The following is a 49203-nucleotide window of genomic DNA, read 5'->3' on the forward strand; positions in this document are numbered from 1 at the left end:
CTTCAGCTGGTTAGTCTTCCGGTTTCTAACCAGCCCCCCTATTCACACTTCACACCGATACGAGGAATGTATTTCCATGACTTCCGTTATTTTGAACCGCCGCACACTGTTGAGCGGCGGTACCCTTCTGGGTCTTGGTGCCCTGCTTGCGGCATGCGGCCAGCAGGCGGCTAATGAGGCGAGCGCCTCGGCAGCACCGAGCGAGACCGCCTCCGCCACGCCGAGCGAAATGACTTCCGCTTCAGCTTCTACGGCGGCTTCCGATGCCTCTTCTGCATCAGCTACTCCGAGCCCGGTCATTACCCGCGGCTACTCCGGCGGCTCAAAGGCACCTGACGGGGAGTACCGCGGAGCTGACCCTAACGGTCCGGCACAAAACGTTCCGAAACCTGCATCACCTGAGGACGGATACCGAGAAAAATCCAATGAAGGTCTACGCAAAACACTCAACGCGTGGATTGAATGGAACAACTACGGCGCCCAAACCGGAGATTACAGCCAAGCACGCAAATTCGTTGATAGCAGCTTTACCGAACTACTAGACTCCTACGAAGGTCTTGAAGCCCTCTACAAGCGAGGCGGCTGGATTATCGCGGGACTTGATCACTACATTGCTGACGGGAACCCCTGGATCGAGGGGGAGACTTACTTCTGGAAGGCGTACCGGGAGTGGGGTTACGTTATGTACATTGAACCTAACGGTGATTGGAAGTCTTACGAGAATGACAGAAAGGATGACGACACGTGGAAGTTCTCGTTCAAGTACACCTCTGAGGGCTGGAAGATTATCGATTTTGAACAAGTAGATGACTAAATAGGAAATATAAAGCACTTATTAGTATCGCAAGAATTCTTATTCTTGCTTCGAGAATTTCTCTATCTTCCGCTTTCTAATCAGCATCCCCCATTCACACCACACCGATAGAAGGAATCTACTTCCATGACTTCCGTTTTTCTTACTCGTCGAGCGTTGTTGAACGGCGGCGCACTCATGGGTCTCAGTACCCTTCTTGGAGCCTGCAGTCAGCAGGCTAATAACGAGGCGGCAGCCACCGCCTCCGCAGCGCCGAGCGAAACGGCTTCGGCGTCTGTAGCGGTGTCGGAGTCGCCTTCGGCAAGCGCTACCCCGTCTACTGTCCGAGGCTACTCGGGCGGATCAAAAGCACCCGATGGCGAGTACCGCCCTGCTGATAAATACGGTCCAGCACAGAATGTACCGAAACCCAATGCTCCGGAAGACGGCTACAACGAAAAGTCTCTAGAGGGCATGCGTAAGACGATGGATGCCTGGATTTTGTGGGGTAATTACGGTACTCAAACTGGCGATTACTCGATGGCTTTCAAGTTCATGTCCCCTACTTTTGAAGACGAACGTAAGGCCTATACAGGCGTCGAGGAACTTTACAAAAGCGGCGGATGGGTCATTGGCGGTATAAACCATTATCTTGCTGACGGTAACCCCTGGTCAGAAGACGGTGAAACCTATTTCTGGAAGGCGTACCGCGAATGGGATTACGAGACTTATGTTGAATCTGACGGTAGCTGGCGCAAATGGAGTAATGACGATAAAACCGATGACACCTTTAGATTTGAGCTGAAGCACAACGGGCAGAAATGGGAAATCATGAATTATGAGCCCGTTGATGACTAGTCCCTCCAGCCGATCCTAAAAGTCCGCACCCCGCAGATATCCCGCATCCCACAGACACCCAGCAGACATTCCGCAGACACGCAGAAGCCACATGTATTTCAAGAAGCCACCAAAAAAGTGGCTTTTCGAAACACATGTGGCTTCTCGGCGTTAATTAGACCGTTATTTAGACCGTCTGCTAGACCCTAGTTGCCGAAGCCCTGCAGGGTTGCTGCCCAGGCGCGGCGCGCCTCCAGAGCTTCCTTAGCCTTGGCGATCTTCTTGGAGTCGCCGCCCTTTTCAGCTGCTGCGAGCTCTGCTTCCAGTTCGGCGAGGGAGTCCTCGATCTGTGCGAGCAGGGAGTTCGCGCGTGCCGCCTTGGCGGGGTCGTTGCGCTTCCACTTTGCCTCTTCGGCGCCGTTGATTTCGTCCTGAATACGGCGCAGTTCGCCGTCGACGCGGCGCAGGTCGTTGCGGGGCACGCGGCCTGCCGCATCCCAGCGGTCCAGGATCTTCTCGAAGGATGCCTTTGCTGCCTCGATGTCTTCGACGGGCAGGAGTGCGCGTGCTTCTTCGAGCAGTGCTTCCTTGACCTTGAGGTTTTCGGCGTAGACTGCGTCCTGCGCTGCTTCGGCTTCGTTGCGGGCGTTGAAGAACACGTCCTGTGCCGCGCGGAAGCGTGCCCACAGCTTGTCGTCTTCGCGACGGTGGCCGCGGGGTACCTGCTTCCAGGCGCGCATCAGGTCGCCGTATACGCGGGAAGTCTCAGACCAGTCAGTCGAGGTGGACAGCTCTTCCGCACGTGCAATCAGCTCTTCCTTGGCGCGCTTGATGCGTGCGTTGCGGTCGTCGAGCTGAGAGAAGTGTGCGCGGCGGTTGCGGTCGAAGGTGGTGCGGGCTGCGCGGAAACGCTTCCACAGCTCGTCCTCTACGCTCTTTGCCAGGTGAATTTCGCGCTGTGCCTTCTTCCACGCTTCGAACAGTTCGTTCATGCGGGAGTGGGAGTTCTTCCAGTGGATCTGGTCGGGGTCCTGGCCGGCGATCTGCTCGGCTTCCGCGACGATTTCTTCGCGGACGGCGAGGGCGCGTTCACGGTTTTCGGTGCGTGCCTGCTGCTGCTTTTCGCCGAGTTCAGCGATCTGCTCTGCGAGGGAGATGAGGCGCTTCTGCAGGCCGGAGTAGTCGCCGACCATGTTGCGCACACCGATCTGTGCACCGATGGAGGTGATGCCCTTCTGCAGGTCTGCGGCGGGGGCGTTGTTGGCGAGGCGGGATTCGAGCAGGGCAACCTGCGCCTCGACGTTTTCAAACTTGCGGGCGAAGTAGCTGAGCGCTTCTTCTTCGGAGGCGCCGGGCAGCTGGCCTACGGCGTATTCTTCGCCGTCGACAATGACGAAGACGTGGCCGTCCTCGGAGACGCGGCCGTACTGGCGTGCCTTTTCGAGGTTTACAGTGTCGTCGGGTTTGGTAGTCACCGCTATAACTCTTTCACTCGGGGGTGCTGGGGGTGGGGCGCCTTTGCGCTGTTCCCCGTGGTGGGCACCCGTTTGGGTGTGCGTGTGCACCTCCTAAGCATAGCCTCTGTGGGGTGTGTGTGAGTAGTGTCTGGTCGTGTTGTGTTGTGGGCGAACCTGCCGGCTGCGGGTTTGTGTTGGGTGAGCTGGGGGAGTGGGTGCTGTGCTGGGGTGGGTGTTGGTATGATGGGTAGATATGCCCGGCGTGTTCCGGGGTTTTGTTGTCGAGTTCTTTGTCAAGGAGTATCGCGTATGGCTCGCAAGGCTTCGCTGTCTGGTTTTCCCGAGTATCTTCCGGCTGAGCGGTTGGTTGAGAATCATGTTCTGGACACTTTGCGTGAGACTTTTGAGTTGCACGGTTTCTCCCCGATTGAGACTCGTTCGGTAGAGACTATTGAGCAGCTACTGCGCAAGGGTGAGATTGACAAGGAAGTTTACGCAATTTCTCGTCTGCAGGAGGACGAGGCTGCGAAGGCTAAGGAAAAGCTGGCTCTGCACTTTGACCTGACCGTGCCGTTTGCCCGTTACGTGGTGGAGAACGCCGGTTACCTGAATTTCCCGTTCTCGCGTTACCAGATTCAGAAGGTGTGGCGTGGTGAGCGTCCGCAGGAGGGGCGTGCCCGCGAGTTCACTCAGGCTGATATTGACGTGGTTGGCGATGGCGAGCTGCCGTTCCGTTACGACGTGACCTTGGCGCTGGTTGTTGTTGATGCGCTGTCGAAGCTGCCGATTCCTGAGTTCAAGCTGCGTGTGAATAACCGCAAGCTGGCTGAGGGTTTCTACCTGGGCTTGGGTTTGACTGATACTGCGGCTGTTCTGCGTTCTATTGACAAGCTGGAGAAGATCGGTGCTGAGCGTGTGGCTGAGGAGTTGCAGGCTGAGGCTGGTGCGAGCGCGGATGCTGCCGCTGCCGCTCTGGAGCTGGCGCAGATCCGCACTGAGGATGCTTCTTTTGTGGAGCAGGTGCGTGCGCTTGCGGCTAAGTATTCGGTGGAGCATGAGCTGCTGGATCAGGGTCTTGCTGAGCTGGCTGAGGTCATTGAGGAGGCGTCCCGCCGTGCGCCGGGTAAGGTGCTGGCTGACCTGTCGATTGCTCGCGGTCTGGACTACTACACCGGCACCGTGTATGAGACTGTTCTGGTTGGTCACGAGTCGCTGGGTTCGATTTGCTCGGGTGGCCGTTATGAGTCGTTGGCGTCGAACGGTAAGAAGACGTACCCGGGTGTTGGCCTGTCTATTGGTGTGACTCGTGTGGTGGCTCGTATTCTGTCGCAGGGTTTTGCGCAGGCGAGCCGTAAGGTGCCTTCGGCTGTGTTTGTTGCCCTGACGAATGATGAGGGCTGGTCCGCTGCGAATGATGTTGCGGATGCGCTGCGTGCCCGCGGTATTGCCTGCGAGGTGTCTGCGAATGCGGCGAAGTTCGGTAAGCAGATTAAGTACGCTGAGAAGCGCGGCATTCCGTTCGTGTGGTTCATTTCTTCGGATGAGTCGGGTGCCCCGGTTCACGAGGTGAAGGATATCCGCTCGGGTGAGCAGGTTGCTGCTGATCCGGCTTCGTGGATGCCGCCGGCTGAGGATCTGCACGTTCAGATTGTGCGTGCTGAGGGCCTGTAAACATTAGGGGCCTGTCATCGTAGGGCCTGTAATGCCTACGGTGTTTGGCCGCGGTAATATCTGGCTACTGTAATAATTTGGTTACTGTAGCCTGCATATGGATGTGTACCCGCCTGGTGGGGAGGATATTGGCCTCCCTGCCGGGCGGGTCTTTTGTGTGAGCCCAGATTTTCGATAGGTTAGTGTCTTCTCGATAGGCTAGTGTCTTCGCCGTGGGTCTTTAACCCGGGGTGAAGACACTAACCTATCGACTGAGGCGTTTCCTCGCTTTATCTCAAGAGTAGTTTCCGCAGGTGGGTGATGACTTCCCGTTCTTTCTGAAAGATGTCTGCCCACGTGAGGTGCACGACCGTCCAGCCGGCGCGGGCTAGGGCACGGTCGCGGGCGGCTTCGTAGCGGTCCCTGCCGGGGTGGTCCACGTATTTCTGTTCGCCGTCGAACTCGAGAATGACCCGCGCCTCGGGCCAGGCGAAGTCTACCCGGTAGTTACGACCCTCGCACGAAATCGGGTACTGCGATACGGGGGAGGGTAGCCTGTGCTCCATGAGTAGGCACCGGGTGAGGCTTTCACCAGCCGACTCGCTGGATGCATCCACCGCCTGCGCCAGGAAAGGCCCTGCAGAACCGCCGTACCCGGTGAGGTTTAGTAGAGTCTCGATAACTTCGTGGGGCTCCATCAGTCCCCGCCGCATGATGGAGTCAGCAAGGACCACCGCCTCCCGAAAGGGCATGCTGCGCGTGCAATCCTGCAGCGTGCGAGCCACCGTCGTAACCATGATGGATGTGCCCGGCAACCTGGTGACTTCCTCGGGGCCAGTGGCGCTGTAATGCCGGGTGATTCTTCCCCTGTCAGAGGTGCTATGACTACAGCTATACACGCTTATCATTTGGGGAACAGAGAGTACATCAAGTCCCCATAGCGCCGCGGCTGATGTGTGGGAGAAGATCCCTTGAAGACCCATCATCTGAGCAGCGATGCACCGTACCGTGAGCCGCTCTTCGGGGGTGAGCGCTTGGGCATCGCGGGTGTAAATATAGGCTCCTCGCTGGATACGTTGCAGAGACCCTTCCGCCACTAGCTTGCGAATGCGTTTCGGACCGATTCCTCGCAGGTTGAGCATCTGGGAGTTCAGCACGAATGGGTGTAGTTCTGCGGCGCGGGTAATTTCTGGTGTAGTCGGTAGTACGTTTGGGACGCGTTGCCACGGAATAGTTACGGTGTTCATAGACTTTATCCTGGCAGGCTGTGTGAGGTTGTGGGGCTTGTTCGTGAAATCTGTGGATAACTTCGCGGATTCTACCGAAAAAGTGTTTGTCCACAGGCATGCGGAGTGGATTCCCCGGTAATACTTCGATAGGTTAGCGGCTTTTCGATAGGTTAATGCCTTCACCCCGGGTTAAAGACCCACGGCGAAGACACTAACCTATCGACCGCAGACACCCACGAACCGGCCGCCCTACCCGCATCCCGCCTCCGCACCCCATTTTCTGGCGCCTGACTTGCCCAGACTTGCCCCGACCCGCCATCGACCTGCCCGGAGGGGATACAATATATGAGGCGCACGCAGTGTGCGCATATCATCAACCGCGTGTACCCGGCTACTGTCTATAGTCGTGAGGTGCCCGCTATGAAAGGAATGTCTGTGCTTCGCACTCACACCAACGGCGAGCTGACCGCCGCAAATATTGGAGAGACTGTTACCCTGACCGGTTGGGTGGCTCGCCGCCGCGACCACGGTGGTGTCGCTTTCGTTGACCTGCGTGACCGTGAGGGTGTCACCCAGTGTGTTTTCCACAATGAGGCTGATTTTGAGCACCTGCGCAATGAGTACGTGCTGCGTGTGACCGGTCTGGTGACTAAGCGCCCGGAGGGTAACGAGAACCCGAACCTGGCGACTGGCGAGATTGAGGTTGAGGTGTCCGCCGTTGAGGTGCTGAACACTGCCGCTCCGCTGCCTTTCCAGATTGACGAGCACGTTGAGGTGGGTGAGGAGGCGCGCCTGCGCTACCGCTACCTGGATCTTCGCCGCCCGGAGCCGGCTCGCATCATGCGCCTGCGTTCGGACGCGAACCGTGCGGCACGCAACCTGCTGGCTGAGGACGGCTACATTGAGGTTGAGACCCCGACCCTGACCCGTTCCACCCCTGAGGGTGCGCGTGACTTCCTGGTGCCGGCTCGTCTGGCTCCGGGTTCTTGGTATGCTCTGCCGCAGTCCCCGCAGCTGTTCAAGCAGCTGCTGCAGGTGGGCGGTATTGAGAAGTACTACCAGATTGCTCGCTGCTACCGTGACGAGGATTTCCGTGCGGACCGTCAGCCTGAGTTCACTCAGCTGGACATTGAGGCGTCGTTTGTTGATCAGGAAGACATCATTGAGCTGGGCGAGCGCATCGTTGAGGCTGTGTGGAACCTGATTGATGTGAAGGTTCCCCGCCCGATTCAGCGCATGACCTACAAGGATGCGATGGAGAAGTACGGTTCGGACAAGCCTGACCTGCGTTTTGGCCTGGAGCTGACCGAGCTGACCGAGTACTTCAAGGACACCACTTTCCGCGTGTTCAAGGCTCCTTACGTGGGTGCTGTTGTGATGCCCGGTGGTGCTTCTCAGCCTCGCCGTACTCTGGACGCTTGGCAGGAGTGGGCTAAGCAGCGTGGCGCTAAGGGCCTGGCTTACGTCCTCATTCAGGAGGATGGCGAGCTGACCGGTCCGGTTGCTAAGAACATCACTGACGCTGAGCGTGCTGGCCTGGCTGAGGCTACCGGCGCGAAGCCCGGCGACTGCATCTTCTTCGCTGCTGGCGAGGCTAAGGCTTCCCGTGCACTGCTGGGTGCTGCTCGTGTTGAGATTGGTCACCGTACCGGCCTGATTAAGGACGGCGAGTGGTCTTTCGTGTGGGTTGTTGACGCTCCCATGTTTGAGTCTTCTGCTGAGGCTACTGAGTCCGGTGACGTGGCTCTGGGTCACTCCGCATGGACTGCCGTGCACCACGCGTTCACCTCCCCGAAGCCCGAGTTCATGGATACTTTCGACACTGACCCGGGTTCGGCTCTGGCGTACGCTTACGACATTGTCTGCAACGGTAACGAGATTGGTGGCGGTTCAATCCGTATTCACCGCCGTGACGTGCAGGAACGCGTGTTCGCTGTGATGGGCATTGGTGAGGAAGAGGCTCAGGAGAAGTTCGGCTTCCTGCTGGATGCGTTCAAGTACGGCGCACCGCCCATGGGTGGTATTGCATTCGGTTGGGACCGTATTGTGTCTCTGCTGGCTGGCGTTGATTCGATTCGCGAGGTTATTGCGTTCCCGAAGACCGGTAATGGTTTCGATCCGCTGACTGCGGCTCCTGCACCGATTACTCCGGAGCAGCGTAAGGAAGCTGGCGTTGATTTCAAGCCGAAGAAGAAGGACGAGGAGTAATTCTCTAGTCTTTGGTCGTGCGCCCCGTAGGGGGTGTGGGCCTGTGCGGCGTGGACCCGGCGGGCGTTGAGTTGTGCCGGGGTCGCCGTTGAGGGTGGGCTGTGTATTCTGCTGGTGCAGGGTCGCAGCCCACCTTTTGTATCAACTGGCGTGCGTGCCGATTTGTGTACTAACCAAAGGGAGGGGAGCATGCGTATTCTGATTGCCGGCCCGAGCTGTAGCGGTAAGACGACGTTCGCGGCGCGGTTGGGGCGCCTCCTGGACATTCCGCATACGGAGATGGACTCGTTGCATTGGGGTCCGAACTGGACTCCGCGCCCTAGTTTTGAGGCGGATGTTCAGACACTCATTGAGCGGCCTGCGTGGATTACGGAGTGGCAGTATCCGCAGGTGCGCGGCCGCCTGCTGGAGCGTGCGGATGTGGTGATTTACTTGCGCTATAGCCGTGCGGTGGTCATGTGGCGTGTGGTTCGCCGGACGGTGCGCCGTGCGGTGACGGGTCAGAGGCTGTGGGCTGATAATGTGGAGCCGCCGCTGAAGAATATTCTGCGCGACCCGGACAACATGATTCGGTACACGTGGAGGAGCTACCCGCACGTCGGGGAGTTGCTGGCGGAGACTCGCGGGCAGCATCTACAGAAGCGTTTTATTGAGTTTCGTACCCCGCGGGCGGCGAACCAGTTTTTGCGTGCCGTGCAGCTGCGCGGCGTGCTCTGAGGCGGCTCCCCTAAACCAGCCGCCGAGAGCGGTGTCGAAAGAGATGTATGAGCCCGGTGAACGCCGGCTCCATGATGAAAGGTGAACGATGCGAGTAGTTATTCAGCGCGTGACCCGCGCGGCGGTGCGCGTGGCGGGTGAAACGCTCGGCGCGATTGAGCAGCCCGGCTACCTGGTGCTGGTCGGTATCACGCACGGTGACGGTGCGGCACAGATTGCGAAGCTTGCCGATAAGACCGCGAACCTGCGCCTGCTGGAGGGGGAGAAGTCCCTACTCGATGAGGGCGCACCCGTGTTGGCGGTCAGCCAGTTCACCCTGTACGGGGATGCGAAGAAGGGCCGCCGCCCCTCCTGGTCTGCCGCTGCGCCCGGCGCGGTGAGTGAGCCGCTGTTCAACGACTATGTTCAGGCGCTGCGTGAGCGTGGCCTGCACGTGGAGACCGGCGTGTTCGGTGCGGACATGCAGGTGGAGCTGGTCAATGACGGCCCGGTGACCCTGATTCTCGATAGTGAGACCCTCTAGGCCGGCGCTAACCCGTGTGGTGTCACGCCGCGAGCTAAATCCGCAGCTGTATACCCACACCCCGTACCCGCCTCCAGATTGTGAAACGATAGAGTAAGACTATGGCTGATTCCCTCTTTGATCTTGAGTTGCCCGATGACGGGGACCGCGTGAGCCTGATTGGTGCGCCCGCTGAGGAGCCCTCCTCGCGTGCCTCTGCCTCGCGTACGTATTCTGCGCGTTCGGCGTCTCGTGCGCCGTTGGCGGTGCGTATGCGTCCGCGCACGATTGATGAGGTCCTCGGCCAGGAGCACCTGCTGACTCCGGGTGCGCCTTTGCGCGTGTTGGCGGGGGAGAACGCTGGCCCGGCTGGCCCGTCCTCGGTGATTTTGTACGGCCCTCCGGGTACGGGTAAGACCACTCTGGCGCATGTGATTGCGCGCGCGCCGGGTCGTAAGTTCGTGGAGCTTTCGGCGATTACCGCGGGCGTGAAGGATGTGCGCGCGGTCATGGATCAGGCGTTGCTCGACCGCGACATGTACGGTACGACCACCGTGCTGTTCCTGGACGAGATTCACCGTTTTACGAAGGCTCAGCAGGATGCGCTCCTGCCCGGCGTGGAGAACCGCTGGGTGATTCTGGTGGCGGCTACGACGGAGAACCCGTCGTTCAGCATTATCTCGCCGCTGCTCTCGCGCTCGCTACTGTTGCGGGTTCATTCGCTGGAGCAGTCCGATATTGAGCGTCTGATTGACCGTGCCTTGGCTGATCCGCGCGGTTTTGACGGTGCGGCGGTCATTGATGAGGATGCGCGTGCCCACCTCGCGGCGGTTTCTGGAGGCGACGCTCGCCGCTCCCTGACCTCGCTGGAGGCGGCGGCTGCGATTGCGTTTAGCGAGGCCGAACAGGCTTCGGCAGAATCTGCCCGCTCCGCCGAGGATTTGGCAGATTTGGCAGACCCGGCGGGGGAGTCGGGGGAGAAGTCTACGAAACCTGCCGCGCCCGTGCGCATCACCCTGGCGCATGCTACGGAGGCGGTGGACCGCGCCGCGATCCGCTACGACCGTTCGGGTGATCAGCATTATGACGTGGTGAGTGCGTTCATTAAGTCCATGCGCGGCTCTGACGCGGACGCCGCGGTGCACTACCTGGCGCGCATGCTGGAGGGCGGCGAGGATCCGCGTTTTGTGGCGCGTCGCATCATGATTTTGGCGAGTGAGGATATTGGTCTGGCTGATCCGCAGGCGTTGCAGGTGGCGACGGCTGCGGCGCAGTCGGTGGCGCTGGTGGGCATGCCGGAGGCGCGTATTATCCTCTCGCAGGCGGTGATTTATTGTGCGCTCGCGCCGAAGTCGAACGCGGCGTATAACGCGATTAACCGCGCGATTGCGGATGTGCGTGCGGGCGCTTCGGGTCAGGTTCCGGTGCATTTGCGTGATGGTCATTATGCGGGGGCTAAGCAGTTTGGTCACGGTGTGGGGTATGTGTATGCGCATGATGAGCCGGGGCATGTGGCGGCGCAGCAGTACCTGCCGGATACTCTGCGCGGTACGGTTTACTATGAGCCGACTCAGCATGGTTTTGAGCGTACGTTGACGGAGCGTCGTGAGCGTATTCGCCGTATTTTGGATGCGGCTCCGGTGCAGGATACGGCCCGTTAGCTTACGTGGCTCCCATCGAGCCGTCTACTACTTTGAGCGCTGACTACCGGGGGGAGTGGTGCGCCTCGGTAGGAAAGCAACCGTATAGAGCAAGCAGCCGTATAGGGCTGAGTGCAAACAGAAAGCGGTGCGTAGTACCTCGGTAGTACTGCGCACCGCATCAGAGTTTTGAGTTGTGATAGACGTCTTGACTATCGGCCTTCCCGGAAGGGCGGACGCCAAGCTTGTTATGGTTTCTAGTCTAGGCGATATGGGGGTCTGATTCAAGCTATTCCCATAAAGACACAGGTTAAAAATAACGAAATGATTACAATCCAACATCTTAGCGCCGCAATTTTTCGGGGAAGTCGCACCTAAATAGCTCTGACGGGCATAAATAATTCCTGTGGGGTCGTGTGGGTAAGTGTCGAAAACCCACACGCACAGTGATTTGAACCAAAGATTTCCCAAAAGGCTGGTAAAGCTCGGGTGCATCCGGTAAGCTTGACGGGTCTGGCAATTACTATGCCCGCGTCCGTGCGGGTGTCAGTAATGTAGCTGCGGGGTACTCTGCCCCGAGCTCTCCGCCCCACCGCCGTACAGCAACGACCGAATCGGTCGCGTACGGATCCCGGCGGGGTCAACCGAGGAGGCCAGTATTCAACAGACCGAGGCCCCGCCCGTGAGGGTGCAGGAGCCTCACATATGAAAGGTAGATTGTGGCTAAGCACAACCGCACCCGCCGTACCGTGCGTCAGTCCCGTGCCCTGGGCATTGCACTGACCCCGAAGGCAGAAAAGTACCTCGAGCGTCGTCCTTACGGCCCCGGCCAGCACGGCCGTGCCCGCAAGAAGGCTGACTCCAACTACGCTACCCAGCTGAAGGAAAAGCAGCGTCTGCGCGCTCAGTACAACATCCGCGAGGCACAGATGCGCCGCGCATACCTCGAGGCAAAGCGTACCGAGGGCCAGACCGGTAAGAACATGGTCGAGCTGCTCGAGACCCGCCTCGACGCTCTGGTTCTGCGTGCAGGCTTCGCCCGCACCATTGCACAGGCACGTCAGATGGTTGTTCACCGTCACATCATGGTTGACGGCGTTCGCGTGGACCGCCCCTCGTTCCACGTCAAGCCCGGCCAGCTGATCCACGTTCACCCCAAGGCTGAGAAGACCACCCCCTTCCAGGCTGCGGCTGCAGGTGAGAACCAGGCAGTTCTGCCCGAGGTTCCCGCATACCTGAACGTTGAGATCGAGAAGCTGCACGCAAAGCTTGAGCGCAAGCCCAAGCGCGAAGAGATCCCCGTGATCTGCGACGAGCAGCTGGTCGTTGAGTACTACTCGCGTCTGGCATAATCTCGATTTTTCGAGAAGCAACCCGTCCTGCACCGTTCGGTGGGGGCGGGTTGTTCCCGTTTAACGCGTGGGTTTTTGGGGCTTATACACTACAGGGCTGTGGCGCTGCTGAACCTGTGAATCTTCCGTCGCTGGGAGTTTCATGAGAGTTTAGGGGGCGCTTGAAGGATTTTTCGACTAAAATAGGGGATTGAGCTGTGTATATAGTCCTGAACTGTATGCACGATCCGGCTGCGCGCCACGGTGGCGTCCAGCCTTGTACGACTATTGATAAGCATCATGCATTGAGCGGAATGGGGTTATAGATGACCGGCGGAGATATTGCGGGCCTGATTGCAGCAGGAGTTTTTGCGATTCTGGTGGCTCTGCTTGCGCTACCCATTATTCGCCTGACCAAGGTGTTTGATGAGCTTATCGTGACGATTCGTTCGCTCAACCAGAGCACCGGCCCTCTCATTGAAGAGGTGACCCGTACTGTGGTGACCACCAATGAGCAGCTGGAGAAGGTTGACGACATCACCTCGAACGTTTCGGATGCGTCCGCGAACGTTTCTGCGCTGTCCTCGCTGGTGACTTCGACTGTGGGTCAGCCGCTGATTAAGGTTGCGTCCTTCTCGTACGGTGTGCGTCAGGCGTTCCGCGGCGGTAAGTCCGGCGATGCACACGGCACCGCTGGCAACACCGGCAACACCCACGCTGGCGGCCAGTACGGTTCGGCACAGTCCTCTTACTCTGCAGGCGGTGAAAACTAATGGGTCTGCTTCGTTCAGCTCTTCTGCTCGGCGCCGGCGCGGCGGTTGGTTACTTCGCTTCCAGGCGTGCCACCTCCGAACCTGCTCAGCGTACCCCCGGCAGCGCCCTGCTCATGCGTGAGCACGGTGAGCTTGCCCTCAACCCGGAGTCTCAGATGGGAAAGTTCTTCGATTCGCCGATTGGCAAGCCCCTGCAGCCGTATGCGTTGCGTGCTGTTGAGTTCGCCGCCCGCGTGCGTGAAGGCATGCAGGAGAAGGAGATGGAGCTCAACGCTAAGGTGGAACGCCAGAAGCAGGATCTGCGTCCTGGCTCCCTGGATACGTGGGACCGCCAGATGAGCTCGGCTGAGATTGAGTCCACGAACCGCCGCCTGGCTGAGCGTGAACTCATTGAGGTGGAGGCTGAGATCGCCTCCTTGGAAGAGGCTCAGAAGCGAGCGCGTGAGCAGCGTATTGCGCGTGACCGTCAGCTAGGCGACGGCTTCTTCAACTAGGTTTTTAAAGGTGGTGCTTTTGTCCGTTAACCACGGTACGAGGGTGGCTCGATTAGCCATTTTGCTCTCGGGCAGGCACCATAGGTCAGTAGACTAATTTAGAATTTCGCACAGATTACTCTAAGGAACGAGATGCTCTCACAGGAGATTTCTAAGCGTTGGATCGATTTCTTCGCTTCCCGCGGCCATACTGTGGTGCCTTCGGCATCGCTGATTTCGAACGAGCCCGGCGCTATGTTCACCATCGCCGGTATGGTGCCGTTCATTCCCTACTTCCTGGGCCGTGAGACCCCTCCGTTCTCCCGCGCGACCAGCGTGCAGAAGTGCATCCGCACCTTGGACATTGAAGAGGTCGGTAAGACTGCGCGTCACGGTACCTTCTTCCAGATGGCTGGTAACTTCTCGTTTGGTGATTACTTCAAGGAGCAGGCTATTCCGTTTGCTTACGAGCTGCTGACCACCCCTCAGGATAAGGGCGGTTTCGGCCTGGATCCGGAGCGCCTGTGGGTCACCATTTATGAGGGTGACGATGAGGCTTTCGACATTTGGCACAACAAGGTGGGCTTCCCGGCTGAGCGTATTCAGCGTATGGGCATGAAGGAAAACTACTGGTCCACCGGTCAGCCCGGCCCCGCAGGCCCCGACTCGGAGATCTTCTACGACCGTGGCCCCGCGTATGGTAAGGAAGGCGGCCCGGCGGCTGACGACGACCGTTACATTGAGATTTGGAACCTCGTGTTCATGCAGTACCAGCGTGGCGAGGGCATCGGTAAGGATGACTTCGAGATTCTGGGTGACCTGCCGAAGAAGAACATCGATACCGGTCTGGGCGTTGAGCGTCTTGCCATGCTGCTGCAGGGTGTTGAGAACTTCTACGAGACCGACCAGGTTCGCCCCGTTCTGGATGCTGCTTCTAAGCTGTCCGGTAAGAAGTACCACGGCTCTGAGTCCGCTGAGGACGAGGGCTACGAGGACGACGTGCGTATGCGCGTGGTTGCGGACCACATCCGCTCTTCGCTGATGCTGATTGCTGATGGCGTGACCCCCTCGAACGAGGGTCGCGGCTACATTCTGCGCCGTCTGATGCGCCGTGCGATTCGTGCGATGCGTCTGCTGGGCGTTACTGAGCCCTGCCTGCCCGTGCTGTTCCCGGCTTCGCGTGATGCGATGAAGGGTGCGTTCCCGTACGTTGCTGACGACTTCGAGCGTATTTCCCGCATTGCGTACGCTGAGGAGAAGGCGTTCCTGCACACCATTGAGACCGGTACTGAGCGTCTGGAAGAGGCAGTTGCTGCCGCTAAGAAGGACGGCTCTAACGCTGTTTCTGGTGCTGAGGCGTTTGCTCTGCACGACACCTACGGCTTCCCGATTGACCTGACCCTGGAGATGGCTGCTGAGGCTGGCGTGAAGGTGGATGAGAAGTCCTTCCGTGAGCTGATGGCTGAGCAGCGTCACCGTGCACAGGCTGACGCTAAGGCGAAGAAGGGCGCGTTCGCTGACCTGTCCGAGCTGCGTAAGCTCGTGGACGAGCGTGGCTCCATCTTCACTGGCTACACCGAGCTGCGTACTGAGACTAAGTTGCGTGCAATCCTGGTGGACGGCGTTTCCGTGCCCGCCGCTAAGGCTGGCGACAAGATTGAGGTTGTTCTGGACGAGACCCCGTTCTACGCGGAGGCTGGTGGCCAGGCAGCTGATACCGGTGTTATTACCGGCAACGGCTTCATCATTGACGTTCAGGACGTTCAGCAGCCCGTGAAGGGTCTGAGCGTTCACCGCGCCGTTGTGCGTGAGGGTGAGGTTCACACCGGTGCCGATGTTGTGGCACAGGTTGATGTTCAGCGCCGCCGCGACGGTGAGAAGGCACACTCCGGTACCCACATCATTCACGCTGCCCTGCACCAGGTGCTCGGCAACGAGGCTACTCAGCGTGGCTCTTTCAACAAGGAAGGCTACCTGCGCTTCGACTTCGCGTGGAGCGAGGGCCTGTCCGAGTCCGCTAAGCGTGAGGTTGAAGAGGTTGCTAACCTCGCGATCCGCGATAACCACGAGGTGATTACTCGTGAGATGCCGCTGGCTGAGGCTAAGGCTCTGGGCGCTATGAGCCTCTTCGGCGAGAAGTACGGCGACGTGGTGCGTGTTGTTGAAATCGGCGGCGAGTTCTCCCGCGAGCTGTGCGGTGGTACCCACGTTGGTTCGTCCGCTGAGATTGGCTCCCTGACCCTGCTGACCGAGGGTTCTGTTGGCTCCGGTAACCGCCGTGTTGAGGCTCTGGTGGGTCTGGACTCCTTCAACCACCTGGCTGCTGAGCGTACCCTGGTGAACCAGCTGACCGGCCTGATGAAGGTTCAGTCTTCCGCTGATCTGCCGGAGAAGATTAACCAGACTCTGGCTAAGCTGAAGGCGGCTGAGAAGGAACTGGCTCAGCTGCGCCGCGAGAAGCTGCAGGCTGAGGCTGGCAAGCTGCTGGAGAACGCACAGACCATCGGTTCTGTTCGCGTTCTGGCGCATGACGCTGGTGAACTGGACGCTAACGGTGTTCGTGACCTGGCTCTGGATCTGCGTTCGCGCTTCGGCTCCGAGGCTGCTGTTGTCGCCGTGGTGGGTGTGGCTAATGGCCGCCCCGTCGTCCTGGTGGCAACCAACGAGGGTGCTCGTGAGGCTGGCGTGAAGGCTGGCGCTCTGGTCCGCGTCGCTGCCGGTGTTCTCGGCGGCGGTGGCGGCGGTAAGGACGACGTCGCTCAGGGTGGTGGCCAGGACGCATCCAAGATTGGTGCTGCACTGGACGCTGTCCGCGACGCTATCGCACAGGCTCAGGCCTAAACATGGCAGAATTCCAGCGCGGAGTGCGGATGGGTGTCGATGTGGGTAACGCCCGCGTCGGCACCGCCCTCAGCGACCCCGACGGTATTCTCGCCACCCCGCTCAAGACGCTGCGCCGCGACGCGAAGAAGAACTCTGACCGCCGTGTTTTGCGCAAGCTGATTGAGGTGAACGAGGTGGTGGAGGTTTTCGTCGGGCTTCCGAAGACCATGCGTGGTGGGGATTCTCCCTCCACGGAGATGGCTCGGGAGTACGCTCAGGCTCTGCGCTCCGAGCTGGATGCCGAAGAGAAAACACACATTAACATTTGGCTGGTGGATGAGCGACTCACCACCGTGAGCGCTCACCGTGCACTGCACGAGGCTGGGGTTTCCAGCCGAGATTTCAAGACTATGGTTGACCAGGTGGCGGCTGTGAACATTTTGCAGTACAGCCTGGATGCCCTCAAGGCGGGGCAGTCCGTAGCCGGGTACAAGGTGAGCGATCCGGCCCACGAAGAAAACCGACCGTCCGAGTCAGAAGGGACCGCGGTTGGTGCCGTCAACGAAACGGAGAACCTTCAGTGACCGAACAGAATAAACATCCCGAAGAGAGCGGGCTCGACCTCTTTAGGCCCACGGCTGAGGACGAACGTAAGGGTATTACCGGCATTACGATGGAACAGGAAATCGTGTCGGTGGCTACGTTGCGTGCGCGTAAGCGCCGCCGCCGCGCCGTTTTGCTGAGCGCAATTTCCCTGTTTGTCGTGGCTCTAGTCATCATTTCTGGTGCCCTGATTACTCGCTACGACCCGTTCAAGAATCGTGACTACTCGGGTGGCGGTAACGGCACGACCGTGACCTTCACGATTCGTTCCGGCCAGTCCACCGCGCAGGTGGCGCAGGAGCTTGAGGCGGCGGGCATCATTGCTGATGCTGATAAGTTCGTTGAGGTGTACACCAAGGAGAGCAAGGGCAAGTACCTGCAGCCTGGCACCTACGAACTGCAGCAGCACATGAGCAGCTCGAGCGCGATTACGACCATTATCGAGGCGAACAGCAACGTACTGTACCTGGCGATTCCGCAGGGTAAGCGCGTGAGCGAGACCATCGATCTGATTGTTTCTGGCTCCGATGGCGCGTTCACCCGCAAGCAGGTTGAGGACGCGGTCAGCAACTACACCCAGTACGGTGTGCCGAGCAACTTCCCCTCGATTGAGGGTTGGCTGCACCCGGGTGAGTACCGCTTCCCGAAGGACACCGACATCAAGAAGGTCATTCAGACCATGGTTGATAAGACCAAGGCTGACCTGAAGGAAGCCGGCGTGAGCGGCGACCAGAAGACCTTCGAGGTTCTGACCATCGCCTCCATCGTGGAGCTTGAGGCTCAGCCGAAGGACTACGTGGCGGTTGCAGGTATCATTGAGAACCGCCTGAACAACCCCGATGGTGAGACCTCGGGTCTGATTCAGTCGGATGCGACCGTGACCTACGGTCTGGGCGTCCGCTCGTACCACCTGACTGAAGAGCAGAAGGCAGATAAGAGCAATAAGTACAACACTTATGCGAATAAGGGTCTTCCGAAGGGTCCGATTGGTTCCCCGCAGCTGGCTTCGATTAAGGCTGCTGCGGCTCCTGAGAAGAACCCGTACTACTACTGGGTGACTGTGGACCTGGACTCCGGTGAGACTAAGTACTCCCGCACTTACGCTGAGCACCAGCGTTACGTTGAAGAGTACAACCAGTGGTGTTCTAAGCACCCGAACCGCTGTAGCTAAGTTGTAGCTCATTGGTTTAGCTGGTAGCTACGATTTGGTAGCTTCGGCGTGAAGGTTCCTTGCTGAGGCGGGTACCGCCTCCACGAGAGTGGAGAGGTACCCGCCTTTGCTATACCCGAATATTGGTTTGTCCCTTAAAATGGGTTAGAGTGCGCCCATGAACGCGGGTTCGTGGCGTGCGTGTCCGCAAGCCCGCAAGCCCCGAGCGTTGAGTGTTGAGAGCGTTCCCCAGCGTTGAGAGCGAGAGAGTATCGATGAAGACTGAACCGTACCGTGAGGCCCCGTATCTTCGCCGCGCCTACGTGCTGGGGCACCCTATTGCGCATTCCTTGTCGCCTGCGCTGCATCGTGCCGCGTATGACTTTTTGGGTGAGCAGAATTTGAGTTATGATCGCCGCGATACTCTGCCCGATGATTTGCCCGCGATTATGCACGGTGTACGCCACCCGAAGGGTACGGAGGACGCCCCGTATATTGCGGGTCTGTCGGTGACGATGCCGTTGAAGACCGCCGTCATTAAGTATTGCGATGAGCTGAGTGAGACTGCCCGCGTGACCGGTGCGGTGAATACGGTGTATCCGCGAGGTGAGAAGGTGCTGGGCGATAACACGGATGTGATCGGCATTGTGAACGCGCTGCGCCACACCGGTTTGGAGCCGGAGCCGCTCAAGGATTCTGCCGCGATTGTGGGTGGGGGAGCGACCGCTATTTCCGCCCTGACCGCTCTGCATCAGCTGGGGTATTCCCGTGTGAGCGTGTACGCCCGTTCGCTGCATAAGCTCGGTAGCGTGCAGGAGGCGGCGGACCGCCTGGGCGTTCAGCTGGAGCAGGTTTCCCTGGCTGAGCTGCCGCAGAATCTTGCGGAGCGCGGTCATCACCCGGTGGTGTCTACTCTTCCTGCCCATGCGGCGGACGAGTGGGCGAGCCAGCTGAGCGGGCTGAAGGGCGCCTCCGCAACGCACCGGCCGGTACTGCTCGATGTTGCGTATAACCCGTGGCCTTCGGTGCTGGCGAGCGCCTGGGAGGCGAACGGCGGCACGGTGGTTTCTGGCCTGGAGATGCTGCTGTATCAGGCGGTGGAGCAGGTTCTGCTGTTTACCGGCCGTGAACTGCAGCCCGCCGAACTGCTGGGTCTAATCAATGCGATGTGCGCGGCGGTTGATCTTGCGCCTCGTGCTTCCGTTTCGTGAAAAAAGCGTGCTTTCACTCGCTCAGTAAACGGGCATTTTATACACTATTTATACACGTGAAGAATTATTATTCCTTCCTCCTGCGCTGCGGTGCGGGTGCGATGAAAAGAGGTTAACCTATGGCCCTGCGTTGGCTCACTGCCGGAGAATCCCACGGCGAGGCGCTCGTCGGCATTATTGAGGGCGTACCCGCCGGTGTGGAACTCACCAGCGACATGGTGCGTGACGCCCTGGCTCGTCGCCGCCTCGGCTACGGCCGCGGTGCCCGCATGAAGTTTGAGGAGGACCGCGTGCGCATCCTGGGCGGTGTGCGTCACGGCCTGACTCAGGGCGGCCCGGTCGCGATTGAGATTGCGAACACCGAGTGGCCCAAGTGGACTGACGTGATGAGCTCCGACCCTGTGGATCCGAAGCTGATTGAGGGTCGTGCGCGTAATGCTGCGCTGACCCGTCCGCGCCCCGGTCACGCCGATTTTGCGGGTATGCAGAAGTACAACTTCTCTGAGGCTCGCCCGGTGCTGGAGCGCGCCTCCGCGCGTGAGACTGCGACTCGCGTGGCTCTTGGCGTGGTTGCCGCCCAGATTTTGAAGGCTCTGGGTGTTGAGCTGGTTTCTCACACCGTGGCTGTGGGTGGCGTGCACGCTCCCGAGGGCGCCCCGGTGCCTTCGCCCCGCAACGTTGACCAGCTGGACGCTGATCCGCTGCGCTGCTTCGACAAGGCAACCTCCGACGCGATGGTTCAGCGCGTGGACGAGGCGCACAAGGACGGCGAGACTCTCGGCGGCGTGGTTGAGGTGCTCGCGTACGGTATGCCTCCCGGACTGGGTTCGTACGTGCACTGGGACCGCCGCCTGGACGCGCGCCTTGCCGCAGCGCTGATGGGTATTCAGGCCATTAAGGGCGTTGAGGTTGGCGACGGTTTCGCGACCGCTGACCGCCCGGGCACTGCCGCTCACGACGAGATTTCTATCGGTGAGCACGGCGTTACCCGCGATACCAACCGTGCCGGTGGTATTGAGGGCGGCATGAGCATTGGTGACCTGCTGCGTGTGCGCGCTGCAATGAAGCCCATTGCGACCGTGCCGAAGGCCCTGAAGACCATTGACACTTCCACCGGTGAAGAGGCTCGCGCCCACCACCAGCGTTCGGACGTGTGTGCTGTTCCCGCCGCCGGCGTGGTGGCGGAGGCTATGGTCGCCCTGGTGCTCGCTGAGGCTGCACTGGAGAAGTTTGGCGGCGACTCGATTGGTGAGACTCGCCGCAACATGGATTCCTACCTGGACGCTATTCCGGCGTCTCTGGCGTGGGAGTCTAACGTGGCTGGTTGGGACGCGTAGTGCCCCTTCCGGCGGAGTCTGAGGACCGCGGCGCGAAGGGTCGCGGTTCCGGGGAGGTTTCTGTGGAGCAGGGTGTTCGCCCGGTCGCTTCGAGCCCCCTTGCGCGTATTGCTGCGGCAACGCAGCGTGCGCGAGGGGGCGCTTCGCCGCGCCCGGAAACCGGCGCAGAATCCGGTGTATCTGAACCCGGTGTATCTGCTGCGGCTGAGCAGAGTGTTGAGGCTGCGGGTGCTGGGGCTGTTGAGGCTGCGGACGCCGGGGTTCGTGAGACTATTGCGCGTGAGGCTGCCGCCTCGGTTTCTTCCGCGTCAGTTTCTTCTGCGCGCCCGGCTTCTCGCGTGCCCACCCCCGCTGACCTGATGCGTTCTGGCGCCCGTCCCCTGCCCGCCGCCGCTACGGCGAGCACGCAGGGTGTGCGCCTGTACGCCTCCTCGGTGTCTGAGGACGCCGACCCGGCGCTCGGCCTGGATGAGGACCTGCGCCTGAAGCTGCTCAGCGCCCTGCAGGGTATGGGCACCGCCGAAGAGGAATCCCGCAAGGAACCCGCACAGGCGGATGCACCCAAGCTTGCACCTGCACATCCTGTAGTTGTGCCCGCGGCTGAACCCGCCAAGCCGGTCCGTCCGACTCCGGCGCTGTTCGGCAAGGTTCAGGTTGCCGCGCCCGCAGTACCCGCTGCGCCCCCCGCGGAAGAAGAGAACCAGGCAGGGGAGAAGCCCTTCGACGCTTCCGAACTGCCCGCAACCCCGGCTGAATCTGTGGCACCCCCAGAGCTCACCGTCCCTACAGAGCTCGCCATTCCTGCAGAGGTTCCTGTAGAGGTTCCTGTAGAGGCGCTCGCAGAAGACGAGTCCGCCTGCGGCGCTCGCATCCACCCGCAGCAGGTGCGTGAAATGCACGAGAACTTCGCGGAACGCTCCCGCCCGATCGTGCTCATCGGCCCCATGGCGGCAGGTAAGACCTACATTGGTACGCACCTGGCGCGTTTCTACGGCTACGAGTTCCTCGACGCCGACCAGCTCATCGTTGAACGCTACGGCGAAGTCTCCGAAATCTTCGAGATTTTTGGTGAGGCGCACTTCCGCGAGCTCGAACGCAAAACCATCGAAGAGGTCCTCACCTCGCCCGTGTACCGCAACACGGTGTTCTCCCTGGGCGGTGGCGCGCCCATGACCGACTCGGTCGCGGAGCTGCTCAAGGACGAATGCGTGGTGTACATCCTCGTTGATGCTGACACCGTCACCCCGCGCATTACCGGCAACAAGACCCGCCCGCTGCTGCAGCCGAACCCGGTCGAGCGCTGGACCGAAATTTTTGAGCGCCGCCGCAGCCGATACGAAGAGCTGGCGCACTTCACCCTGGACGCACGAGGCGGCCGCCCCATCACCGAGATGACCGCCGAAATCCAGGCGTACGTGACCGCAACCCGCACCTCCCGCGCGCAGCGCCCCCAAGCATAACCCCTCACCTGTGAAAGGACACATGATGAGCACTCAGCCCACCCCCACTTTCGGTGCCTCCGGCGCGGAAGATATCACCCGCATCCCGGTGACCGGCAGCTCCCCGCGTGAGAACTATGAGGTTCTCATCGGCCACAACCTGCTCGGTAAAATCCCCGAAATTCTGGGCAACCGCACCAAGAAGGTGCTCGTGATTCACCCGCGTGCCCTGCGTTCCACCGGTGAGCTGGTCATGGAAGACCTGCGCGCCATGGGCTACGAATCGTTCAGCGCCGAAATCCCGGACGCTGAAGAGGCAAAGCACTACCAGGTGGCGGCGTTCTGCTGGCAGGTGCTCGGTCAGAACGACTTCACCCGCACCGACGCGATCATCTCCGTGGGTGGCGGCGCTATTACCGACGTTGCCGGCTTCGTCGCGGCAACCTGGCTGCGCGGCGTGCGCGTCATTCACATTCCGACCACCCTGCTCGGCATGGTGGACGCGGCTGTGGGCGGTAAGACCGGCATCAACACCGCCGAGGGTAAGAACCTGGTCGGCGCGTTTTGGCCGCCCGCTGCGGTGCTCTGCGAGATTGGCACCCTGCGCACGCTGCCCGAGCACGAGCTGCTGACCGGCATGGGTGAGGTCGTCAAGTGCGGCTTCATCGCAGACCCCGAAATTCTCGACCTGATCGAGGCGAACCCGAACGCCGTACGCGACTCGCAGTCCGCCGTGATGCGCGAGCTCATTGAGCGCAGCGTGCGCGTGAAGGCGGAGGTGGTCTCTGAGGACCTGCGCGAGTCCGGCCGCCGCGAAATCCTGAACTACGGCCACACCCTCGCCCACGCCATTGAGCGCAACGAGCGTTACCAGTGGCGTCACGGCGCGGCCGTTGCGGTGGGCATGGTCTACGCCGCGGAGCTGGCGCTGGCAACCGGCCACGCCGACGAGGAGCTCGTGGCGCGTACCCGCCGCATCCTCGAATCACTGGGCCTGCCCACCTCCTACAAGGCAGACGCATGGCCCCAGCTGCTTGAAGCAATGCGCCGCGACAAGAAGGCACGCGGCAACCTGCTGCGCTTCATCATTCTTGACGGTCTAGCTCGCCCGCGCGTCTACGAGGTGCCGGACGACTCAATCCTGTACATGACCTACCAGGAGATTACCGAGTAGGTGACGGGTCCCGTACAATCACCGGATGCACTCAGCGCGTGTTTGCTAATACGCGCCAGCCGGGCGGGGCGCCACAGAAAAAACTGTGGCGCCCCTGCTAGGCAAATTCGTGCGCATCCTGTAGAATGTACGGGACATATTTTTGCTCATTGAAAACTTAGCGCCTCGCCGGGTACCACTACGGCGTGAGCGTCGATGACACGAAGGAGAGCCCCATGGCATCCACTACCGATATTAAGAACGGCGCCGTCCTGAAGATTGACGGCAACCTCTGGTCCGTCGTAGAGTTCCAGCACGTTAAGCCCGGCAAGGGTGGCGCATTCGTCCGCACCAAGCTGCGCAACGTTACCTCCGGCAAGGTCGTCGACCGCACCTTCAACGCTGGCGCTAAGATCGAAACCGCAACCGTTGACCGCTCCGACTACCAGTACCTGTACCAGGACGGCGACGACTACGTCTTCATGGACATGAAGACCTACGACCAGATCAACGTTCCCGCAACCGTTGTCGGCGACGCAGCAAACTACATGCTCGAATCCCAGACCGCAACCATCGCAATGCACGAGGGTAGCCCCCTGTACATCGAGCTGCCCGCATCCGTGGTCCTCGAAATCACCTACACCGAGCCCGGCCTGCAGGGTGACCGCTCCACCGGCGGCACCAAGCCCGCAACCGTTGAGACCGGCTACGAGATCCAGGTTCCCCTGTTCCTGGAGACCGGCACCAAGGTCAAGGTTGACACCCGCACCGGTGAGTACCTCGGTCGCGTGAACGACTAATGAATTCGCGTACGAAAGCCCGATTGCGCGCCCTCGAAGTGCTCTTCGAGGCGGATCAGCGCAACGAAGATTATATTGAGGTACTCCGCCGCCGCCGACTGTACACGGTAGCGCAGATCTCTGCTTACTCTGAGGAAATCATTCGTGGCGTCCGCGACCACGACGAAGAGATCCGCGAGTTTGTTGAGACTTACGCCCGTGACTGGTCCTTCGAGCGTATGCCCGCCGTGGACCGTGCCGTGCTGCGTATTGGCACTTGGGAGCTTCTGTACAATGACGAAGTTCCGGATGCTGTCGCAATTTCTGAGGCTGTCGGTCTGGCGCGTGTGCTGTCCACGAATGAATCTCCGAAGTTCGTGAACGGTCTGCTGGATAAGCTCCGTCAGGTGAAGCCGACCCTGCTCGCGTAAGACGTCCCGCCGCGGCCTGCCCGCCAGCTTTTATGGCTGGTTGGTTTGTTGCCGTTGAGGATGCGCCCGCAGGGGAGCGTACGTGAAACCCCCGCCGTGCTGTAGTTCGCTACAGGACGGCGGGGGTTTTCTGTGTCTAGGTTGCGCTTGTCGTGTGCTCGGGTTTGGGATGCTGAGCCGGATGCGCTCGCAGGGTTTGGTGGTAGCAGCAATGGAGGCTTCACCGGACAACGCAGGCGGGGGAGTGCCCCCTCTGCGGCGCTGAGCGCCTTGAGGACGGAGCCCCCGCCCTGCGTGTCCGGTATGCGCCTCGTTTAGTATCACTACTCGCTTTGAGCGGATGCGGTCGCCCCGCGTGCCCGGTATGCGCCTCTATGCATACCTCAGATATGCCCTTGTCTGCACCGATATGAACGGAACATTGCCAAAGTGGACAAATAGTGAGCCGGGGTGTGTGCTCTGTGGATATATGTTAGGGTAATGGCATCAACCGATAACATTCCGCTGAATTCCACACGTTGTTGCGTGGATAATTCTGCGGTTTACACAACCACACACCAGAAAAGAACCAACAATGATGTTCAACCGTACTTCTATTGCCGCGCTCTCTGCGGCGATGATGCTCACCCTGTCCGCTTGTTCCGGCGGCGCGCAGGTCAACGCAGAATCGAGCGCTTCCACTTCCGCGAGCACTGAATCCGCAAGCGCCGAAGCTTCCGCAACCCCCACTCCTTCACCTACCCCGACCGGCCCGTCTGGCTCCGAGATTGTACTGGTTCGCCCGAGCGTGGACACCAATAATGATTCGAAGGAAGCTGAAAACGCGGCGCTTGTCGCAGCGTACGCCGTATTGGACCAGCATCTACGTGTTAAGAACGCATGGGTGCATGGAGATCTGGAGCATACCAGCGATGAGGAACTATTGCAGTATGTAGATAAGCGCATTCTTGAAAGCGTTAAAAAGCAGGTAGAGTCTATGCGTAAGCTCGCTGTATCCGCTCCTGTGGAAGGCGATATTGTTTTCCGTGATGTTCGCTTTCCCTCTATCTACAGTTTGGAGCACTCTGACGGTTCTAAGCCGTCGCAGCCTAACGCTGGTATAGCCATCACCTACTGTGAAGATACCAGCAATATTCGTATGTCTGACGGGCGTAGGCTGAACGCCAGCCAAACACGGAGGATTTTTATCGTTCGACGTGATGACGGGGCATATGTTCTCGGCAGTACCGATATTGAGCATGAAGGTTGTGACTATGAGGTAGACGAGGTTGTCTAACCTCCGCCCTTAATCTAATGGGACGCATATCGGGCACACGGGGAGGCTACCCCCGCCTGTGTTGCTCGATATGCGCCTCCAGCAGTCACCGTTTCATAGCCGTCTTTTGGCGGCACAACCACACACCAGAAAAGAACCAACAATGATGTTTAACCGTAGTTCTATTGCCGCGCTCTCGGCGGCAATGATGCTCACCCTGTCCGCATGTTCTGGCGGCTCGCAGGTCAACGCAGAATCGAGCGCATCCACTTCCGCGAGCGCTGAATCGGCAAGCGCCGAAGCTTCCGCAACTCCCACTCCTTCGCCTACCCCGACCGGTTCTGAGGTTGTCGAAATCCGTGCCGCCGTTGACACCACCGTTGACTCAGAAGAAGCACGAAAAGCTGCAGGAGAAGCTGCTAAGCAAGTGCTGGAACAGGACGTGCGCCTTCGGAATGCCTGGATGCAGGGGAACCTGGAACATACCAGTGAAAAGGATCTCGCTAAGTATATGGAACCGAAGGGCGTTAAAAGCACCCTGGATGGTTTTGCGGACTTACGTGAAACACTTCAGGAAGGGCCGTTCAGTGGGCAGATTGAAATCCGCGATGTAGAAGTAGTCGAAGTATCTGCCTCAACGGACCAAAACGGGCAGAGCACCCCTAACGCCGTTGTTCGTGTGCAGTATTGCGAAGACTGGGGAAGCCTTCGCTGGCCAACCGGCGAACCTATTGTTCTTGATGATTCTCTCGCAACAGAGGAAATGCGCGAGAACATTATGATTCGTCGACCTGACGGTGTGTTTGTGATTCAGAGTGGCCGCAAAGTTCAGGGTGACTGCAAGCCCTCGCAGCACTAACGCTTTCAGAAATGGGAAGGTACTTGAAGTACATCTGAGTGTGCTTCAACTACCTTCCCACTTCTATTTTTGGCCTCATGCTATAGACGTGCTTCTTCAATAGGTGCTTCTGATATCCCCGCAGCCCCCTCACCGTGAGCGGTCTCTCGCCGAACCTGAACGTAGCCTGTGAACTGTGGTACCCTACTAGAAGCACAAAACCTTTAAATCCGTCCCGTGAGGCGGGGAAGGAGACGGCTATGCCTGGGTCAACTGTACCCACATCCGGCGCGAATCAGGGGCGAAATCTAACCGCAGCCCCCCATTCGGCAACCCCTCAAAGCACCTCCGAGGACGCGACCACCGTCGGCCGCACCATCCTCAGCGAGGACGAAATCCGCCGCGCCCTCACCCGCATCGCCTACGAAATCATCGAAACCAATAAAGGCGTAGAAAACCTCGTACTCATCGGCATCCGCTCCCGCGGCGTGCCCCTTGCCGTACGACTCGCAGCCCGCATCCAAGCCATCGAGCCGAACTTCAACGCAGAAACACGAATCGGCGCCCTGGACATCACCGCCTACCGCGACGACCAGCGAACCGGCGGCACCACCTCCCCAGACACCGCAGGGGAAAGCATCATGCCCACCATCGGCATTGAAGGCAAAACCGTAGTCCTCGTTGACGACGTCCTCTACTCCGGCCGCACCGTACGCGCCGCCCTCGACGCACTCAACGCCCACGGACGACCCGCCCTCGTACGCCTGGCAGTCCTCGTAGACCGCGGACACCGGCAACTACCCATCCGCGCCGACCACGTGGGCAAAAACCTGCCCACCAGCGCCAGCGAAACCGTGCGCGTCGTACTGACTGAAACCGACAACGCAACAGACCGAGTTGACATTATCCAGCTGGGAGGGCTCTCATGAAGCATCTGCTCGACACCCGCGAACTAACCCGCGAAGAAGCCATCGAAATCCTCGACGTCGCCGACTACATGGCGCAGGTCAAAGCCGAAAACCGCACCCTCAACGTGCTCAACGGCAAGACCGTCGTCAACCTCTTCTTCGAGGACTCCACCCGAACCCGCCTCTCCTTCGAAGCCGCAGAGAAGCGCCTGGGCGCCGCCGTCACCAACTTCTCCGCATCTGGCTCCTCCCTGTCTAAGGGCGAGTCGCTCAAGGACACCGCGCAGACCCTCAAGGCCATCGGCGCGGACGCCTTCGTGATTCGCCACTCCGCCTCGGGCGCACCGCAGCGCCTGGCGGAGGCCGGCTGGACCGACATTCCCGTGCTCAACGCGGGCGACGGCACCCACGCGCACCCCACCCAGGCCCTGCTCGACGCCGTGTCCCTGCGCCAGTACAAGGCGGAACGCGACGGCCTGGACAGCCCCCGCGGCACCGACCTGTCCGGCATGCGCGTGCTCATTGTCGGCGACATCCTGCACTCGCGCGTGGCACGCTCCAACCTCTGGCTGCTGCACACCCTCGGCGCGCAGGTCGTCTTCGTCGCACCGCCGACCCTGCTGCCGCTGAACACCGCCTCCTGGGTTGAAGAAGCCGGCCTGGAAATCTTCCACGACTTCGACGAAGCCATCGCCACCAACCCCGACGCCGTCATGCTGCTGCGCATCCAGAAGGAACGCATGAACGCCGCGTACTTCCCCTCCGCAGAGGAGTACACCGACCTGTGGGGCCTGACCGCCGAACGCTTCGCAACCCTGCAGGCGCAGCCGCAGCCGGTCGCAATCCTGCACCCGGGCCCCATGAACCGCGGCCTGGAAATCTGCACCGAAGCCGCCGACGCCACCAACTCCTGGGTCCTGCGCCAGGTCAGCAACGGCGTGGCGCTGCGCATGGCGGTGCTCTACCTGCTTCTGACCGACGGCTCCAGCGCCAAGCTCTACGCCGGCGACGAATCCTAAACGACCTTCCTAACGAGAGGAACCAAAACCATGAGCAAGTACCTGATCAAGGGCGCAAGCCTCTACGGCGAAAAGGTCACCGACATCCTCATCGAGGACGGCGTGATTAGCCGCATCGCAGAGAACATTGACGCCGCAGACGCACAGGTCGTCGAGGCGGCAGGCCAGGTGGCGCTGCCCGGCCTGGTCGACATCCACACCCACCTGCGTCAGCCCGGCTACGAGGCATCCGAAACCGTCGAGACCGGCACCCGCGCAGCAGCCCTGGGCGGCTACACCGCAGTGTTCGCCATGGCAAACTCCATGCCCGTGGCAGACACCGCCGCAGTCGTTGAGCAGGTTGACCGCCTCGGCAAGGAATCCGCATGGTGCCGCGTGCAGCCCATCGGCGCAGTGACCGTGGGTCTGAAGGGTGAGCGCCTCTCCGACATTGGCGGCATGGCGAACTCCACCGCGAACGTGCGCGTGTTCTCTGACGACGGCATGTGCGTGTACGACCCCGCCGTGATGCGTCGCGCCCTCGAATACGTCAAGACCTTCGACGGCGTTATTGCGCAGCACGCGCAGGAGCCGCGCCTGACCGAAGGCGCCCAGATGAACGAAGGTAAGGTGTCCGCTGATCTGGGTCTGACCGGTTGGCCCGCCGTCGCTGAAGAGGCAATCATTGCCCGCGACGTGCTGCTGGCTGAGCACCTGGACTCCAAGCTGCACATCTGCCACCTGTCCACCAAGGGCTCCATTGAGGTTGTGCGCTGGGCTAAGTCCCGCGGCGTGCAGGTCACCGCGGAGGCAACCCCGCACCACCTGCTGCTCACCGACGAGACCGCACGCACCTACGACCCGGTGTTCAAGGTGAACCCGCCGCTGCGCACCGAAGAGGACGTTCTGGCGCTGCGTCAGGCTGTTGCTGACGGCATCATCGACGTGATTGGTACCGACCACGCACCGCACCCGGCAGAGACTAAGGAATGTGAGTGGGCGTGCGCCGCGAACGGCATGACCGGCCTGGAGCAGGCGCTGTCCATCATCCAGATGACCCTGGTTGACACCGGTATGATTACCTGGCGCGATGTGGCACGTATCCTCTCCGAGCAGCCCGCGAAGATTGGTCGCCTGGACCACGAGCAGGGCCGCCCGCTTGCCGAAGGCGAACCGGCCAACATTGTGCTGGTTGACCCGAAGGCAACCCGCGTGATTAAGCCGGAGGAGCAGGCAACCAAGGGTAAGAACAACCCCTACCGCGACATGGAGGTGCCCGGCTCGATTCGTGCAACCTTCTACGCTGGCCACCCGACCGTGCTGAACGGCGAGCTGGCAACCCCGCGCCGCTAACCCGCGAGGCGAACGTACGTGGTGACCGTGCCTGGCGGTGGTAGGTTTCGCGCCTGCCACCGCCTCGCCGGGAGCACCGCCCCCAACCTCACCAACCCAGGCCGAGATCATCGACCGAGACCCCAACCGAAAGAGAGAACCTTCGTGGGAAAGTTCCTGACCGCCGTCATCTGCATCGCCCTGGTCGCCCTGTGCATCTATGGCATGTGGCACGGATGGCGCTCGCGCCTGGCACGCCAGGCGAACATGTTCGGCTCCCTCAAGGAAGTTCCCGAACGCTACGAGGGTATGACCGCTGACGCCGCTTTCGAGGGCGAGTACGTCAGCACCACGATTTTCGGTAACTGGCTGGACCGCGTGGGTTTCGATTCGCTCGGCTTCAAGAGCAAGTCCACCCTGCTGATTTACCCGGACAGCATCATCTTCACCCGTAACGGCGCGAAGGACCTGTGGATTCCGGCGAAGAAGCTCGCAGTCATCACCACCGACCGAGGCATGGCCGGCAAGGTTGTGGAGAAGAACGGCCTGGTCGTGATTGGTTGGACCCTGGACGGTCACCGCGTGCAGACCGGCTTCCGCACCCGCTACGCCGAGGATAAGCAGGCGGTACTGCGAGAGCTGCGCCGCATCGCTCCGAACGCGGTGGATGCGCCCGAGAAGTGGGCGGCAGAACCGGAAGCCTAAATCCCGGTGTAATATCCCGGCGCAATATCGCGGTGTAATATCCCTGCGCACCCACCCCCAAGATTTTGCCCCACGGCAGGCGAACACCCGCCGAAGGCACCATAGACTACCCCGGAACCTGCACGGTAGAGGCCGTACAGGAAGCGGGGGAGAACACCAGAGAAAAGGAAGAAGAGCATGACTGACATGACACGATCCGGCGCCCTGCGTACGGACCGCGCGCTGCTCGTCCTGGAGGACGGCACCGTCTACCGCGGCTATGGCTACGGCGCAACCGGCGCGTCCCTGGGCGAGGCGGTTTTCTCGACCGGTATGACCGGCTACCAGGAAACCCTGACCGACCCCTCCTACGCGGGTCAGATTGTGGTTCAGACCGCTCCCCATATCGGCAATACCGGCGTGAACACCACCGACGCTGAGTCCCGCAAGATTTGGGTTGCCGGCTACGTGGTTCGCGACGCAGCACGCGTGGCATCCAACTGGCGTTCTGAGCGCACCCTCGACGAAGAGCTCATCGAACAGGGCATCGTCGGTATTCAGGGCATTGACACTCGCGCCCTGACCCGCCGCCTGCGTTCGAGCGGTTCGATGCGTGCGGGCGTGTTCTCCGGTGAGCACGCAGAACGCCCCGAAGCTGAACTGCTGGAGGAGGTGCGCGCCTCCGAGCCGATGGCTGGCCGTAAGCTCGCCGACTCCGTTTCGGTTGACACCGCCTACACCGTTGAGCCGCACCAGTTCAACTGGTTCGCACCCCCGGTCGCAACCATTGTCGCCCTGGACCTGGGCATTAAGTCGATGACCCCGCAGCGTTTCGCTGAGCGTGGCGTGCGCGTGCACGTGCTGCCCGCAAGCGCAACCCTCGAGGACATCTACTCCCACAACCCCGACGGCGTGTTCTTCTCCAACGGCCCCGGTGACCCGGCAACCGCTGACGAGCAGGTTGAGCTGCTGCAGGGCGTGCTGCGTAAGGGCACCCCGTTCTTCGGCATCTGCTTCGGTAACCAGCTGCTCGGTCGCGCCCTGGGCTTCGGCACCTACAAGCTGCCCTTCGGCCACCGCGGCATCAACCAGCCGGTCATGGACAAGACCACCGGCAAGGTCGAAATCACCGCGCAGAACCACGGCTTCGCTGTGGACGCGCCGATTGGCGACTACGTGACCGCACCGAACGCCGAGTTCGGTCAGGTCATGGTCTCCCACGTGGGTCTGAACGACAACGTGGTTGAGGGCCTGACCTGTAAGGATATCCCCGCGTTCTCCGTGCAGTACCACCCCGAGGCTGCCGCGGGCCCGCACGATTCCGCCTACCTCTTTGACCGTTTCATCGACCTGATGGTCGCAACCAAGACTGCAAAGGAAGCATAAATGCCTCGTCGTACTGACCTTAATAGCGTCCTCGTCATCGGTTCCGGCCCCATCGTCATCGGTCAGGCAGCGGAATTTGACTACTCCGGCACTCAGGCGCTGCGCGTGCTGAAGGAGGAGGGCGTGCGCGTCATCCTCGTGAACTCGAACCCGGCAACCATCATGACCGACCCCGAGTTCGCGGACGCCACCTACATTGAACCCATCACCCCCGAGGTGATTGAGAAGATCATCGAGAAGGAAAAGCCGGACGCAATCCTGCCGACCCTGGGTGGTCAGACCGCACTGAACGCGGCAATCTCCCTGGATGAGCGCGGCGTGCTCTCCAAGTACAATGTTGAGCTGATCGGCGCGAACATTGAGGCGATTAACCTCGGTGAGGACCGTGAAGCATTCAAGGGCGTGGTGGAGCGCGCCGGCGGCGAGTCTGCACGCTCGGTGATTGTTCACTCCATGCCGGAGGCGCTGGAAGCCGCTAAGGAGCTGGGCTACCCGATGGTGGTCCGCCCCTCCTTCACCATGGGTGGTCTCGGCTCGGGTATGGCGTACAACGAGGAAGACCTCTACCGTATTGCCGGTGCCGGTATTCAGTACTCGCCGACCAGCGAGGTCCTGCTGGAGGAGTCCATCCTCGGCTGGAAGGAATACGAGCTGGAGATGATGCGTGACACCAACGACAACGTCGTGGTCGTCTGCTCCATCGAAAACTTCGACCCCGTGGGCGTGCACACCGGTGACTCCATCACCGTGGCACCCGCGTTGACCCTGACCGACCGTGAGTTCCAGAAGCTGCGCGACATCGCGATCAACGTGATTCGTGAGGTTGGCGTGGACACCGGTGGTTGTAACATCCAGTTCGCGATTGACCCGAAGACCGGCCGCATCATCGTCATTGAGATGAACCCGCGCGTGTCTCGTTCCTCGGCGCTCGCGTCGAAGGCTACCGGCTTCCCGATTGCGAAGATTGCGACCAAGCTGTCCCTGGGTTACACCCTGGATGAGATTCCGAACGATATCACCCAGAAGACCCCGGCATCCTTCGAGCCGACCCTCGACTACGTGGTTGTGAAGGTTCCGCGCTTCGCGTTTGAGAAGTTCCCGGCTGCTGACCCGACCCTGACCACCACCATGAAGAGTGTTGGCGAGGCTATGGCTCTGGGCCGTAACTTCACTGAGGCTCTGCAGAAGGCGATGCGTTCGCTGGAGCAGAAGGGTGCGTCCTTCTCGTTCAAGCCGCTGTCCCTGTCTGAGGCTGAGCTGGCTGAGCTGATTGAGAAGACTAAGGTTGCGACCACTCAGCGTATTTACCAGGTTCAGCAGGCTCTGCTGGCTGGCGCTACCGTGGAGCAGCTGCACGAGGCGACCAAGATTGACCCGTGGTTCCTGGATCAGCTGGTGCTGCTGAATGAGGTTGCTGGCGTGGTTCACGCTAAGCGTGACAACCTTGACCCGGAGACCCTGAAGCTGGCTAAGCGTCACGGTTTCTCGGACGCTCAGATTGCTGAGATTATCGGCTCTTCTGAGGATGTTGTGCGCGGTGTTCGCCACGCTCTGGGTATCCGCCCGGTCTTCAAGACTGTTGACACCTGTGCTGCCGAGTTTGAGGCGTTCACTCCGTACCATTACTCCTCCTACGACCTGGAGGATGAGGTTGCGCACCACGAGAAGCCCTCGATCATGATTCTGGGTTCGGGTCCGAACCGTATCGGTCAGGGTATCGAGTTCGACTACTCCTGTGTGCATGCTTCGCTGGTGCTGCGTTCGCTCGGTTACGAGACTGTCATGGTCAACTGCAACCCTGAGACGGTTTCGACTGACTACGATATTTCGACTCGCCTGTACTTCGAGCCGCTCACCCTTGAGGATGTGCTTGAGATTGTTGAGTCGGAGCGTCGTACCGGCGGTCTGATGGGCGTGTTCGTTCAGCTGGGCGGTCAGACTCCGCTGAAGCTGGCTCGTGCCCTGAAGGATGCGGGCGTACCGATTCTGGGCACCACCCCCGAGGCTATTGACCTGGCTGAGGACCGCGGCGAGTTCTCCCGCGTGCTGGAGGAGGGCGGCCTGATTTCGCCCAAGAACGGTACCGCGTTCACTTTCGAGGGTGCTAAGCGCATCGCTGACGAGATTGGTTACCCGGTTCTGGTTCGTCCTTCGTACGTGCTGGGCGGCCGTGGCATGGAAATCGTCTACGATGAGGCGAACCTGGCACGCTACCTGGAGAACGCTACCGAGGTTTCGCCTTCGCAGCCTGCTCTGATTGATAAGTTCCTTGAGGACGCTATCGAGATTGACGTTGACGCCCTGTTCGACGGCGAGGAGCTGTACTTGGGCGGCGTCATGGAGCACATTGAGGAAGCCGGTATTCACTCGGGTGACTCTTCTTGTACTCTGCCTCCGATTACTCTCGGCCCGGACATCATCGCGAAGGTGAAGGACGCTACCGAGAAGATTGCTCGCGGCACCGGTGTGCGCGGTCTGATTAACATTCAGTTCGCGTACGTGTCTGAGAACCTGTACGTGATTGAGGCGAACCCGCGTGCCTCTCGTACTGTTCCGTTCGTGTCGAAGGCTACCGGCGTGCAGATGGCTAAGGCTGCTGTGCTGATTGGTCTGGGCAAGAGCATTGCGGAGCTGAAGGCTGAGGGCTACCTGCCGTCGAACATGGATGGCGCGTCCCTGCCTGAGGAGACCGCGATTGCTGTGAAGGCTGCGGTTCTGCCGTTCGCTCGTTTCCGTACCCCGGAGGGTGTTGTGGTGGATTCGCTGCTGAGCCCGGAGATGCGTTCGACCGGTGAGGTCATGGGTCTGGATAAGCACTATGACACCGCGTTCGCGAAGGCTCAGGCTGGTGCTGGTTCGCCGCTGCCGACCTCCGGTAAGGTGTTCATTTCGGTGGCTAACCACGATAAGCGTAACGTCATTATTTACGCGAAGATGCTGGAGTCGCTGGGCTTTGAGATCGTTTCGACCGGTGGTACCGCTGAGATTCTGCGCCGTAACGGCCTGAACTCGGTGATTGTGGCTTCGAAGTTCGCTGAGGCGAATGGCGACCACTCGATTGTGGACATGGTCCGCAACGGTGACATTGACCTGATTCTGAACACCCCTGCCGGTGGTGCTGCTCGTAGCGATGGTTACGAGATTCGTGCCGCTGCGGTTTCGGTGGGCTGCCCGGTCATGACTACCATTTCTGAGTTCGCTGCGGCTGTTCAGGCGATTAATGCTCTGCGTGAGCACAGCTGGGACATCATGAGCCTGCAGGAGCACGGCGTTCAGCTGGCTGCCGCTGTGGATGCTCGTTCCGAGGGTGGCGAGGCGTAATGTCCGCTGCTTTTGGTGATCGTCTGGCGAAGGCGATGGCGGAGCGCGGCCCGCTGTGTGTGGGTATTGACCCGCATCCGAACCTGCTGGAGCAGTGGGGTCTTGAGGATTCTGCTGCCGGTCTGGCTGTTTTTACTGAGGCGGTCTATGAGGGTTGCGCCCCGTTTGCGGCGGCGTTGAAGCCTCAGGTGGCGTTGTTTGAGCGTCACGGTTCGGCTGGTCTTGCTGTGCTGGAGGCGCTGTTTGCCCGCGCTGCCGCTGATGGTGTGCTGATTGTTGCTGACGCTAAGCGCGGCGATATTGGTTCGACCATGAAGGCGTACGCGGATGCGTGGCTCGGCTCGTCTTCGCCGCTGGGTACCGATTCGGTGACTTTGAGCCCGTATCTGGGCTTTGAGTCGCTGCGTCCGGCGCTGGATTTGGCTGATGAGAATGACCGCGGCACGTTCGTGTTGGCGTTGACCTCGAACCCTGAGGGTAAGAGCGTTCAGCACGTGGGCGCGTCGGAGTCTGGTCATTCTGGCGAGTCTGGGGGCGCTGTGGCTAAGCGTATTATCGCTGCGGCTACCGCTGAGAATGCTTCCCGCCAGTGGGAGCAGATGGGCCCGTGCGGTCTGGTGGTTGGCGCGACTGTTGGTCAGGCGCTGGTTGATTTGGGTATTGACCTGAGCGTGTTCAACGGCCCGATTCTGTCGCCGGGTTATGGTGCGCAGGGCGCTTCGGCGGCTGATCTGTACCGCGTGTTTGCGGGCGTTGAGTCGCAGGTGTTGGTGAATTCCAGCCGTGGCGTACTGGCTGCTGGCCCGTCGGTTGAGGGTTTGGCTCAGGCTGCGCAGGCGGCTCGTGATGACCTGTTGGCGGCTCGCGGCGCATAGTTCGCGTGTTGTGTGAGAGGGGCGTGTGCTCCGGGTGGATTCTGTTGAGGATCTGCTCGGGGTGTGCGCCCCTTTTGCGTACCTCCTGTGTGCGCCTGTTTTATCGCAATTTTTGGGTACATCCGCATGCATAATTTTGCCACTGCCCGCTCGCGCCGATGCGAGTTTGCTCACCTCTGTAGTGGGGGAGTGCGCCTGCTCTTTGAGGTGCGTGCGTGGTTCCACTTTTGATAGGGCGAATACTCCGCTATGCTATAGGGGTACTCCCTGATATTTACGTGCTGACGTGCGTAGACGCATTGTTGGTGCGAGGGTGAGTGCCACGGGTGGAACGAGGGTTCTCGTGCTATCCGTGTTACATTAGTTGATAAGTAAAATTCTATAACTCGCAGAAATGGGGGACCCAACCATGCCGCTGACTCCGCTAACTGAGGATGCGCGCGCCTCCGCCCGCGAGAAGGCAGTACTTGCCCGAGCACACCGCCAGGAAATTAAGCGTGCACTGAGTGACCGTGAACTTTCCGTGCGTCAGGTGCTCGATATGGTCGATTCCGACCCTGCACTGGCTAAAATGCCGGTGGGGCAGATGCTGCGCGCACTTCCGGGCATTGGTGCCGTTCGAGCTGAACGCATCATTGAAGAACTTCATATTGCACCGACTCGCCGCCTTGGCGGCCTGGGTGTACACCAGCGTCGCAAGATGGTGGAGTACTTCAACCGTAATTCGCGGTATTTGAACCGTGCACGTCGCAGGACTAATACTCTGCCTCCTGAATCTTCTCAGTCCTAATACCTCGTGCCTTCAGCCGATGAAGGCGCAGTAAGGAAGCTATGTCTCAGCCGACTCTCACCGTACTGGCTGGCCCCACTGCTGTTGGCAAGGGTACGGTGTGCCAGTACATTCGTGAGAACTACCCGAACGTGTGGTTCTCTGTTTCCGCTACCACTCGTGATCCTCGCCCCGGTGAGGTTGACGGTACTCACTACTATTTCGTTTCGATGGAAGAGTTTGACCAGATGATTGCTGACGGTCAGATGCTTGAGTACGCTGTGGTGCACGGTAAGAACAAGTACGGTACTCCGCGCGCTAAGGTCCAGGAGGCCCTGGATGCTGGCCGCCCGGTGATCCTTGAGATTGACCTGCAGGGTGCTCGCCAGATTCGCGAGACCATGCCTGATGCTCGCCTGATTTTCTTGGCTCCTCCGAGCTGGGATGAGCTGGTGTCGCGTCTGGTGGGTCGAGGTACCGAGAGTGAGCAGGAGCAAGCTCGTCGCCTTGAAACCGCGAAGGTTGAGCTGGCTGCTGAGAAGGAATTTGACGTCACGGTCGTCAACGACTCTGTTGAGCGTGCAGCGAAGGAGATTGCTGAGCTGATTGGCGCCGCCTAATCTGCATGCTTTGCGTTTGCGGTGGGGCTAGAGTTTCTTCCGACCTGTAGTTCTGCCGTGAGGCGTTGTGAAAGGTGGGGGTTTCGAAGAGTTTTCTTCGGGCCCCCACCTTTTTGTATGGGCTGACATTTTTTGTCCGGGCTGGTACGTGCGTTTTAGCCGTTGAGAGGGTAGAATAGTTCTTTAGTTTTGACCGTGCCCTCAGTGCGCCCGGTTTGCGCCATAGCGCGAACGGTGCACGGGCGCGTTCGGTACGTACATTCCATCAAGCTATTTGGAGTTTTTAGTGGCAAACGAAATCAAGGAACACGAGGACTACAACTTCGTTGACGGTGTCGCTCCCGAGGGCATCGTGAGCCCCAGCGCTGACGCGCTGATTGAGAAGGCGGAGTCCAAGTACGGCCTGGTGATTTTCGGTGCCCGCCGTGCACGCCAGATTAACGCGTACTACGCTAACCTGCAGGACAATACTGCTGCGCACGTTGGCCCGCTGGTTGACGCTGAGTCGAATGAGAAGTCCCTGTCGGTGGCAATGCGTGAAATCATTGCTGACCGTGTTGTGGCGGAGCACCGCCCGGACGCTAAGTTCGACGAGGACGGCTACCCGGTTCCCGAGGATCTGTCCGCTGTGATTGATTTCAGCGCGGCTGAGTTCTCTGGCGCTATCGAGGAGGAGTACATCCCCGCAGGTAGCGAAGAGGTTATTGCTATCGAAGAGGTTATCCTCGACGAGTCCGCTGAGTAATCTGCTTCTACAAGGATTCTTTGACGTACCATGCGCATTATCGTTGGTATTGGAGGGGGCATTGCTGCGTACAAGGCGGCGATGCTCCTTCGTCTTTTTGCGAAGAATGGCGACGAGGTAATCGCCATGCCCACCCCGAACGCGACGAAGTTCGTGGGTGTTCCCACTCTGGAGGCGCTGAGCGGCAACCCCGTCTCAACGGACGTGTTTGACCGTGTGCCGGAGGTGAACCACGTGCGTCAGGCTGAACAGGCTGACGCCGTGGTGATTGCCCCGGCGACTGCTGATTTGCTGGCTCGTTTGGCGGCTGGTCGTACGGATGATCTGTTGTCCTCTACGGTGTTGACGACGCACGCCCCGGTGATTTTGGCGCCGGCGATGCACACCCAGATGTGGGAGCATCCGGCGACTCAGGCGAATGTGCAGACTCTGCGTTCGTGGGGTTATCACGTGATTGAGCCTGCGATTGGGCGTTTGACGGGCCCGGATTCTGGTCCGGGCCGCATGCCTGAGCCGGAGGATATTTTCGCGGTGGCTCAGGATGTGATTGCGCGCTTCCCGAAGGGTCAGGTGCACCCGGTGTACACGCCCGGTTACGCGCCGACTGAGCCCCTGTACACGGGTACGGAGCAGGAGCGTATGGCGGCGGCACGTGCGGCGACGCTGACTTCGGCACTGCTGGGTCAGGGTGATTCAGGCCAGGGTGAACCCAGCCAGGCAACTGGCGCATCCGAATCGCTGCGTGGTCCTCTGGCCGGCCGCCTCGTGGTCATTACCGCTGGCGGCACCCGCGAGGCGCTGGACCCGGTACGCTTCCTCGGCAACCGTTCGACCGGCAAGCAGGGTGTGGCGCTCGCGGAGGCGGCACGCGACCTGGGTGCGACCGTGCACCTGATCGGTGCGAACCTTGAGGTTCCCGCGCCGGAGGGTGTGCAGGTGACCCGCGTGGTGAGCGCCCTGGAGCTGCGTGAGGCAACCCTGGAGGCGAGCACGGCGGCGGATGTGCTGATCATGTCTGCGGCGGTGGCTGATTTTAGGCCCGCCGAGTTTGCCGAGTTCAAGATTAAGAAGAGCGCCGATTCTGAGGATGCGCCGGTGATTCATCTGGTGCGCAACCCGGATATTCTGCGTGAGGTCGTGGTGCGCCGCCAGCAGGCTCGTGAGGCGGGGGAGAGTACCCTCGGTCCGAAGCTCATTGTTGGTTTTGCGGCGGAGACCGGTTCGGCGGAGAAGACTCCGTTGGAGCTGGGTCGTGAGAAGCTGCAGCGTAAGGGCACGGACTTCTTGGCGGTCAATACGGTGGGCGTGAATCGTGGTTTCGGCACGGACGATAACACGATTACGTTGCTGTCGACCCTGAATGATGAGGCGCCGGTGTTCTCCGGTTCGAAGAAGGAACTGTCGGTGCGCCTGCTGGAGCATGTGGCGGCTTTCCTGCCTGAGCTTTCTGCCTGAGTTTTCTACATAAGGCAACCTGGCGTATCCGCGTAAAGTATTCGGAGCGTTTATAGTGTGGAGCCCGTGCGGTACTTCCTGTGGGAGGTATCGTGCGGGCTTTGCTGTACCCTCCGTAGCTCTGCCGCCTGCCTCTTTCTGTAGACCCCTCGGGGAGCATTATGTGCAAGCACTTGTGATGCGGGTTTCTTTCTTCTGGGGTTCCTTCTGGGGTTCCGCCGGGGGAGCATCTCATATTTCTGTCATAGTGGTGAAATTTCTGACCGTACCCCTGAACCGTCAGATAAAGGTCTAGTATCATGGCATAGAGAGTATTTCGCGTTGAAGGGGAAGAAGCACCATGCCCGAGAATCAGAGCAAGCCCGCCACGGTACAGCCCGCCCAGAGTGAGGAGCGTCCTCAGATTCTGGTGATCACCGGTATTTCCGGTGCAGGCCGCAGCACCGTCGCAAACGTACTGGAGGATGAGGGCTGGTACGTTATCGATAACATCCCGCCGCAGATGCTCGGTTCCCTGGCTGATTTGGTGACCCGCGACGGTGCGCGAGTGCCGAAGGTGGCGCTCGGTATTGACGTCCGCGCCCGCGCCCTGTTCTCTGATTTGCCCGCTGCAATTGAGACTTTGCGCAAGTCCGATATTGACTTCTCCATGCTCTTCCTTGACGCCAAGGACGAGACCATTATTGCCCGCTACGAGGCTCAGCGCCGCCCGCACCCGCTGCAGGGTGAGGGCCGCGTCCTCGACGGTATCCGCGCTGAACGCACTCTCTTCGAAGGTCTGCGCCTCGCTTCTGACCGCACCATTGACACCACCGGCATGAACGTGCACGAGCTGGCTCGTACCGTGCGTGAAATGTTCGCTGAGGGTGCGGATAAGAAGCTGAACCTGACCGTGATGAGCTTCGGCTTCAAGTACGGTGCGCCTTCGGACGCTAACTACATGGCTGATATGCGTTTCATCCCGAACCCGCATTGGGTTCCGGAGTTGCGCCCCCTGACCGGTCAGGACACCCCGGTGCGCGACTACGTGCTGGAGCACGCCGGCACCGAGGAGTTCATCAGCAACTACCTTGCGGCTCTTCGCCCCGTGCTTGAGGGCTACCGCCGTGAGGGTAAGTACTACGCCACCATCGCAATTGGCTGCACCGGTGGTAAGCATCGTTCCGTGGCTGTGACGGAGGAACTGGCTCGTCGTCTCTCTGCTTTCGGTGAGCTGAACGTGAATGTTCAGCACCGTGACAAGGGCCGCGAGTAAGTTTTTCCCGGCGCGTCCCAACCACCGCGCCGTGTTTCATTAGCCGCCGTCCGGCCCCGCACCCGTGGGGCCGGCATACCATTCCTTCCGGGTATGTGAGGTATTACTATGTCCACCCATTCGACCAGTTATGACACTCAGGGTATTCCGCGCCTGCCGGCTCTGCCGACTCAGGCGTTGCGCCTGTTGAAGACCACGCACCGTTCGCCGAAGGTCACGGCGATGGGCGGTGGCCACGGGCTGTACGGTTCCCTGTCTGCGCTTCGCCACGTCACGCCTGATTTGACGGCTGTTGTGACGGTTGCTGACGATGGCGGTTCGTCGGGTCGTTTGCGTGAGGAGATGGGTATTCTCCCTCCGGGGGACTTGCGTATGGCGCTTTCTGCGCTGTGTGATGACACCGATTGGGGTCGCACGTGGCGTGATGTGATGCAGCATCGTTTTAGCGCGCCCGAGGGGTACGAGGGCGAGTTCCCGCTGGATTATCACGCGCTCGGTAACCTGCTGATTGCTACTCTCTGGCAGCTGCTGGATGACCCGGTTGCGGGTCTGGACTGGGCGGGTGCGCTGCTGAATGCGCGCGGCCGCGTGCTGCCGATGGCGTTGGATCCGATGGTCATTTACGGCACCGTGCTGCGTGAGCATAACGGCGGCGGTATTGAGCGCGTGAAGGTGGTCGGCCAGGTGAACCTCTCTAAGGAGGAGCGCGTTCACGATATCGGTTTGACCCCTGAGAATGCTCGCCCCTGCCCGGAGGCGCTCTCCGCCATTGAGGAGTCCGACTGGATTGTTTTGGGTCCGGGTTCGTGGCGTACGTCGGTTCTGCCGCATCTGCTGCTGGACGCTCAGCGTGAGGCGATTATTCGCACGGAGGCGCGCCGTTGCGTGGTCATGAACCTCTCCGACGATAAGGAGACGGTCGGCTTCACCCCGGCGACTCACCTGGACCTGTTGCGCCAGTACGCCCCGAAGCTGCACCTCGACGCCGTAATTGCTGACGCTGACATGCAGGCTGATCACCGTTCCGAGCTGGAGCGTGAGGCTTCCGCAATGGGCGCGAAGGTTGTGTGGGCGCATCTGCGTTCGTCCGCTCAGCCGAATGTGCACGACCCGCTGAAGCTTGCGGCCGCGTATAACGAAGCGTTTGAGCTGAGCGCATAGCGCTTCGGCTGGCGCATCCTAACGCTCAATCCTCACCGGCTTGCTTCACCGCGTATCTGCGGTGTGAGTCCGGTTGTTGCGCGCGCCTCTCCCGCATTTCCCCGAATTTATAGACTCTTAGACACTACGCCCAGAAGGACCTGTTCATGGCATTAACCACGCTCGTCAAGGACGAACTTGCCAACTACGAGGCAACGAAAGTCTCTGCACGTAAGGCAGAAATCTCTACGATTCTGCGTTTTACCGGAGGTCTGCACATTGTCTCGGGGCGAATCGTGGTGGAGTCTGAGGTCGACCACGAGGCAACCGCCCACCGCATGCGCCGCACCATCGCGGAGATTTACGGCCACGACTCCGAGCTGACCAGCGTCAGCGGTGGTGGTCTGCGTCGAGGCGGCCGCTACATTGTGCGTGTGGATCACGGCGGTGAGGCGCTGGCTCGCCAGACCGGTCTGCTGGATTTGCGCGGCCGCCCGGTGCGTGGCCTGCCGCCGGCCGTGGTGAACGGTTCCCTGCAGGACGCCGAAGCGGTCATGCGCGGTGCGTTCCTGGCGCACGGTTCGCTGACTGAGCCGGGTCGTTCCTCCTCGCTGGAGATTACCTGCCCCGGCCCGGAGGCGGCGCTCGCGCTGGTGGGTGCGGCTCGTCGCCTGGACATTATCGCGAAGGCGCGCGAGGTGCGCGGTACCGACCGCGTGGTGGTCCGTGACGGCGAGACGATTTCGCAGCTGCTGGAGCGCATGGGCGCGACCGGCACCCTGACCACGTGGCGTGAGGCGCGCACCCGCAAGGAGGTTCGTGCGACCGCGAACCGTCTGGCGAATTTTGATGACGCGAACCTGCGCCGTAGCGCGCAGGCGGCTGTTGCGGCGAGCGCCCGCGTGGAGCGTGCCCTGCAGATTCTGGGTCATGAGGCGCCGGATCACCTGCGTTATGCCGGTGAGCTGCGTGTGCTGCATAAGCACGCTTCGCTGGATGAGTTGGGTCGTCTGGCTGATCCGCCGATGACGAAGGACGCGATTGCGGGCCGTATTCGCCGTCTGTTGGTGATGGCTGATAAGCGTGCTTCGGAGCTGGGCGTTCCGGGTACTGAGCTGCCGCGTGAGGACTAGGCAAGGGCTAGATTCTGGTCTTGCGCGGGGCTGACTGCCCGTGTGGCTAGGCATGTGTCTGCGCGTGTGGCTGAGGTGTTTGTGACGGTTTTATGACAAACCCGAACCCGCCGTTTTTAAACAAAAACCGCATATTTTTCAAAAATGAGCCTGTGGATGGCTCCTTTCTCGTTGCGAGAGGGGAGTTATCCACAGGTTCTTTGTTTGCGCTCGTGCGTTCGCGCGCGTGAGCCTAGGGTAGGGGTATGACGAGCATGACCCCCAACCACGAGCAGAACCACCTGCAGAGCCTGAGCCCTGAACAGGACAACGGTGCTGTGCAAGACAACGTATCCCAGCAGAGCGGCGCGCAGCGTAGCGCCCGCTCCCTGATGAACAGCCTCTACCGCAGCCCGCGCGCCCGCAAGAACGGTGCGCCGGATGCCGAGGACACCGTGCCGCTGGCTATTTCCACTGAGGTAACGCCGGTGGAGACAGATACCGAGGCGTCGCAGGGTGAAACCTCTCAGCCCAAGACTAACCAGCCCGCACCTACCAGCCAGTCCGGCACTAGCCAGCCCGAGGCATCCCGCCCGGAGTCGAACGGCTGGGCTGACTGGGACCAGCAGCCCGACTGGAACGAAGTGGACGACTGGGCGGAATGGGAGCAGGCCGATCAGCCCGGCACCACCCGCAGTACCCGTTGGGGCTTGTCGCCGCGCGTGCTGCTTCTCGTGGCGGTGTTGGCGCTGGTTGCCGTGGTGTGGGGTGTGACCCAGTTTTCGGCGGCGCCGCGTGCCGAGCAGTTTGCCTCCCCGAGTGCTTCCGCTGAGTCGGTGCAGGCGGTGGGTGCCCAGCAGAGCCCCGGCACCCAGTCGACCGCCCAGCCGAGTGCTAACCCGAGTGAATCCGCGCAGGGTGGCGCCTCCGGTGAGGCTACCGTGCGGGTGCACGTGGCGGGTGCCGTAAACAACCCCGGCGTGTACACCCTGCCCGCGCAGGGCCGCGCCGTGGATGCGATTGCCGCCGCCTCCGGTGCCGCAGCGGATGCTGACCTGGACCGTGTGAACCTTGCCGGTGCGCTGAGTGACGGGGTGCAGATTTATGTGCCGCATCGCGGTGAGACGGCTGCTCCGGCGCAGATTCAGCCCAATGGTGGCACGGCGAATGCGGGTCAGGGTAACGCGGCGAATGGTGCAGCGCAGAATAATGCCGCTCAGCCTCAGCCTGCGCGCACGCTGACCGCTTCGGGGAGCGCACAGAAGGGCTCAACTCCGGTGAACATTAACACCGCCACCGCTGAGGAGTTGCAGAGCCTGCCGCGTATTGGCCCGGCGATGGCTCAGCGCATTATTGCTTGGCGTGAGGCGCACGGCGGTTTCCGCAGCGTGGATGAGCTGGATGCGGTGCCCGGTATCGGCCCGTCGATGCTGGAGAATCTGCGTCCGCTGGTGACGGTCTAATGCCCCGGCAAAACCGCAGGCCGAACCGCCCGCAGGCAGGGGAGCAGGAACTCTTTCCCGGTTCCTTGCGCCTCACCCGGCGCCTCATCCGGTCCGCGGCTACGGCGTATGACCGCGTCCGCTACCGCTGGAGCATCGGCGCTGAACGGTGGCGTACCCGCCGTGATGAGCAGGAGCTGCGCGCCCAGGGAAGCCTCATTCACCTGGACTTTCGCCTGAGTTTTACGGTGCTGGTGCTGTGGGCTTTTACCGCGGCGGCGCTGACCGTGGGTACGTGGCGGGTGGTGCATCCGCTGGCGTGCGTGCTCATTGCCCTACTGGGGTGCCTGGCGATTCTGCTGTTCTTTCCGCCGCGTGCGGTGATGCCGTACAGCCTGCTCTTTCGCACGACGGGACAGCTGGTTTTTCTGGCGTGTATTGTCACGGTTCAGGCGGTGCTTTTGTGCGCTACGGGGGTGGATGCATCCCGCGCCACCCTGCAGCAGGCGCAGGGTGCCTCGCTTCGTTTGAATGGCACGGTGGAGCAGGTACGCCGCGTGGATCCGCGCACTACTCTGGTGGTCATTAAGCTGGAGGAAATTCAGGGGCGGAGCGTGCGTGCGCTCGTGAATGAGCGGGTGCGCGTGTACCGGCGTGACGGTTCGGCAAAGAGCGCTGCACAGCGTCCGGAGGTACGTTCGGAGGCGAGCTCGGCTGGTAGCGTTTCTGCGGCTAAGCATCAGGGGAGCGGCGCCGCGCGCTCGCGGGCGATTTATCCGGGGATGAAGGTGACCGCTCTCGGCACGGTGGAGTTCAACGGCTCCACGGCAAAGCTGAGCGGCGCAACTATTTTCCCGATGCCCGCACCCGCCTACGGCGCCGGGTCGAACACTATTACTCGCGCCGCGGAGGAGCCGTACCTGTCCACGCTCAAGGAGCAGTTGCGTACCCGCGCCCTGGACACCCTGGGCACGGAGTCGGCGGCGCTGGTTTTGGGCACCGCCTACGGGGATGACTCGCTGATGAGTTCCACCGCGCGGGAGGACTATAAGCTCAGCGGGCTCAGCCATATTACGGCGGTGTCCGGGGCGAATATTGCCATCGTGTTCTTGGGTGCGTACCGGCTGGTGTTGGCGATTCGTCCGTACCGTTTCGCCAGCGCGTACCTGCTGTTCCGCTCGTGGAGGCAGCGGCTGCGGGGGAGAGGCACGGGTCCTTCTCGCCGCCCCGCGTACCCCCGGAATCCCGCCCAGCCTCATCAACTTGCCCGCCCTCAGCTACCTGCTCCTCCAAACGCCCAACCCCTGCCGCCGCTCGTGCACCGGCTGAGCACCCTCGCCATTCCGCACCGCGTCATGGTGCTGTGCGGGGTTACGGCGGTGCTCGCCTACGCCATGCTGCTGGACTCTGAGGGTTCCGTGATTCGTTCCCTCGCCATGGGTCTGCTCGGTGCTTACGCGATGCTGCGCGGTTCGGGTCGCCAGTCTTTGGCGGCGCTTCAAACCACGGTGCTGATGTGTCTGCTTGCCGCCCCGCACCTCGCCGTGGATATGGGGTTCGCCCTGTCGGTGACGGCAACCTCCGCGCTGATCCTGCTGGGCCCGCCGCTGATTCGTCTGCTCATGCGCGTCATGCCGGTGTTCTGCGCGGAAATGCTCGCCGCGCCCATCGTGGCATCCCTGTGGTGCACCCCGCTGATTTTGGCGATGAGCGGTAAAGTGCCGCTCTACTCGGTTCCGGCGAATCTGGTTGCCGCTCCTTTGGCGCCGCTGAGTATGCTCGCCGGGCTGGCGGCGCTCGGATTCATGCTCCTGGGTCTGCCCACTGCGGCGGATCTGTGCCTGCGTGCCGGTGGCCTTGCCTCGCAGGGCATCGAGTGGGCGGCACACACTGCCGCGCACGCGCCGGGTAACCCCTGGGAGCCAGGTTCGAGCGTCCCGGCGGTGGTGTGTAGTGCCCTCTGCGTGCTGGCGTTGAGCATAGCCCTGTGGTGGGTGGATGCACGCCGCTACCGCGCGGTCACACACCGGCAGTATTTGCGGGTGGTACCGCACACCGCGCCCTCCCATCAGCGCCCCAATCAGCCCGCCCGTTCCTGACCGACTAACCCTGGGTATCTAACCGCAAGCATCTACCTCTGACCGACTGACCCTGACCAACTAACCCTAACCAACGCTAGGAGGCATCTGAGAAGAAAACGCTATGATGGATACTCAAGACTCTACCCGCGCAGCACCCCCGTGCGCAGCGGGGCCGAGTTCAGCCCGTACCCTGCAGATAAAGGCGAGTGATAAGCGTGTCCGAGCGTAAGCGTTCAACCCAGCGTGGTGGTTCCCGAGGCTACGCCCGCCGAGGCGGCCCCGCCCTCGACACCGCGTGGCGTACCGTCACCCCGGCACCCGCCGTCATGCTCTACGGCCCGGAGGAGTACTTCGCCTCCCGCGCTGCGGCGCGCCTGCGTGAGTTGTTCCGCAGCATCCACCCGGAGGTGGACCGCGTTCAGATTAACGCCGCCACCTACACGGCGGGGGAGCTGATTCTGCACGCTTCGCCCTCCCTGTTCGGTTCGGCGAAGATCATTGAGGTTGAGAACGTCGCCTCCATGAGCGACGAGTTTTTGACCGATACGCTCGCCTACCTGAACGCCCCCGAGCCGGACATCATGCTCATTCTGAACCACTCGGGCGGTAACCGCGGCAAGAAGCTCATCGACCTGGTCCGCTCCCAGTTCGTGCTCATTAACTGCAAGGCGCTCAAGACCGACCGTGAGAAGAGCGAGTTCTTGGCGGGGGAGTTTGCCGCCGCTCAGCGCCCGATTACCGGCGGCGCTCTGGCGTTGCTGACGGCCGCCGCCTCCGACACTGCTGAGCTTGCCGCCGCATGCCAGCAGCTGCTCTCAGACGTACCCGGCGACATCACCGAAGAGGCTGTGAACCGCTACTACGGCGGCCGCACCGAGGTCACCGCGTTCCGCGTCAGTGACGCCGCGATTTCCGGTAACGCCCCGGAGGCTCTGCGTCTGCTCCGCCACTCTCTCGCCACCGGCACGGAGCCGATTCCGATGCTGGGCGCGCTCGCCATGCGTATCCGTAATATTGCGCGCGTGCACCACGTGCGTATGAGCGCTAACGAGCTGGCGCGTGAGGTGGGTATGTCACCGTGGCAGGTTGAGCAGGCTCAGCGTGACGGCCGCCGTTTTACCGGCGCCCAGTTGGCGCATATTGTGCAGCTTCTGGCTGATGCGGACGCGCAGCTGAAGGGTGAGTCGCAGGACGCGGTGTATGCGGTGGAGCAGGCTGTTTTGGCGATTGCTCTACCTCCGCGCCTGTAGTGCATAATAGAGCCCATGCTCGAAATTCTGAAGAAAATTTTCTTTGCCCTGCTGCCCTTCCTGCAGAAGGCGGCAGAGGATGCCCTCAACGACGCTACTGCGTCTAAGGGCGGCTCCGAGTCCTCCCAGAAGAGTGAGTCCCACAAGGGCGAATCTCGTCAGCGTGAATCTCGTCAGGGTGAGGCTCGTACCTCCGGCTCTTCGGCGCCTAAGCCGAGCGCCCCGAAGCCTTCCGCTTCGACTCGTTCGGCAAGCACCGCCTCCGCATCCGACGGTTCGGACTACCCGGGCGATTACCGCGACATGATCAACTTTGAGTACTCGCCCTCCCTGGACGGCGACGCTGACCCGGGTGAAATCGTGTGGACGTGGGTTCCCTTTGAGGAGGACCACTCGCAGGGTAAGGACCGCCCGGTGCTTCTGGTGGGTCGTGACGGTGAGTACCTGCTGGCGCTGATGATGACCAGCAAGGACCACAATAACCGTGAGCACGCTGATTCGAACTACCTCGATATTGGTTCGGGTCCGTGGGATCCGCAGGGCCGCGCTTCTGAGGTGAAGCTGAACCGTGTGATTCGTGTTCGCCCGGATGCGATGCGCCGTGAGGGTGCGATTATGCCGGAGGATACGTTCCGCCTGATTGAGCGTGCGTGGACTCGCCATAACGGCTAACACCCTGTGCCGGTAGTTTCACCGGCGACTGGTGCCGATTATCTGCGCCGGATGTGGAGGCTGCGTGTAGTGGTTTTCACAGTATTTTTCTCTCCGCGGGGGTCTGTCGTGGAGGCTGTTCATCTGGTATTATGTGTGGTTGAGTGTCCGATGGTCATCGGGCACTGCTGGCCGGTTGCCATAGGCATCCCCACGCCGCTCAGTCGATGATCGGCCAGCGTCGCCCTCACCGACCAATAAGACAAAACAGAAAGTTTAATTGTGGCTAACATTAAGTCTCAGAAGAAGCGTATCCTCACCAACGAGAAGGCTCGCCTGCGCAACAACATTGTAAAGTCCGAGCTGAAGACCGCGACCCGCAAGGTCAAGGCTGCTGTTGAGGCACAGAACCAGGAAGCTGCTGTTGAGGCTCTGCGTTTTGTGAACCGTAAGCTGGACAAGGCTGTTTCCAAGGGTGTTCTGCACAAGAAGACCGCTGCAAACAAGAAGTCCGGTCTTGCTGCGCTGGTAAACAAGGCTTTCTAAAACT

Annotated in this window: 43 protein-coding genes and 1 pseudogene; 41 read left to right on the top strand and 3 right to left on the bottom strand. The window is 60.8% G+C overall.

Annotated features, from left to right (window positions below):
- The first annotated feature begins 76 nt into the window (after positions 1–76).
- Entirely contained in the window at positions 77–814 is a 738-nt protein-coding gene (locus tag HMPREF2980_RS05955; RefSeq protein WP_049345492.1) for a DUF6318 family protein, read from the top strand.
- Positions 815–940: 126 nt separating this feature from the next.
- Positions 941–1651 (top strand): DUF6318 family protein, encoded by a 711-nt coding sequence (locus tag HMPREF2980_RS05960; RefSeq protein WP_049345490.1) that lies wholly within the window; start codon positions 941–943, stop codon positions 1649–1651.
- Positions 1652–1836: 185 nt separating this feature from the next.
- On the opposite strand, the gene HMPREF2980_RS05965 is transcribed toward HMPREF2980_RS05960, so the two are convergent.
- Entirely contained in the window at positions 1837–3105 is a 1269-nt protein-coding gene (locus HMPREF2980_RS05965; RefSeq protein WP_044150409.1) for a DUF349 domain-containing protein, read from the bottom strand.
- Positions 3106–3396: 291 nt separating this feature from the next.
- Here HMPREF2980_RS05965 and hisS point away from each other — a divergent pair, with 291 nt between their 5' ends.
- Positions 3397–4758 carry a histidine--tRNA ligase gene (hisS, locus tag HMPREF2980_RS05970; protein WP_049341928.1) on the top strand — a complete coding sequence of 454 codons (1362 nt, stop codon included), beginning with the start codon at positions 3397–3399 and terminating at the stop codon, positions 4756–4758.
- A 269-nt stretch (positions 4759–5027) separates the two neighbouring features.
- Here the strand turns inward: hisS and HMPREF2980_RS09625 are convergent, their stop codons facing one another.
- Positions 5028–5435 carry a DUF559 domain-containing protein gene (locus tag HMPREF2980_RS09625; RefSeq protein ID WP_246823685.1) on the bottom strand — a complete coding sequence of 136 codons (408 nt, stop codon included), beginning with the start codon at positions 5433–5435 and terminating at the stop codon, positions 5028–5030.
- Between the two features lie 13 nt (positions 5436–5448).
- Here HMPREF2980_RS09625 and HMPREF2980_RS09630 point away from each other — a divergent pair, with 13 nt between their 5' ends.
- Positions 5449–5586, top strand: a complete 138-nt coding sequence (locus tag HMPREF2980_RS09630; protein WP_246823687.1) for a hypothetical protein — start codon at positions 5449–5451, stop codon at positions 5584–5586.
- A gap of 212 nt (positions 5587–5798) precedes the next feature.
- On the opposite strand, the pseudogene HMPREF2980_RS09735 reads toward HMPREF2980_RS09630, so the two are convergent.
- Positions 5799–5984 (bottom strand): annotated as a pseudogene (locus HMPREF2980_RS09735) (type IV toxin-antitoxin system AbiEi family antitoxin domain-containing protein); the annotation flags it as partial.
- A 417-nt stretch (positions 5985–6401) separates the two neighbouring features.
- On the opposite strand from HMPREF2980_RS09735, the gene aspS reads away from it, so the two are divergent.
- From aspS to rpsT, 37 genes are all read left to right on the top strand, one after another.
- A complete protein-coding gene (gene aspS / locus HMPREF2980_RS05980) occupies positions 6402–8174 on the top strand; it encodes an aspartate--tRNA ligase (RefSeq protein WP_044150411.1) in 1773 nt (590 codons plus the stop codon).
- Between the two features lie 189 nt (positions 8175–8363).
- A complete protein-coding gene (locus tag HMPREF2980_RS05985) occupies positions 8364–8891 on the top strand; it encodes a P-loop NTPase family protein (protein WP_070690783.1) in 528 nt (175 codons plus the stop codon).
- An 88-nt stretch (positions 8892–8979) separates the two neighbouring features.
- Complete coding sequence (gene dtd / locus HMPREF2980_RS05990) at positions 8980–9414, top strand: D-aminoacyl-tRNA deacylase (protein WP_070690786.1); 435 nt, start codon at positions 8980–8982, stop codon at positions 9412–9414.
- A 101-nt stretch (positions 9415–9515) separates the two neighbouring features.
- The gene (locus tag HMPREF2980_RS05995; RefSeq protein WP_070690788.1) at positions 9516–11054 is read left to right on the top strand and encodes a replication-associated recombination protein A; all 1539 of its coding nucleotides are present in this window, start codon (positions 9516–9518) and stop codon (positions 11052–11054) included.
- 698 nt (positions 11055–11752) lie between these two features.
- A complete protein-coding gene (gene rpsD, locus HMPREF2980_RS06000) occupies positions 11753–12385 on the top strand; it encodes a 30S ribosomal protein S4 (RefSeq protein WP_005508739.1) in 633 nt (210 codons plus the stop codon).
- A gap of 305 nt (positions 12386–12690) precedes the next feature.
- On the top strand, positions 12691–13137 hold the full coding sequence (locus HMPREF2980_RS06005) for a DUF948 domain-containing protein (protein ID WP_005505916.1): 447 nt from the start codon (positions 12691–12693) through the stop codon (positions 13135–13137).
- On the top strand, positions 13137–13631 hold the full coding sequence (locus HMPREF2980_RS06010; RefSeq protein ID WP_005505918.1) for a hypothetical protein: 495 nt from the start codon (positions 13137–13139) through the stop codon (positions 13629–13631). Before HMPREF2980_RS06005 ends, HMPREF2980_RS06010 begins: the two co-directional genes overlap by 1 nt.
- A gap of 132 nt (positions 13632–13763) precedes the next feature.
- A complete protein-coding gene (alaS, locus tag HMPREF2980_RS06015) occupies positions 13764–16451 on the top strand; it encodes an alanine--tRNA ligase (protein WP_070690791.1) in 2688 nt (895 codons plus the stop codon).
- Positions 16452–16453: 2 nt separating this feature from the next.
- On the top strand, positions 16454–17017 hold the full coding sequence (gene ruvX / locus HMPREF2980_RS06020; protein ID WP_005505922.1) for a Holliday junction resolvase RuvX: 564 nt from the start codon (positions 16454–16456) through the stop codon (positions 17015–17017).
- Positions 17014–18207, top strand: a complete 1194-nt coding sequence (mltG, locus tag HMPREF2980_RS06025) for an endolytic transglycosylase MltG (protein WP_070690794.1) — start codon at positions 17014–17016, stop codon at positions 18205–18207. The genes ruvX and mltG overlap by 4 nt, the downstream gene beginning before the upstream one ends.
- A gap of 254 nt (positions 18208–18461) precedes the next feature.
- Positions 18462–19397: a shikimate dehydrogenase gene (locus HMPREF2980_RS06030; RefSeq protein WP_070690796.1), complete on the top strand. Its 936-nt coding sequence runs from the start codon at positions 18462–18464 to the stop codon at positions 19395–19397.
- 119 nt (positions 19398–19516) lie between these two features.
- Positions 19517–20734, top strand: a complete 1218-nt coding sequence (gene aroC, locus HMPREF2980_RS06035) for a chorismate synthase (RefSeq protein WP_005508730.1) — start codon at positions 19517–19519, stop codon at positions 20732–20734.
- Positions 20734–22194, top strand: a complete 1461-nt coding sequence (locus tag HMPREF2980_RS09330) for a shikimate kinase (RefSeq protein ID WP_083313510.1) — start codon at positions 20734–20736, stop codon at positions 22192–22194. Before aroC ends, HMPREF2980_RS09330 begins: the two co-directional genes overlap by 1 nt.
- Positions 22195–22219: 25 nt before the next feature.
- Positions 22220–23347, top strand: coding sequence for a 3-dehydroquinate synthase (aroB, locus tag HMPREF2980_RS06045; RefSeq protein WP_049341917.1), 1128 nt, complete (start codon positions 22220–22222; stop codon positions 23345–23347).
- A 215-nt stretch (positions 23348–23562) separates the two neighbouring features.
- Complete coding sequence (gene efp, locus HMPREF2980_RS06050) at positions 23563–24126, top strand: elongation factor P (RefSeq protein ID WP_005505932.1); 564 nt, start codon at positions 23563–23565, stop codon at positions 24124–24126.
- Entirely contained in the window at positions 24126–24536 is a 411-nt protein-coding gene (nusB, locus tag HMPREF2980_RS06055; protein WP_005505934.1) for a transcription antitermination factor NusB, read from the top strand. Before efp ends, nusB begins: the two co-directional genes overlap by 1 nt.
- A 574-nt stretch (positions 24537–25110) precedes the next feature.
- Positions 25111–25812: a hypothetical protein gene (locus HMPREF2980_RS06060; protein ID WP_070738471.1), complete on the top strand. Its 702-nt coding sequence runs from the start codon at positions 25111–25113 to the stop codon at positions 25810–25812.
- A 142-nt stretch (positions 25813–25954) separates the two neighbouring features.
- Positions 25955–26650 carry a methyl coenzyme M reductase subunit gamma gene (locus HMPREF2980_RS06065; protein ID WP_239664819.1) on the top strand — a complete coding sequence of 232 codons (696 nt, stop codon included), beginning with the start codon at positions 25955–25957 and terminating at the stop codon, positions 26648–26650.
- 239 nt (positions 26651–26889) lie between these two features.
- Positions 26890–27558: a bifunctional pyr operon transcriptional regulator/uracil phosphoribosyltransferase PyrR gene (gene pyrR, locus HMPREF2980_RS06070; RefSeq protein WP_049345471.1), complete on the top strand. Its 669-nt coding sequence runs from the start codon at positions 26890–26892 to the stop codon at positions 27556–27558.
- Positions 27555–28556: an aspartate carbamoyltransferase catalytic subunit gene (locus HMPREF2980_RS06075; RefSeq protein ID WP_070690798.1), complete on the top strand. Its 1002-nt coding sequence runs from the start codon at positions 27555–27557 to the stop codon at positions 28554–28556. Before pyrR ends, HMPREF2980_RS06075 begins: the two co-directional genes overlap by 4 nt.
- A gap of 30 nt (positions 28557–28586) precedes the next feature.
- On the top strand, positions 28587–29888 hold the full coding sequence (locus HMPREF2980_RS06080) for a dihydroorotase (protein WP_070690801.1): 1302 nt from the start codon (positions 28587–28589) through the stop codon (positions 29886–29888).
- A gap of 144 nt (positions 29889–30032) precedes the next feature.
- Complete coding sequence (locus tag HMPREF2980_RS06085; protein WP_005508722.1) at positions 30033–30572, top strand: PH-like domain-containing protein; 540 nt, start codon at positions 30033–30035, stop codon at positions 30570–30572.
- A gap of 177 nt (positions 30573–30749) precedes the next feature.
- Positions 30750–31937: a glutamine-hydrolyzing carbamoyl-phosphate synthase small subunit gene (gene carA / locus HMPREF2980_RS06090; protein WP_049327218.1), complete on the top strand. Its 1188-nt coding sequence runs from the start codon at positions 30750–30752 to the stop codon at positions 31935–31937.
- Complete coding sequence (carB, locus tag HMPREF2980_RS06095) at positions 31938–35258, top strand: carbamoyl-phosphate synthase large subunit (protein WP_005508717.1); 3321 nt, start codon at positions 31938–31940, stop codon at positions 35256–35258. It begins immediately after the preceding gene.
- A complete protein-coding gene (gene pyrF / locus HMPREF2980_RS06100; RefSeq protein WP_049350069.1) occupies positions 35258–36133 on the top strand; it encodes an orotidine-5'-phosphate decarboxylase in 876 nt (291 codons plus the stop codon). The genes carB and pyrF overlap by 1 nt, the downstream gene beginning before the upstream one ends.
- A 409-nt stretch (positions 36134–36542) precedes the next feature.
- Positions 36543–36923, top strand: a complete 381-nt coding sequence (gene mihF, locus HMPREF2980_RS06105; RefSeq protein WP_005505949.1) for an integration host factor, actinobacterial type — start codon at positions 36543–36545, stop codon at positions 36921–36923.
- 41 nt (positions 36924–36964) lie between these two features.
- The gene (gene gmk / locus HMPREF2980_RS06110) at positions 36965–37522 is read left to right on the top strand and encodes a guanylate kinase (protein ID WP_005505951.1); all 558 of its coding nucleotides are present in this window, start codon (positions 36965–36967) and stop codon (positions 37520–37522) included.
- Between the two features lie 286 nt (positions 37523–37808).
- Positions 37809–38267 (top strand): DNA-directed RNA polymerase subunit omega, encoded by a 459-nt coding sequence (gene rpoZ / locus HMPREF2980_RS06115; RefSeq protein ID WP_005508713.1) that lies wholly within the window; start codon positions 37809–37811, stop codon positions 38265–38267.
- Positions 38268–38297: 30 nt separating this feature from the next.
- The gene (locus HMPREF2980_RS06120; protein ID WP_070690804.1) at positions 38298–39722 is read left to right on the top strand and encodes a bifunctional phosphopantothenoylcysteine decarboxylase/phosphopantothenate synthase; all 1425 of its coding nucleotides are present in this window, start codon (positions 38298–38300) and stop codon (positions 39720–39722) included.
- A gap of 340 nt (positions 39723–40062) precedes the next feature.
- A complete protein-coding gene (gene rapZ / locus HMPREF2980_RS06125; protein WP_049356891.1) occupies positions 40063–40977 on the top strand; it encodes an RNase adapter RapZ in 915 nt (304 codons plus the stop codon).
- A 108-nt stretch (positions 40978–41085) separates the two neighbouring features.
- A complete protein-coding gene (gene yvcK, locus HMPREF2980_RS06130; protein ID WP_070690807.1) occupies positions 41086–42138 on the top strand; it encodes a gluconeogenesis factor YvcK family protein in 1053 nt (350 codons plus the stop codon).
- Positions 42139–42284: 146 nt separating this feature from the next.
- The gene (whiA, locus tag HMPREF2980_RS06135) at positions 42285–43250 is read left to right on the top strand and encodes a DNA-binding protein WhiA (protein ID WP_005505961.1); all 966 of its coding nucleotides are present in this window, start codon (positions 42285–42287) and stop codon (positions 43248–43250) included.
- Between the two features lie 245 nt (positions 43251–43495).
- The gene (locus tag HMPREF2980_RS06140; RefSeq protein ID WP_070688191.1) at positions 43496–44692 is read left to right on the top strand and encodes a ComEA family DNA-binding protein; all 1197 of its coding nucleotides are present in this window, start codon (positions 43496–43498) and stop codon (positions 44690–44692) included.
- Positions 44692–46770 carry a ComEC/Rec2 family competence protein gene (locus tag HMPREF2980_RS06145; RefSeq protein ID WP_070690810.1) on the top strand — a complete coding sequence of 693 codons (2079 nt, stop codon included), beginning with the start codon at positions 44692–44694 and terminating at the stop codon, positions 46768–46770. The genes HMPREF2980_RS06140 and HMPREF2980_RS06145 overlap by 1 nt, the downstream gene beginning before the upstream one ends.
- Before the next feature lie 197 nt (positions 46771–46967).
- Positions 46968–48002, top strand: a complete 1035-nt coding sequence (holA, locus tag HMPREF2980_RS06150; RefSeq protein ID WP_005505965.1) for a DNA polymerase III subunit delta — start codon at positions 46968–46970, stop codon at positions 48000–48002.
- A 15-nt stretch (positions 48003–48017) separates the two neighbouring features.
- Complete coding sequence (locus HMPREF2980_RS06155) at positions 48018–48674, top strand: type II toxin-antitoxin system PemK/MazF family toxin (protein WP_070690814.1); 657 nt, start codon at positions 48018–48020, stop codon at positions 48672–48674.
- Between the two features lie 261 nt (positions 48675–48935).
- Positions 48936–49199 (top strand): 30S ribosomal protein S20, encoded by a 264-nt coding sequence (rpsT, locus tag HMPREF2980_RS06160; RefSeq protein WP_005505969.1) that lies wholly within the window; start codon positions 48936–48938, stop codon positions 49197–49199.
- The last annotated feature ends 4 nt before the right edge of the window (positions 49200–49203 follow it).

It is taken from the genome of Rothia sp. HMSC076D04, from assembly GCF_001814645.1.
Lineage (GTDB): Bacteria > Actinomycetota > Actinomycetes > Actinomycetales > Micrococcaceae > Rothia > Rothia mucilaginosa.

Excerpts from the sequence above, each read along its gene's own strand:
- HMPREF2980_RS05955 (WP_049345492.1), top strand. The coding sequence starts at position 77 with ATGACTTCCGTTATTTTGAACCGCCGCACACTGTTGAGCGGCGGTACC.
- HMPREF2980_RS05960 (WP_049345490.1), top strand. The coding sequence starts at position 941 with ATGACTTCCGTTTTTCTTACTCGTCGAGCGTTGTTGAACGGCGGCGCA.
- hisS (WP_049341928.1), top strand. The coding sequence starts at position 3,397 with ATGGCTCGCAAGGCTTCGCTGTCTGGTTTTCCCGAGTATCTTCCGGCT.
- HMPREF2980_RS09625 (WP_246823685.1), bottom strand. The coding sequence starts at position 5,435 with ATGGAGCCCCACGAAGTTATCGAGACTCTACTAAACCTCACCGGGTAC.
- HMPREF2980_RS09630 (WP_246823687.1), top strand. The coding sequence starts at position 5,449 with ATGATGGAGTCAGCAAGGACCACCGCCTCCCGAAAGGGCATGCTGCGC.
- HMPREF2980_RS05985 (WP_070690783.1), top strand. The coding sequence starts at position 8,364 with ATGCGTATTCTGATTGCCGGCCCGAGCTGTAGCGGTAAGACGACGTTC.
- dtd (WP_070690786.1), top strand. The coding sequence starts at position 8,980 with ATGCGAGTAGTTATTCAGCGCGTGACCCGCGCGGCGGTGCGCGTGGCG.
- HMPREF2980_RS05995 (WP_070690788.1), top strand. The coding sequence starts at position 9,516 with ATGGCTGATTCCCTCTTTGATCTTGAGTTGCCCGATGACGGGGACCGC.
- HMPREF2980_RS06005 (WP_005505916.1), top strand. The coding sequence starts at position 12,691 with ATGACCGGCGGAGATATTGCGGGCCTGATTGCAGCAGGAGTTTTTGCG.
- HMPREF2980_RS06010 (WP_005505918.1), top strand. The coding sequence starts at position 13,137 with ATGGGTCTGCTTCGTTCAGCTCTTCTGCTCGGCGCCGGCGCGGCGGTT.
- alaS (WP_070690791.1), top strand. The coding sequence starts at position 13,764 with ATGCTCTCACAGGAGATTTCTAAGCGTTGGATCGATTTCTTCGCTTCC.
- ruvX (WP_005505922.1), top strand. The coding sequence starts at position 16,454 with ATGGCAGAATTCCAGCGCGGAGTGCGGATGGGTGTCGATGTGGGTAAC.
- HMPREF2980_RS06030 (WP_070690796.1), top strand. The coding sequence starts at position 18,462 with ATGAAGACTGAACCGTACCGTGAGGCCCCGTATCTTCGCCGCGCCTAC.
- aroC (WP_005508730.1), top strand. The coding sequence starts at position 19,517 with ATGGCCCTGCGTTGGCTCACTGCCGGAGAATCCCACGGCGAGGCGCTC.
- aroB (WP_049341917.1), top strand. The coding sequence starts at position 22,220 with ATGAGCACTCAGCCCACCCCCACTTTCGGTGCCTCCGGCGCGGAAGAT.
- efp (WP_005505932.1), top strand. The coding sequence starts at position 23,563 with ATGGCATCCACTACCGATATTAAGAACGGCGCCGTCCTGAAGATTGAC.
- nusB (WP_005505934.1), top strand. The coding sequence starts at position 24,126 with ATGAATTCGCGTACGAAAGCCCGATTGCGCGCCCTCGAAGTGCTCTTC.
- HMPREF2980_RS06060 (WP_070738471.1), top strand. The coding sequence starts at position 25,111 with ATGATGTTCAACCGTACTTCTATTGCCGCGCTCTCTGCGGCGATGATG.
- HMPREF2980_RS06065 (WP_239664819.1), top strand. The coding sequence starts at position 25,955 with ATGATGTTTAACCGTAGTTCTATTGCCGCGCTCTCGGCGGCAATGATG.
- pyrR (WP_049345471.1), top strand. The coding sequence starts at position 26,890 with ATGCCTGGGTCAACTGTACCCACATCCGGCGCGAATCAGGGGCGAAAT.
- HMPREF2980_RS06075 (WP_070690798.1), top strand. The coding sequence starts at position 27,555 with ATGAAGCATCTGCTCGACACCCGCGAACTAACCCGCGAAGAAGCCATC.
- HMPREF2980_RS06080 (WP_070690801.1), top strand. The coding sequence starts at position 28,587 with ATGAGCAAGTACCTGATCAAGGGCGCAAGCCTCTACGGCGAAAAGGTC.
- carA (WP_049327218.1), top strand. The coding sequence starts at position 30,750 with ATGACTGACATGACACGATCCGGCGCCCTGCGTACGGACCGCGCGCTG.
- carB (WP_005508717.1), top strand. The coding sequence starts at position 31,938 with ATGCCTCGTCGTACTGACCTTAATAGCGTCCTCGTCATCGGTTCCGGC.
- pyrF (WP_049350069.1), top strand. The coding sequence starts at position 35,258 with ATGTCCGCTGCTTTTGGTGATCGTCTGGCGAAGGCGATGGCGGAGCGC.
- mihF (WP_005505949.1), top strand. The coding sequence starts at position 36,543 with ATGCCGCTGACTCCGCTAACTGAGGATGCGCGCGCCTCCGCCCGCGAG.
- gmk (WP_005505951.1), top strand. The coding sequence starts at position 36,965 with ATGTCTCAGCCGACTCTCACCGTACTGGCTGGCCCCACTGCTGTTGGC.
- HMPREF2980_RS06120 (WP_070690804.1), top strand. The coding sequence starts at position 38,298 with ATGCGCATTATCGTTGGTATTGGAGGGGGCATTGCTGCGTACAAGGCG.
- rapZ (WP_049356891.1), top strand. The coding sequence starts at position 40,063 with ATGCCCGAGAATCAGAGCAAGCCCGCCACGGTACAGCCCGCCCAGAGT.
- yvcK (WP_070690807.1), top strand. The coding sequence starts at position 41,086 with ATGTCCACCCATTCGACCAGTTATGACACTCAGGGTATTCCGCGCCTG.
- whiA (WP_005505961.1), top strand. The coding sequence starts at position 42,285 with ATGGCATTAACCACGCTCGTCAAGGACGAACTTGCCAACTACGAGGCA.
- HMPREF2980_RS06140 (WP_070688191.1), top strand. The coding sequence starts at position 43,496 with ATGACGAGCATGACCCCCAACCACGAGCAGAACCACCTGCAGAGCCTG.
- HMPREF2980_RS06145 (WP_070690810.1), top strand. The coding sequence starts at position 44,692 with ATGCCCCGGCAAAACCGCAGGCCGAACCGCCCGCAGGCAGGGGAGCAG.
- HMPREF2980_RS06155 (WP_070690814.1), top strand. The coding sequence starts at position 48,018 with ATGCTCGAAATTCTGAAGAAAATTTTCTTTGCCCTGCTGCCCTTCCTG.